At 47.8% G+C, this 56609-nt stretch carries 61 protein-coding genes and 4 pseudogenes (1 of these 65 running past the window's edge); 50 read left to right on the forward strand and 15 right to left on the reverse strand.

The window, feature by feature from the left end:
• On the forward strand, positions 1 to 346 hold a 346-nt coding region (locus SJI19_RS19215), incomplete at its 5' end, for a hypothetical protein (protein WP_323479878.1).
• A 639-nt stretch (positions 347 to 985) separates the two neighbouring features.
• Here SJI19_RS19215 and SJI19_RS19220 read toward each other — a convergent pair.
• Both SJI19_RS19220 and SJI19_RS19225 read right to left on the reverse strand, forming a co-directional pair.
• Entirely contained in the window at positions 986 to 2272 is a 1287-nt protein-coding gene (locus SJI19_RS19220; RefSeq protein ID WP_323479879.1) for a DUF1173 family protein, read from the reverse strand.
• Positions 2273 to 2352: 80 nt separating this feature from the next.
• Positions 2353 to 3000 carry a recombinase family protein gene (locus SJI19_RS19225; protein WP_323479880.1) on the reverse strand — a complete coding sequence of 216 codons (648 nt, stop codon included), beginning with the start codon at positions 2998 to 3000 and terminating at the stop codon, positions 2353 to 2355.
• A gap of 233 nt (positions 3001 to 3233) precedes the next feature.
• Here SJI19_RS19225 and SJI19_RS19230 point away from each other — a divergent pair, with 233 nt between their 5' ends.
• Positions 3234 to 6497: a hypothetical protein gene (locus SJI19_RS19230; RefSeq protein WP_323479881.1), complete on the forward strand. Its 3264-nt coding sequence runs from the start codon at positions 3234 to 3236 to the stop codon at positions 6495 to 6497.
• 276 nt (positions 6498 to 6773) lie between these two features.
• Here the strand turns inward: SJI19_RS19230 and SJI19_RS19235 are convergent.
• Positions 6774 to 7196, reverse strand: a pseudogene (locus tag SJI19_RS19235) (IS66 family transposase); the annotation flags it as partial.
• A gap of 277 nt (positions 7197 to 7473) precedes the next feature.
• Positions 7474 to 7812: pseudogene (locus SJI19_RS19240) on the reverse strand (IS21 family transposase); the annotation flags it as partial.
• Positions 7813 to 7976: 164 nt separating this feature from the next.
• Between SJI19_RS19240 and SJI19_RS19245 the strand changes: the two are divergent.
• A complete protein-coding gene (locus SJI19_RS19245; RefSeq protein ID WP_323479882.1) occupies positions 7977 to 8351 on the forward strand; it encodes a hypothetical protein in 375 nt (124 codons plus the stop codon).
• A gap of 2 nt (positions 8352 to 8353) precedes the next feature.
• Positions 8354 to 8515: pseudogene (locus SJI19_RS19250) on the forward strand (IS256 family transposase); the annotation flags it as partial.
• Between the two features lie 75 nt (positions 8516 to 8590).
• Here the strand turns inward: SJI19_RS19250 and SJI19_RS19255 are convergent.
• The 3 genes from SJI19_RS19255 to SJI19_RS19265 all read right to left on the reverse strand — a co-directional run bounded on the left by SJI19_RS19255 (position 8591) and on the right by SJI19_RS19265 (position 11850).
• Complete coding sequence (locus SJI19_RS19255) at positions 8591 to 9076, reverse strand: hypothetical protein (protein ID WP_323479883.1); 486 nt, start codon at positions 9074 to 9076, stop codon at positions 8591 to 8593.
• 535 nt (positions 9077 to 9611) lie between these two features.
• Entirely contained in the window at positions 9612 to 10199 is a 588-nt protein-coding gene (locus SJI19_RS19260; protein WP_323479884.1) for a YkgJ family cysteine cluster protein, read from the reverse strand.
• 520 nt (positions 10200 to 10719) lie between these two features.
• Positions 10720 to 11850 carry a DUF3800 domain-containing protein gene (locus SJI19_RS19265; protein WP_323479885.1) on the reverse strand — a complete coding sequence of 377 codons (1131 nt, stop codon included), beginning with the start codon at positions 11848 to 11850 and terminating at the stop codon, positions 10720 to 10722.
• 251 nt (positions 11851 to 12101) lie between these two features.
• On the opposite strand from SJI19_RS19265, the gene SJI19_RS19270 reads away from it, so the two are divergent.
• From SJI19_RS19270 to SJI19_RS19280, 3 genes are read left to right on the forward strand one after another with little or no spacing between them, the layout of a single operon-like run.
• Complete coding sequence (locus SJI19_RS19270; protein WP_323479886.1) at positions 12102 to 12722, forward strand: DNA-binding protein; 621 nt, start codon at positions 12102 to 12104, stop codon at positions 12720 to 12722.
• Positions 12719 to 13216, forward strand: coding sequence for a hypothetical protein (locus SJI19_RS19275; protein ID WP_323479887.1), 498 nt, complete (start codon positions 12719 to 12721; stop codon positions 13214 to 13216). Before SJI19_RS19270 ends, SJI19_RS19275 begins: the two co-directional genes overlap by 4 nt.
• A 59-nt stretch (positions 13217 to 13275) precedes the next feature.
• On the forward strand, positions 13276 to 15516 hold the full coding sequence (locus SJI19_RS19280) for a KAP family P-loop NTPase fold protein (RefSeq protein WP_323479888.1): 2241 nt from the start codon (positions 13276 to 13278) through the stop codon (positions 15514 to 15516).
• Between the two features lie 63 nt (positions 15517 to 15579).
• Here the strand turns inward: SJI19_RS19280 and SJI19_RS19285 are convergent, their stop codons facing one another.
• Positions 15580 to 15843: a hypothetical protein gene (locus SJI19_RS19285; protein WP_323479889.1), complete on the reverse strand. Its 264-nt coding sequence runs from the start codon at positions 15841 to 15843 to the stop codon at positions 15580 to 15582.
• Between the two features lie 1281 nt (positions 15844 to 17124).
• Between SJI19_RS19285 and SJI19_RS19290 the strand changes: the two genes are divergently transcribed.
• Together SJI19_RS19290 and SJI19_RS19295 are read left to right on the forward strand one after the other, a co-directional pair.
• The gene (locus SJI19_RS19290) at positions 17125 to 17667 is read left to right on the forward strand and encodes a hypothetical protein (protein ID WP_323479890.1); all 543 of its coding nucleotides are present in this window, start codon (positions 17125 to 17127) and stop codon (positions 17665 to 17667) included.
• A gap of 355 nt (positions 17668 to 18022) precedes the next feature.
• Positions 18023 to 18247, forward strand: a pseudogene (locus SJI19_RS19295) (IS3 family transposase); the annotation flags it as partial.
• Positions 18248 to 18396: 149 nt separating this feature from the next.
• Here SJI19_RS19295 and SJI19_RS19300 read toward each other — a convergent pair.
• Complete coding sequence (locus tag SJI19_RS19300) at positions 18397 to 18594, reverse strand: hypothetical protein (protein WP_323479891.1); 198 nt, start codon at positions 18592 to 18594, stop codon at positions 18397 to 18399.
• 266 nt (positions 18595 to 18860) lie between these two features.
• Positions 18861 to 19568 (reverse strand): replication initiation protein, encoded by a 708-nt coding sequence (locus SJI19_RS19305; RefSeq protein WP_323479892.1) that lies wholly within the window; start codon positions 19566 to 19568, stop codon positions 18861 to 18863.
• Positions 19569 to 20361: 793 nt separating this feature from the next.
• Here SJI19_RS19305 and SJI19_RS19310 point away from each other — a divergent pair.
• Positions 20362 to 21558 (forward strand): AAA family ATPase, encoded by a 1197-nt coding sequence (locus tag SJI19_RS19310; protein WP_323479893.1) that lies wholly within the window; start codon positions 20362 to 20364, stop codon positions 21556 to 21558.
• An 8-nt stretch (positions 21559 to 21566) separates the two neighbouring features.
• Positions 21567 to 22532, forward strand: coding sequence for a ParB family protein (locus SJI19_RS19315; protein ID WP_323479894.1), 966 nt, complete (start codon positions 21567 to 21569; stop codon positions 22530 to 22532).
• A gap of 224 nt (positions 22533 to 22756) precedes the next feature.
• On the opposite strand, the gene SJI19_RS19320 is transcribed toward SJI19_RS19315, so the two are convergent.
• Positions 22757 to 24031, reverse strand: a complete 1275-nt coding sequence (locus SJI19_RS19320; RefSeq protein WP_323479950.1) for a Y-family DNA polymerase — start codon at positions 24029 to 24031, stop codon at positions 22757 to 22759.
• A complete protein-coding gene (gene umuD / locus SJI19_RS19325) occupies positions 24031 to 24453 on the reverse strand; it encodes a translesion error-prone DNA polymerase V autoproteolytic subunit (protein ID WP_323479895.1) in 423 nt (140 codons plus the stop codon). The genes SJI19_RS19320 and umuD overlap by 1 nt, the downstream gene beginning before the upstream one ends.
• Positions 24454 to 24744: 291 nt before the next feature.
• Here umuD and parM point away from each other — a divergent pair, with 291 nt between their 5' ends.
• The 10 genes from parM (at position 24745) to SJI19_RS19375 (ending at position 30675) form a co-directional block, all read left to right on the forward strand.
• A complete protein-coding gene (parM, locus tag SJI19_RS19330) occupies positions 24745 to 25710 on the forward strand; it encodes a plasmid segregation protein ParM domain-containing protein (protein WP_323479896.1) in 966 nt (321 codons plus the stop codon).
• A gap of 18 nt (positions 25711 to 25728) precedes the next feature.
• Entirely contained in the window at positions 25729 to 26124 is a 396-nt protein-coding gene (locus SJI19_RS19335) for a plasmid partitioning/stability family protein (protein WP_323479897.1), read from the forward strand.
• 36 nt (positions 26125 to 26160) lie between these two features.
• On the forward strand, positions 26161 to 26412 hold the full coding sequence (locus tag SJI19_RS19340) for a hypothetical protein (RefSeq protein WP_323479898.1): 252 nt from the start codon (positions 26161 to 26163) through the stop codon (positions 26410 to 26412).
• A 166-nt stretch (positions 26413 to 26578) separates the two neighbouring features.
• The gene (locus SJI19_RS19345; RefSeq protein WP_323479899.1) at positions 26579 to 26902 is read left to right on the forward strand and encodes a type II toxin-antitoxin system RelE/ParE family toxin; all 324 of its coding nucleotides are present in this window, start codon (positions 26579 to 26581) and stop codon (positions 26900 to 26902) included.
• Between the two features lie 16 nt (positions 26903 to 26918).
• Positions 26919 to 27176, forward strand: a complete 258-nt coding sequence (locus SJI19_RS19350) for a helix-turn-helix domain-containing protein (RefSeq protein ID WP_416347575.1) — start codon at positions 26919 to 26921, stop codon at positions 27174 to 27176.
• 551 nt (positions 27177 to 27727) lie between these two features.
• On the forward strand, positions 27728 to 28372 hold the full coding sequence (locus tag SJI19_RS19355; RefSeq protein WP_323479901.1) for a DNA methyltransferase: 645 nt from the start codon (positions 27728 to 27730) through the stop codon (positions 28370 to 28372).
• 36 nt (positions 28373 to 28408) lie between these two features.
• Positions 28409 to 28630, forward strand: coding sequence for a hypothetical protein (locus SJI19_RS19360; RefSeq protein WP_323479902.1), 222 nt, complete (start codon positions 28409 to 28411; stop codon positions 28628 to 28630).
• Positions 28631 to 29061: 431 nt separating this feature from the next.
• The gene (locus tag SJI19_RS19365; protein ID WP_323479903.1) at positions 29062 to 29532 is read left to right on the forward strand and encodes a hypothetical protein; all 471 of its coding nucleotides are present in this window, start codon (positions 29062 to 29064) and stop codon (positions 29530 to 29532) included.
• A gap of 399 nt (positions 29533 to 29931) precedes the next feature.
• Positions 29932 to 30432: an antirestriction protein ArdA gene (locus SJI19_RS19370; RefSeq protein WP_416347574.1), complete on the forward strand. Its 501-nt coding sequence runs from the start codon at positions 29932 to 29934 to the stop codon at positions 30430 to 30432.
• 42 nt (positions 30433 to 30474) lie between these two features.
• The gene (locus SJI19_RS19375; protein ID WP_323479904.1) at positions 30475 to 30675 is read left to right on the forward strand and encodes a hypothetical protein; all 201 of its coding nucleotides are present in this window, start codon (positions 30475 to 30477) and stop codon (positions 30673 to 30675) included.
• A 329-nt stretch (positions 30676 to 31004) separates the two neighbouring features.
• On the opposite strand, the gene SJI19_RS19380 is transcribed toward SJI19_RS19375, so the two are convergent.
• Complete coding sequence (locus tag SJI19_RS19380) at positions 31005 to 31784, reverse strand: DUF2971 domain-containing protein (RefSeq protein ID WP_323479905.1); 780 nt, start codon at positions 31782 to 31784, stop codon at positions 31005 to 31007.
• A gap of 792 nt (positions 31785 to 32576) precedes the next feature.
• Between SJI19_RS19380 and SJI19_RS19385 the strand changes: the two genes are divergently transcribed.
• From SJI19_RS19385 to SJI19_RS19430, 10 genes are all read left to right on the forward strand, one after another.
• Positions 32577 to 32861, forward strand: a complete 285-nt coding sequence (locus SJI19_RS19385) for a ribulokinase (RefSeq protein ID WP_323479906.1) — start codon at positions 32577 to 32579, stop codon at positions 32859 to 32861.
• 92 nt (positions 32862 to 32953) lie between these two features.
• Positions 32954 to 35005 (forward strand): ParB/RepB/Spo0J family partition protein, encoded by a 2052-nt coding sequence (locus tag SJI19_RS19390; RefSeq protein ID WP_323479907.1) that lies wholly within the window; start codon positions 32954 to 32956, stop codon positions 35003 to 35005.
• Between the two features lie 46 nt (positions 35006 to 35051).
• Positions 35052 to 35489 (forward strand): conjugation system SOS inhibitor PsiB, encoded by a 438-nt coding sequence (gene psiB / locus SJI19_RS19395; RefSeq protein WP_323479908.1) that lies wholly within the window; start codon positions 35052 to 35054, stop codon positions 35487 to 35489.
• Positions 35486 to 36235 carry a plasmid SOS inhibition protein A gene (locus tag SJI19_RS19400; RefSeq protein WP_323479909.1) on the forward strand — a complete coding sequence of 250 codons (750 nt, stop codon included), beginning with the start codon at positions 35486 to 35488 and terminating at the stop codon, positions 36233 to 36235. Before psiB ends, SJI19_RS19400 begins: the two co-directional genes overlap by 4 nt.
• 178 nt (positions 36236 to 36413) lie before the next feature.
• Positions 36414 to 36725, forward strand: a complete 312-nt coding sequence (locus tag SJI19_RS19405) for a type II toxin-antitoxin system HigB family toxin (protein WP_323479910.1) — start codon at positions 36414 to 36416, stop codon at positions 36723 to 36725.
• Positions 36722 to 37159, forward strand: a complete 438-nt coding sequence (locus tag SJI19_RS19410) for a helix-turn-helix domain-containing protein (RefSeq protein WP_323479911.1) — start codon at positions 36722 to 36724, stop codon at positions 37157 to 37159. The genes SJI19_RS19405 and SJI19_RS19410 overlap by 4 nt, the downstream gene beginning before the upstream one ends.
• Before the next feature lie 799 nt (positions 37160 to 37958).
• A complete protein-coding gene (locus SJI19_RS19415; protein ID WP_323479952.1) occupies positions 37959 to 38276 on the forward strand; it encodes a hypothetical protein in 318 nt (105 codons plus the stop codon).
• Positions 38277 to 38362: 86 nt separating this feature from the next.
• On the forward strand, positions 38363 to 38509 hold the full coding sequence (locus SJI19_RS19420) for a succinate dehydrogenase flavoprotein subunit (RefSeq protein WP_323479912.1): 147 nt from the start codon (positions 38363 to 38365) through the stop codon (positions 38507 to 38509).
• 43 nt (positions 38510 to 38552) lie between these two features.
• Positions 38553 to 39374 carry an N-6 DNA methylase gene (locus SJI19_RS19425; RefSeq protein WP_323479913.1) on the forward strand — a complete coding sequence of 274 codons (822 nt, stop codon included), beginning with the start codon at positions 38553 to 38555 and terminating at the stop codon, positions 39372 to 39374.
• 687 nt (positions 39375 to 40061) lie between these two features.
• Positions 40062 to 40952: a DUF4942 domain-containing protein gene (locus SJI19_RS19430; RefSeq protein ID WP_323479914.1), complete on the forward strand. Its 891-nt coding sequence runs from the start codon at positions 40062 to 40064 to the stop codon at positions 40950 to 40952.
• 183 nt (positions 40953 to 41135) lie between these two features.
• Here SJI19_RS19430 and SJI19_RS19435 read toward each other — a convergent pair whose 3' ends face one another.
• Positions 41136 to 41669 carry a lytic transglycosylase domain-containing protein gene (locus SJI19_RS19435; RefSeq protein ID WP_323479915.1) on the reverse strand — a complete coding sequence of 178 codons (534 nt, stop codon included), beginning with the start codon at positions 41667 to 41669 and terminating at the stop codon, positions 41136 to 41138.
• Positions 41670 to 42285: 616 nt separating this feature from the next.
• Here SJI19_RS19435 and SJI19_RS19440 point away from each other — a divergent pair.
• Positions 42286 to 42687, forward strand: coding sequence for a relaxosome protein TraM (locus SJI19_RS19440; RefSeq protein ID WP_323479916.1), 402 nt, complete (start codon positions 42286 to 42288; stop codon positions 42685 to 42687).
• Between the two features lie 78 nt (positions 42688 to 42765).
• Here SJI19_RS19440 and SJI19_RS19445 read toward each other — a convergent pair whose 3' ends face one another.
• On the reverse strand, positions 42766 to 43392 hold the full coding sequence (locus SJI19_RS19445; RefSeq protein WP_323479917.1) for an Arc family DNA-binding protein: 627 nt from the start codon (positions 43390 to 43392) through the stop codon (positions 42766 to 42768).
• A gap of 202 nt (positions 43393 to 43594) precedes the next feature.
• Here SJI19_RS19445 and SJI19_RS19450 point away from each other — a divergent pair, with 202 nt between their 5' ends.
• From SJI19_RS19450 to traN, 18 genes are all read left to right on the forward strand, one after another.
• On the forward strand, positions 43595 to 44026 hold the full coding sequence (locus SJI19_RS19450) for a type IV conjugative transfer system pilin TraA (protein WP_323479918.1): 432 nt from the start codon (positions 43595 to 43597) through the stop codon (positions 44024 to 44026).
• Between the two features lie 5 nt (positions 44027 to 44031).
• On the forward strand, positions 44032 to 44334 hold the full coding sequence (traL, locus tag SJI19_RS19455) for a type IV conjugative transfer system protein TraL (RefSeq protein ID WP_323479919.1): 303 nt from the start codon (positions 44032 to 44034) through the stop codon (positions 44332 to 44334).
• A gap of 50 nt (positions 44335 to 44384) precedes the next feature.
• Entirely contained in the window at positions 44385 to 44984 is a 600-nt protein-coding gene (locus SJI19_RS19460; RefSeq protein WP_323479920.1) for a TraE/TraK family type IV conjugative transfer system protein, read from the forward strand.
• A 4-nt stretch (positions 44985 to 44988) separates the two neighbouring features.
• The gene (traK, locus tag SJI19_RS19465) at positions 44989 to 45720 is read left to right on the forward strand and encodes an F-type conjugal transfer protein TraK (RefSeq protein ID WP_323479921.1); all 732 of its coding nucleotides are present in this window, start codon (positions 44989 to 44991) and stop codon (positions 45718 to 45720) included.
• The gene (traB, locus tag SJI19_RS19470; protein ID WP_323479922.1) at positions 45717 to 47081 is read left to right on the forward strand and encodes an F-type conjugal transfer pilus assembly protein TraB; all 1365 of its coding nucleotides are present in this window, start codon (positions 45717 to 45719) and stop codon (positions 47079 to 47081) included. The genes traK and traB overlap by 4 nt, the downstream gene beginning before the upstream one ends.
• 11 nt (positions 47082 to 47092) lie before the next feature.
• Positions 47093 to 47635 (forward strand): transcription/translation regulatory transformer protein RfaH, encoded by a 543-nt coding sequence (gene rfaH, locus SJI19_RS19475; protein ID WP_323479923.1) that lies wholly within the window; start codon positions 47093 to 47095, stop codon positions 47633 to 47635.
• Complete coding sequence (locus tag SJI19_RS19480; protein ID WP_323479924.1) at positions 47632 to 48168, forward strand: hypothetical protein; 537 nt, start codon at positions 47632 to 47634, stop codon at positions 48166 to 48168. The genes rfaH and SJI19_RS19480 overlap by 4 nt, the downstream gene beginning before the upstream one ends.
• Complete coding sequence (locus SJI19_RS19485; RefSeq protein WP_323479925.1) at positions 48143 to 48355, forward strand: hypothetical protein; 213 nt, start codon at positions 48143 to 48145, stop codon at positions 48353 to 48355. Before SJI19_RS19480 ends, SJI19_RS19485 begins: the two co-directional genes overlap by 26 nt.
• Before the next feature lie 7 nt (positions 48356 to 48362).
• On the forward strand, positions 48363 to 48743 hold the full coding sequence (locus tag SJI19_RS19490; RefSeq protein ID WP_323479926.1) for a hypothetical protein: 381 nt from the start codon (positions 48363 to 48365) through the stop codon (positions 48741 to 48743).
• Between the two features lie 394 nt (positions 48744 to 49137).
• Positions 49138 to 49338, forward strand: a complete 201-nt coding sequence (locus SJI19_RS19495; RefSeq protein WP_323479927.1) for a hypothetical protein — start codon at positions 49138 to 49140, stop codon at positions 49336 to 49338.
• A gap of 139 nt (positions 49339 to 49477) precedes the next feature.
• A complete protein-coding gene (gene traV / locus SJI19_RS19500) occupies positions 49478 to 50044 on the forward strand; it encodes a type IV conjugative transfer system lipoprotein TraV (protein WP_323479928.1) in 567 nt (188 codons plus the stop codon).
• Positions 50045 to 50071: 27 nt separating this feature from the next.
• Positions 50072 to 52738 carry a type IV secretion system protein TraC gene (traC, locus tag SJI19_RS19505; protein ID WP_323479929.1) on the forward strand — a complete coding sequence of 889 codons (2667 nt, stop codon included), beginning with the start codon at positions 50072 to 50074 and terminating at the stop codon, positions 52736 to 52738.
• Entirely contained in the window at positions 52735 to 53178 is a 444-nt protein-coding gene (locus tag SJI19_RS19510) for a TrbI F-type domain-containing protein (protein WP_323479930.1), read from the forward strand. The genes traC and SJI19_RS19510 overlap by 4 nt, the downstream gene beginning before the upstream one ends.
• Positions 53175 to 53795, forward strand: coding sequence for a type-F conjugative transfer system protein TraW (traW, locus tag SJI19_RS19515; RefSeq protein WP_323479931.1), 621 nt, complete (start codon positions 53175 to 53177; stop codon positions 53793 to 53795). Before SJI19_RS19510 ends, traW begins: the two co-directional genes overlap by 4 nt.
• The gene (locus SJI19_RS19520) at positions 53792 to 54070 is read left to right on the forward strand and encodes a hypothetical protein (protein WP_323479932.1); all 279 of its coding nucleotides are present in this window, start codon (positions 53792 to 53794) and stop codon (positions 54068 to 54070) included. The genes traW and SJI19_RS19520 overlap by 4 nt, the downstream gene beginning before the upstream one ends.
• A gap of 151 nt (positions 54071 to 54221) precedes the next feature.
• Positions 54222 to 55172, forward strand: coding sequence for a conjugal transfer pilus assembly protein TraU (traU, locus tag SJI19_RS19525; protein ID WP_323479953.1), 951 nt, complete (start codon positions 54222 to 54224; stop codon positions 55170 to 55172).
• A gap of 9 nt (positions 55173 to 55181) precedes the next feature.
• Entirely contained in the window at positions 55182 to 55811 is a 630-nt protein-coding gene (trbC, locus tag SJI19_RS19530) for a type-F conjugative transfer system pilin assembly protein TrbC (protein ID WP_323479933.1), read from the forward strand.
• Positions 55808 to 56609 carry the beginning of a type-F conjugative transfer system mating-pair stabilization protein TraN gene (gene traN / locus SJI19_RS19535; protein ID WP_323479934.1) on the forward strand. 1037 nt of this gene lie beyond the right edge of the window, so only the first 802 of its 1839 coding nucleotides appear in the window; its start codon is at positions 55808 to 55810; its stop codon lies off the right edge, out of view. The genes trbC and traN overlap by 4 nt, the downstream gene beginning before the upstream one ends.

The raw sequence follows: 56609 nt of genomic DNA on the forward strand, positions 1-56609 counted from the left end.
GGCAGGTCAGGAGATACTAGCACAAAAAAAATTAGAAAAGGAACAGGCGCAAGAAGCATATTTAAGAGCGCACCCTACTCCTGAAATGATTGCCGAACGACAAAAAATAATGGAAGAGGCTGATGCAGCGCAGTCTGAGAGAACAAAATCTTGCAATGTTTTTGTGAATGATTTTGAAACAAAATACAATATTACCAATGCGAAAACTTTAAATATTACAAACATCCAGAATGATATTATTCTTTGCGCAATAAATGTAACCTACCCAACAATAAATGGTGATGTGTCTACTGTTGTGGTTATAGAGGCAAATACCAAAAATGGTGTATGGAAAATACAACAGTGAAGAGATTGAATAATCAATGGACTTACTAATTCAGAACACTGAGATCTTCTACGCTAAGTAGTGATTCTACGATAAAAATAAGTTCGTCGGCTAATACCTAAAGAAACCCAAGGCTGGGTTTCTTCCAAACTTACGCAGTAAAAATTTATTTATTGGTGAAGTAATTGCATAAAAATGCAGTTTAAATCAGTCGATGATTAACTTGAATAAATTGCAACTAATTGAATTTTCGTCAAATAATTCCTTAGCGTATGAAACCTTTCCATTGGTCCTCTAACCCCAATTAAGGACAGGGTCGAATTGCTTAAAAAAGGCCCGGAGCTTGTTTCCGGTCCACGTTCAATTATTTTATGACACCATTTTATTAATGGGCCCGCTTGGAATTCAGAAATCATCCCACGTTAAGAGTTTTGAGCTTAACGAGTGATTTCGTTCAATTGATGTAAGGGATGTACGGAGTGATCGAGCTGTCCCGTTAACGGTTTAGACACTGCTAGTTCGGTGTTCGTAATTGTTTCGTTTCGGACACAGAAACGGCACAGTGTCGGGTTGTTCATGTAAATTTTATTGACGCTCTCCATCGTCCCCAGCCACGTCAGCACAGCTCTGGGCAAACTCATCAAGAATGAACTTTAGCCGTTATTTATCCTTCTTTATAGGCAGGAGCGGCAAAGATTTGTCATCCGACATAGCGCTTACATTCCAGTACCACCACCCATTAGGACCATATTCCTCGTCATACCATTCCATTTTTTCCTGTTTACGTACCTGATAGTCGGCAGTATCCATACCAAATACCTCCATTGGGAACGGCTTCCCACTGGTCGTATCCAGTAAACAAAAATCGGGTAAAGTCACATCTTCGCCGATTTCAAAGCGCAATGGCTTGCTATACGCACGTCCTTCTTTAGCGAGTTTGGCCTCTAGGATCTCCTCATAGGCCGAGTCGAGAGGGATCCAGCGATCACTTACCTGCATCACCCCCACCTTCAATACCTGGGCTTTGGCCGCCCCAGAAGTACCATTCAGCAACTCGGGCACGTCAATTTGTGCGCACGCCACAATTTTCCCCCCTCGATGCCAGGCACTGACCGCATGAGGAAAACGCCTCAGCGTGTCTTGCCATATATCCTTATCAAGGAGCATCAGCGGATAGCCAAAGAAATGGGTAATGACCAGTCGCCCCAGGCCTTGTTCTCGCTCCGGGGTATATTTCGCTAAGGGGGCTATAGCAACAAGTCGGGATCTGTTTCGAATGGCCAGTTTAACTTTCTCCTCGTTCGCTCGCGAAGCTTGGGTATCATCCTCTGCCGGCAGTAATAGAGCATCGGCTAGACAGACTCTTCCGACAGAAATATCGTTAGCCTGGGCCAGCAGCAAACGGTTCAGCAGGCTGATATGTCGTTTTCCTTGCATCCGGGGATACCAGTAGTTGAGTTGGCTACCGGTCCACAATAAATGCATGAGTCCCAAGGGACTCATCGTGGATTGACGCCGTTTCCCTGGGTTAACTGGAGGTGATGATGCATCGTTTTCATCCGGGTTTTGACGAGGGGTTTGCTGTTTCATTCCCACAGCCAGTCGAATGACCAATGTGCCGTCGGCTTTTTCTTTGACTACGCCATCTTGGTAGCCGCTGATACCAGAGGTCTCAGAAATCATGGACCACCATTTGCAATCACGTGCGTGCTCAGGGCCCGCACCTGGCCAGCGTGCGAGGGAATAGGAATCTGTTTTTTCATAATAGCGGACCACCAGACGTCGTTCACCCTGTCCCGGACATTTGCACTGGACAATTCCATGTTGATGGGCTTTCTGCAGGGTCGCTTTCCAACCTGCAGCGTACTTCACCTCGTTTTGAAACTCAGGCGTATAAAGCTTGGTCGTCTCGCCTCGCGTGATGTGAATACTGTAGTGGGTAGGCATGTTCTTCTCCCTGGTCAAAATGGGTACCTCACTTAACAGCGTGTCCGTCAAATCTTGGTAGGATCATACCATTTTGGTATTTATGCTGTTTGATTCTCATGGCTATTTTCGGTTGTGGCATTCTTTACTATACGTATCACCGTTCGTTCTGATACCCCACACAATCTTGCTGTGTCTCTTATGCTTTGCTTGTTATTAACCCTAAGCTCGAGGATCTTGCCGTGCAACTGCTGGTCAGCTTGGCGTCCTCGGAACTTACCGGCTGCTTTAGCCTTTGTTATTCCTTCTTCCTGACGCCGGCGGCGGTCCTGGTAATCTTTCCGTGCGATAGCTGCCAGCATATCGAGCATCATGCCATTGATGGCTTTCAACATAGCCTGGGTGAACTCATCTGTAGCGTTTGCTGTAAGTGCCATATGGCTTGTAGGCAGATCAAGGCTGACCACGACGAGATGTTTTTCCTGAATGAGATACTTTAGTTTTTGCCAGCCCTCTTCATCCAGGCGCGAAAGACGGTCTACTTGTTCGATGAGAATAATATCACCAGGAGCAGCATCATCGAGCAGGCGTAAAAGCTCAGGACGCTGAAGTGAAGCACCGGAGACATTTTCGGTGTACCAGCTGGCCAACCGATAGCCTTTCTCCTCGACAAACGTTTTCATCCTGTTTTTTGCCCGGAGAGCATCCTGTTCTTTCGTCGATGCCCGGAGGTACCCGTGAATGTACATATTTTGACCTCTAGGTGTCATTTAAGTAATGATCATAATGTACATGACAGATAGATAATGATCCAATAGGGAAATTGCCATAATTTTGGCCATGACACTAGGGTATACATAAATGTCGTAAAGATATTTTCATGGATTGGGCATAAACTCCTTTTTATATGCTTATTTATTGCAACAAAATTTAAGGTGCTGAGAAAAATAAATTCCCGCACGTCTATCAAAAGGTCTAAGAGATGTCAACAGACAATGCCCAAGATTTTTCGCCAAAAGAATTTATGAAACAACGACGCCCCGAGAGATTTTCTGATTCTGTGGTTGTCGAATCAGGATCTTTAGATCGACCCATACTTGAACATTACATTTCAAGCCTTAACGCGCGAAGCCAGGAACTTGAGTTTGAGGGTTTTGCTAAAAGGCTATGTGAAAAAATCATATGTCCTAATCTTTTGGCTCAAACCGGCCCTGTTGCAGGAGGTGATGGTAAAACTGACACGCAAACTTTCCCAGTCTCAGAACAAATTGCCTTGTTGTGGTATGAAGGCATCAATGATGCATCACATAAGGAACGATGGGCTTTCGCTGTCAGCACTAGAAAAGATTGGAAAAAAAAATGCAAAGAGGATGTAACTAAAGTAAAGGATGCACTAACTGGTTATAAAAAGGTTTTTTGCATAACAAATCAATATGTCAAATCTAATCAACGCTCAGCCGTAGAAGCAGCTCTTAGCAAAGAAACTAGCATGGATGTAAGAATACTGGATATAAGTTGGATCTTAGACCAGATTTTCAAAGAGAGACTTCAATATATTGCTATTGAAGAACTCTCTGTTCAAACTTATTTTAAAAGTGAAGTTAATCTTGGTGATAACGACTATAAGAAAAAAAGAAAGCTTGATGAAATTAAACATAAAATTGAAAGAGAAATAAATCCCACAAAAATAAAAGTAGATGAAGTAAGTGTTTTCTTAGATATGGCGATATTGAGTGCAGAGTTAGAATATTCTAATAATGAAGTTAACTCTCAATTTATGAGAGCAATAAAAATAGCAGAAAAATTTGGCACCAACCAACAAAAACTAGAAGCATATTATCAGTATGCATGGAAATCACATTTCTGGCTTGAAGATTTCGAAACTTTTGAAGAAAATTTGAGCTGCGTTTATAAAACCATCATTTCATCAACTAATGCAAGTAAGTGGGAATACCTTCTGAATTTAGTTACAGTAAATAAGTCCTATCTCAGAATGACTAAATTAGAGTCTTCAATTGATATTAACTCAATTGAGGGTGAAATGCTAAGCCAACTAAATAATATAGCCAAGAATGAGTCTAGACCCAGCAATTCACTATATGCTAAAACGCAAGTTTTGATATATCAATTACAAAATAGTATAACGGAAGAAGAACGTTCTAAAATTTTTAGTTTACTACTAGATATAATGAAAGGAAGCACAAACCTTATAGGTTATCCATTTGAGAAAATGTTTGGATTGATAAATGAAATGGATGATTTTTTTAATGGCAACCATGCCTATGAAAACTTGTTAGATTTCATTACCAAACAACTTTCATTGCGAGATGGGGAGATTATTGGTGCGGAGATGCAATTGAAAAGAGGTATAAAAAGACTCAGCTCAGGTAAACCCTATGAGGCAATAAAAATAATAGGGAAGTCAATGATTTCTTTGTATAAAAAAGAATCATCAGATCAGTTCATATTAGCCCTTAAGGTTTGTTCAGCTGCTTATGAAAGTGTAGGTTTGCTATGGAGCGCGCGAGCATGCATGGTATTTGCTGCTTCAATGCTTACCGATAGATATTGGGATAAGGATGAATTAAATATTTATCAATTAAAAACATACTATCACCTATCGTGGCTTGAACTGAAATTAGGTCGTTTAGGATACGCATTAAAATGGTTAGAACTTACGATAATGATCAGAACTAATATTGGCGAAAACCCAATCGATGAAAAAGATCATGAAAATATGGATGCTTTTATTAGTCAACTTATCCTTAACATGGAATTTGAAGTGTTAAAAAAAATGAGCAATATGCCAGAAGCGCTAAATTCATTTAATTTCTTTGCGTCTTCTGGCACTCTAATTTATATACTTGGGCATGAAGACACATTTGAGCAAACTTATCATACTAAAGTTGATAATGATTTATTAGACTATCTTATTAAACTACGAGATTTTAATTTTGGAGTCAAGCCATGTGGAATGAACCATTCATTTGGTAGAAGAGGTACATACTTCACTAACATTGCGGGTTGTCAAATTACTATTAACTTTCCTAACCGCTCCCCGTTTCATGACTTTTCGACTTCATTGCTTTCCATACTAGAAGGAACTTTCGCAACTTGTGTTGTAGACAAAATTCACCCTAAAGAGCCTTCGATTTTAATTGATGTAACGGCTGATGATGATCATTTTTCAATATGTCATGAAATTGAATCTCGCAATAGAAAATTAACGATAAATATAGTATGCAGCGGATTTGACACTCTAACTACTTTAATGCTAAATCAAGACAATTTTCAAAGTTGGAGTCAACAACTCGTTTTAAACTTAATCCCAGAAATATTTTTATTAAAGAGAAGTGATTTACTTGAGAAAATGCTTCTCAATGATGGTGCCTTAGAGAGATTATCTACCCTAGGAGCAAGTATATTCGCATCAGCCAACGTTTTAGGAAATAATATTGATAGTGAAGTGACTTTACTATTTACTCAAAACGAGAGTGGCATTACTTTTCCATTAAAAAGGGATAAGGCCTGGGACTTTAATCATCCAAAAACTACTGATAGCATACCTCTTTCTAACTTGAAGTTTGGTAAAGAGAGCGTTCCGAAAGGGTTGGAAGAGGATGAAAATATTAGACATGACGATTTTGTAATTCAAAATTTAATAAAACCTAGGTTATGGGATTTGGCTAAATGGCATGGTGTTGTATTTTTGCAGTCAATAAATAGGATTCCTGGATTTGTCCTGATGTTTAAAAACAAAAAAGACGGCAAGGCAATATTTGACGATTTTTTTTCCGAAATTGGTACAAATGATGATAAAAATAGAATAAAAATAACTATATTGAAAGGTATATCTTCTAAAAATACAGCTTGGTATAAAGTAATAATTTCAGAATCAATGAATTTATTAAACACACATACAAGAATGACTTGTATTTCTAGGATTTGTACTATGACACCAAGTACGACAGAAAATCTTGACCGATTTATTCAAGAATATACAAGACTGGGGGCCTGCTTTTTTGGCTGCAATTCAATGCTTGATGATATTCATGAAGAATTTCCTGATCAATTTGGAATATTAATTAAAAATATTAATGTGAAATGGGCATGGCAAATCGAGAAAAATGATCCAGATATAATTGGGTTAAACCCAGATGATACCATTTACATACCAGATGGCGTAGATCCCGCTCCAATTACAGCGCTTTTGGAAACCCTGAAAAATAGAAATTCAGCTAGTTAAAGTTGTAGCCATCTCGCAGAATCTAGCCTGTAACTTGTAGAGATCTGCCGACATACTAATTATGTCCACCGAGGAGATCCCCATTCATAAAAAACTAAGTGGCTGCCCCGCCGGTAATGGCCGACAGCCTGCCGATGACGCCGGTAATCTACTCGATCACCCAGCCTCGCTTTCTTATTAAAAAAGATCTGTCGGCAGGCTTCCTTCAGCTAACATACGTAAGGGGTCGGTGAACTCACGTTGTGCGGATAAAATAATGTTATAGACTGACCAGTATCAGTTGAAGCTATTTTCGGCGTAGGGCAACAGCTCGGCTATTCTGTTATTGGGCCAAGTGGGGAGGCGCGTTAATACGTCACGCAGCCAGATATAAGGATCGTGGCCGTTGAGTTTAGCGGTTTCCAGCAGGCTCAGGATAGCGGCCATACGTTGCCCAGCGCGCAACGACCCGGCGAACATCCAGTTTTTTCTGCCCACGGTTACCGGGCGTATGACATTTTCTGCGCGGTTATTATCTATGGGTACTCGGCCGTCATCCAAATATCGCAGTAAGGCCGACCAGCGTTTCAGGGTGTAGTCCAACGCTTTGCGCAGTGCGGAGTTAGGCGCGGCCTGCGGCTGTTGCAACATGAGCCACTGATGGAAGACCTTCAGTCGGGGTTTGGCATACCGCTGTCGCCATAGGCGTTTTTTATCCGCCCAGTCCAGACCAACATGAGCAGCAAACTGATCTATCGCAGTCATAACCAACTCCTTTTCACCGGGGATTGGTATGCATTCCACGCTCTTCGAAAGAAATATAGTCAGCAGTTTGTCTGCATGCCCTGAGTATTCGTTAGCGAACGTGGAGCACTTACTGGCTCGAAAGCGAAGCGGAAATCATCAAATCACATGATTCTGGCACAATATTCGTAACCAGTAAGCGCATACCCTGAATCACTTAAAAGTGTAACTCTCAGGGTGCGAATGACTATATTTCGAAGCGGACGGTTTCATGCCCGTGCCGAAGACGGCGTTTGGGCTGGATATATTCCCGCAGCACGGTGGTGCCGCCGTCATACCCCTGCGCCTTGATTTCCTGGAAGATGACTTGGGCATTCCAGACGTGTTCACTCAGGCGCGTATCGATAAACGCCATATAGGGTTCGAGCTTGGTCATGCGCCGTCGTGAGGGCGTACACCGGGTCGGTTCAGGCTGCATAAGATGCCGTCTGACCGTGCGTTCTGAACAACCGATATAACGGGCAATATCGATAATATAGGCGCCTTGCGTGCGCATTTGTTTTATCATTAGGTGGTCCTCTCTACTTAACATGGCGCTTCCTTTTTTGGTGTTGGAACCTTAAGGAAAGACCATGTTGGGTGGAGTGGACAACTTTTCCGATGAATTACGACCTTATATCAACGATGCCGACAATAGCATTTGTGTTGGCGTTTACGTATCATACGCATATCGCCACACAATAAAGAGAATGACCTATGTTTGGGTTTGGCTATTTTTCCCTTCGGATCAAAATTGCAAAAGTTCAGGCCGAACTTATGGCACAAGTACATAATCAGCAGTTTGTAAATGAAATATGCCAATACGCTGAAACAATTGAACTTATCGAAAACTTGTTTAAATCAGCGTACTACCGAAAGCGCAAGGATGCAACATTTCTAATAGTTTGTGCCGTGCTACTTCGGACTATACAGAATGAGTCGTTGCCATTAGCTACTCGAAAATCTTCTTATAACTGGCTAAAGGAACGTTACGAGAAAATACAAACTGACCGCCAGTATTGCATTGATAATTTTCTACTTGTCGCCGATTTCGAGTATGCTCTTGAAGATCATCAAGCACTATCTTCTTGATTCAAGGCGCTTTCCCGAATGAAAACAGTTTGTTGAAATTACTTTATCTTGGGATTATGAATGCGCAGGAAAAATGGACAATGCCGCTCCATAGCTGGAATTTGACATTGTCTCAGTTGGCTATCTATTTTGAAGGCCGCCTCGATAAAGTGGTTACGTTGTAGTACTTTTAACGTGACACAGAATTATAAACGCTCTCACCAAATATGGTTGCAAATTATACTTATGCTATAAATATATTACATAGCTATTTTTGTCTCAGATACTTTTTTCTTCATTGCTTGTATGTCAGACTTTGGAAAAGTTAATTTTTCATTTTCGCTTATAATAATTTTTATTTCAGCCCCAGACAAAACAAGTTCATTTAAAAAACTTTTACCTTGGTCTGTCAATGGCTGCATAACTCCGATCTCACCCATACATACATATGTAAACTTAACATATTTATCGTTTATTTGTATTGGCGCTCCAGTTTGTATACTTTCTGATATTTTACCGTCATAGCATGTAGATCCCGGTACGCCTGGTTTTCGAAAGTCCAGAAGAGACACTAACCATGTATCTGTATTCACAACAGCCAGTTCAATCGGCAATTCACTCATTTCACTTGGATAAAGAACTGGCGTTGCATTGTTCGGAAATACCCACTTTGCTAACTCAGAAGATAACGCATGGTTTGATAGCAGAATAAGAATAGCCGCTGTTATTTTTGCTGTGCGTAACATTTTATTTACCATGGCTTATAATCACTTATAGTTGTCAATACCGATTCTATCCTATAGATACCACTACGGAAAGGCACAACTACTGCATAACCATTTCTTCCTTGATAATCAGTTAAGCTTGCCATCTTTGAGTATCCTATCGTAGGTGATCAATCTTTTCTTCGGGTCAATCATGCACTCCTGCATCATCTCATTAGAGTCCTGAGGCAAGTTGGTGTCATATCAATCTTTTCACCACCGCCAGTGAACCCATGTTCGCTGACTGTGTAAGGCAAATTAAACCGCATCAGCCATTTCATTGCTTCTGCTTTGCAGTTTTTCAGTTGAAAACATCCAAAATCACGACCAAAGCAACGAGCAACAGTCTCAAGTCTACTCTTTAAGGTTTGCCTTTTTTCACCTTTTTTTTCTCAACTTTTCAAACTAGCCGGATGGCTGCAATCTCGAAGCTGCAAAAATTACATTACTACATTGAAGCGTTTGGTGACTATGTTGTTCATAAATGTCTACATCATAAAGGTAAAAAGCCGGGGTCTCACCTTGGTCTTTCTTGCTCCCCACTTATATGTAAGAACAGTTGTGAAATAAGCTCTTTTGGAGAGCCTGATTTCAGCTCCGTCTGAATGAAGCTATGCGTTTGAAGTTTTAGACTCTCGACTCTGTGGCTTTGAGGTATGCCAATGGACGTATCATATGGGTTGTCATAAGATCTCTTGCAAGGGTTTTCTGACATCGAATGATATGAAGCACATGCTACTGGCCGTACGGGGTATGCACTACATTTTTCATTAATCAATAATGGGCATTGAACGTTAATATGGTGATGTTGTTCAATTGTTAGTTTTTTTATCAGGTTGTACTGCTGCTTTATTGCTTCCTTTACGAGCCCTCTGGTCTTGCTGTTCATCTCTGTGCTTATATGGTAGATGATTGAATCTACTTCGAATCCATAAGCATCAACTCTAAGGTAACAGCAGTGTATGCAACCGCTTTTACAAGCTGCCCGTTCTTGTTTAACTTCCTGACTAAGCCCTGATAGAAGCTTTGCGCTCAAAAATATCAAGTGTTTCGGATCTTGAGCTGCCTTTTTATAGAGCGCCTTAACCTTTTTTTCGTTTATCATGATTTACCTTACCTCTGCCCAGTTGTGTTGCAACTGATAGCTCGATTGTGTTTCGAAGCGGATGGTTTCACGACCGTATCGAAGACGACGTTTAGGCTGGATATATTTCCGCAGCACGGTGGTGTCGCCGTCATACCCTTGTCCCTTGATTTCCTCGAAGATTACTTGCGTATTCCAGACGTGTTAACTCAGGCGCGTATCGATAAAGGCATATAGGGTTCGAGCTTGGCCATACGCCGTCGTAAAAGCACGCACCGGGTCGGTTAAGAGCAGCATAAGATGTCGCATGACCTTGCGTTCTCAGCAACCTATAAACGGCCAACATCAATAATATAAGCGCCTTGCGTGCGCATTTATTTTATCATTAGGTGGCCCTCTCTGCTTAACATGGTGCTTCCTTTTGGGATGTTGGAACCTTAAGGAAAGACCATGTTGGGTGGAGTGGACAATTTTTCCGATGAATTACGACCTTATATCAGCGATACCGACATTTGTTATAGACAGCGCGTGAAGCAAGCAGTCAGGGCTGGTTAAAGCCCGTAACCCGATGCTGCAGTCGTCGTGCCTCATCTAAATCAAGCGCCTTCTGTGCTTTTTCCATCATCTCCGGCGAAGGCTCAGGCATATTCTCAAAAGACTCACGGAACCGTTTAGCAACAGAAAAAAGCGACACGCAGTCGGTGCTGGCCGTATTGCGGTTTGTGTATACGAGGCGCGAAAGCGGCTTCGTCAGCTCCTTGTTCTCCATGAACCGCTTGAACGTCCAGAGATAAACGTCAACCAGCTCCAGTCCCGGACTGCGGGTGCCTGACTGAAATACCAGCGGCTCAGCTGGCATGTTTTTCATGTCCATGACGGGCAGACCCGGTCCCAGCGGCCACGGCTGCTCCCGTATCTGCCGGTAGAACTCGCTCAACTCGCGCTGTGTCGTGTTGAACTGCGACTGCTGGTCAACGATGATGTCCGCCCTCCGGTTAGTCCCCCCCAGGCGGATGCAGATGCCGTGCAACACGGACTGGAATCCGATCATGTTAGGCATGATCTGCAGCTTGTCCTTGTTGGTTTTACAGTTATACCCCAGCTTGTCAAAGTTGACCGTCGCCCAGTTCAGCGCGTCGGTAATCAGCTCTACCGAACGGATATCGAGAATGTTCACGCGCCGGAGCAAAGTCCCACAGACTTCCCGGAACAGCTCCGCCGATCGTTCGTTGTGCGCCTCAAGGCGGGCTCGCCATGCTTTTTCAGCCAGCTCATCATCAAACAAGCTCGCCAGGTTGAGCAGCAGCGGATAACGAAGCGGGGTCCAGTTGGCCATCCACGGCACTACCGGATTCATGCCTTGATCAAAAACCTGATCGAAAAAGGAAATAATGGCGTGGTCACGTTTGACCACCTGCCAGATATCAAAACGGATCCGGTGTTTTTTCTGCAGCATCAGAAGGGTATCAACGACATTCGAAAGTCGGTGCACTCCCAGCTCTGCGGCGTGAAGACGTTGCACTCCCAGCTTTTTACGCAACGCGGCGAGCTCTTTTTCTGCAACCTTATCCAGATCGTCATGGGAAGACAGTACGCCGTAAGACAGCACTGGCTGCGTCTGGTCAAACAGGTTCGGACCGGTATGACCGGTTTCATCAACGTAAAAGTACATAACAACGTCCCATGTCAGTCTGTGCGGGTAAGCAGAAGGCGAAACAAAAAAAGATTGGAAGAATGTTGCACTTATCGGCACAGACCTCAAGAGTTCCGGTTCCAACACAAATCGGATCTGCGACGCGAAAGTGAGTACGTGTGTATGTAGTACATATATTGTATGTATTATGTGTATTATTTATACTTCGTATTGTGTATTTTTCTACTTATCTTACTATCACATCATCGCCCTGACACTTGGAGCCCCCCATGAGCACTCTTTCCCCTGAAACCGTCCGCCGGATCGAGGACGCGGCCGCCAGCCTCATCGCGGCCGGTAACCCTACGCCCACCAACGAGCAGGTTCGCCAACACCTTGGTGGCGGCTCCCTGTCCCACATCTCGCCGGTGATGCGCGCCTTCCGCGCCCGTCAGCGCGAAACGGCTGCGGACCGGATGCAGGCCCTGCCGCCGGAGCTGATGCAGTTGCTGACCGGCCAGCTGGGCCTGCTGTGGCAGGCCGCCTGTCAGCAGGCGGACACAAACACCCTGGGTGCCCGCGAGCAGGCCGATGCAGACATTGCGCAGGCCGATCAGGAACGGGACGTCTCCCTACTGAAAGTGGCGCAGCTGGAGAGTGAGCTGGCGGTACTGCGCGAGGTGGTCACCGAGCGGGATCGGCTACTGGTCGACGTCCGGGAGCTGCGTGCCGACGCGCTGCCGCTGAGAGAACAGGTGGCGAGGCTTACCACCACCGGCGAGCACCTGACGGCGCAGCTGGCGGAGACAAAAGCGGATCTGAAGGAAGCCCGTGGCGAAATCCGGCACTTGCAGACCGAACTGCTGGCCCTGGCGCGTCAGGAACCGAAAAGCGGGAAGGTGAACTCATGACGCTGGTGATTCAGCGCCGCATTCATGCGTTTCGCAATGCGCTGGTCATGGCTGCGGATACCCACTCACACGAATGCTTCCATATGCCCCGATGGCGTGTAGAACTGAATGGTTTTCCGCGCGGCTGCTGTGCCCTGACCAGCCATTTTCTAGCACAGTATCTGAAGGAGGGTGACCCGACACTGGAGCCTCAGATCATCAGTATGTGCACCACTCTAGAGTTTCGTGAAGCTAAATCTTCGACGATAGAGTCCCATGTGATTGTGAAGCTGGACACCTGGTACATCGATTTGACTCTGAACCAGTTTGCGGAGTACAGCGATCGCGTCTACATCGACGAGAAGGGAGTACACGCGACTTTGCTATGTAACATTAAAAAATACAAAGGCACCGTGGGAAAAAGGGAAATCACCCTGAAAGCAGGACATCTGGATGGCAGCGAACTGTATGGATGGCTGCGTGACAAAGCAGACGGTCTGCTCGCGGCAAACTGAGCGGTCAGCGGCCACAGTGCGGCAATCCCCCCTGCAGGCGCTGTACGGAGAATTGTAGAATGACTGATGAACAGACGGAAGATGGCGCGCATATCAATGCCGGCCTTGATGCCTCCGTGCACCACCCGGATGAGGATCGTTACGGTTTTACCCACGTCGCCGAGCAGCTGGCTCGCGCAATAACAGGGCTGGGACGAGACGGCAGCGCCGTTATCGGCATTGAGGGCGCCTGGGGCTCCGGTAAAACCAGCCTGCTCAATTTATTGCGTCTCGCCCTTGAGGCCGGTCTGGACGAGCGGACCTTTGTGCTGTCCGTGTCACCCTGGCTGGATGGCGGAAGCGTCAGCCCGGTCGAGTCCCTACTTTTGCCGGTCGCGGCCATTATCGCTGAAGAAGAGAAACGAGTGTTATCGGCCTCTGCGCTCAGACGCCTGAAGCGAAAAAAAACGCTGACTGACACGGCGTCCACCGTTTTGCGCTACAGCCAGTCGACCGCCCGCCGCTTGGCACCGGTGGCCGAATTTGCCGCACTGGTACCCGGCATGCCCAATACCAGCGGCGTGTTGAAGGCCTACTCAGACGCGGAGCTTCTGGCGAACAGAAAGACGACCGCCGAGTTGCGCGCCGAGATAGCCGATAAAATTACCGCACTTGATCTGAGTTTTATCGTTGTGCTGGATGATTTGGATCGGCTGGAACCCGCTCAGGCCGTGGAGGTCATTCGCCTGGTGAAGTCGGTGGCGGATTTTCCCCGCTTTTGCTACATCCTGTGTTACGACAAAGCGGTGCTGGCACATGCCATACAAACCGGTCTTGGGGTAACGGACGGCGGCGCCTACTTGCAAAAAATCGTGCAGATATCATTCAGCCTGCCACGCCCGGAGGCCTTTAGTCTGAGGCGGGAATTTATCAACGGTGTCACGACCCTCTATCATGCTGTCAATGGCACCGGTGCCGAGGCCGGATTGCTGGCCGACCTTCACTGCGTGACGGATTTATACGGTGCCGCGCTGTCTACGCCGCGTGAAGTAAAGCTGGCTCTTAACGTGCTGAAATTTCGCTACGGCGGAGTGCGTGATTACGTCTACCTGCCTGATTTGTGCCTGCTGCAACTTATCCGCATCAGCAACGCCGGGCTGTATGACTGGATAGAGCAATACCTGACGGAGCGTGCTGTTGTTGAGTCAGGTGACGGCAGCGTCAGCGAAGAAGAACAAACCGCGCTGACAACATCGCTGGTCGAACATCTGGGGAATTTCCCGCCTTCAACGGCGCGTACGGCTTTCCGTCTCAGTAGCTGGGTGCCGGGTATTTCCGGGTTTAGGAATGAAGACATTAAGCTTTTTTCTCAAACGCTGGATCAGGACCGCGCAAAGATGACGACGCACAAACGGCTGGGAAGTGGCGCCTACTGGCGTTACTACTTCGCCTTTTCCTCTCCGCAAAATGTGCTGCCACCGGACTTCTTTGATGACCTGTTTCGCCAGGCTGCCGATCCCGCACAGCAGAGCGTGATGGCGAAACGTCTGCTGGAACGTATCAATAGCAACAATGTGTCATCACGCACCTGGTTTGAACACATTCTCAGTCAGCTTTCCCCGGCGATGATCGCCACGCGAAGCGCGGCAGCCTGCAAAGGTTTGCTACTTTTTTTCTTCCGTTACGGTGATGAGATCATTAAACGTTATCAGGCACGAGATAGTTGGTTTGCACTTTACGATCTTGATATGTACGGCGTGGTCGACAGGTTGTTACGTAAAATGTGTGAGGAGCACAGGGAAACCTCTTTAACCCTCCTCCTGTCTCTTTGTAAAGAGGATGAATCCTGGTTCTGGATCGCCGGTTATGTACGGCATCTGCTGTGGCAAAATGGGCGGGTCGGAGATCGGCCGGTGATGGTTAGTGACCAAGTGCTGTCCGACGAAGAACTGGACGCCGTGTGCCTGCGGCTGGCAGAACGTCTGAACCTTGACGAGATTAAACTCACTCTTTTAAACACTAACGAACTCCTGTCGTACGTTTATGCCTGGAGAGATATTGATAGTCCTGAGAGCGTTGAGACATGGGCAAAAGAGATTATCCAAAGCGATGATAACCTGCTGCAACTGCTTATACGCTTAAGATCTCAGGGGATTAGCAGTGCCATAGGACGTTACCGGAGTCTGGACCTCACTAGCCTAAGTGAATTTCTGGGCGAACCGGCTACGATTGAACAGCGCCTGGATCGCATTGAGGCTGGTAAACAATATCCTGAACTTATGGCAGAAATCAGAAAAGCCCTGGCCCAAGAGCGATTTTAGTCAGTTCTGACGGGAAGTTGGATGGTATTTTCTATCACCATCCAGTCATGACAACCTGCTCTTTCAGCCGGTGCGGGTCCGCTTTACATAAGCGGCATCAACGATATCCTCCGGCTCAAGATCACAGGTAGTATTGCATACCGTCGCCAGAGCTTCATCTGACAGTTTGAAACCTCGGGGTAATGAATAGTAACCAAGTTCTTTTTTTTGCTCGTTAATACGGTCAAACAGCTCCCTAAAATAGTCCGTCAATGAAGGGCGTCGGACATTAATGATGGCCTCGGTGGCATCATCAGCGAACTCAATCGTTACGTCTTCCTGCCCCATTACGTGAAGGATATCCTCAATAGCCGACAAGTATTTGAGATCGTATGCATTAAGGCGGCTGAGCTCATTTTAGAGGAAAGACTGATAATAGCCGTTATCTTTACCCGTTTCGTCTATCAATGCCGTCAAACTTATCTGTCGCTCACAGTAGAAATGGCCATTAAGATTCAGTAATTCGGACCTGCGCTCAATCATCGCAGCCAGCCTGCTGCGCTTGTTTCGCAAATTGCTTCATTGAGTTCGGTAAGTTCCTGGGAATCCGAGTGCATTCGGGCATCCTTTTCCTCGGTGCCGAGGACTGTCGCAAAAATAAGCTGCTACAGCAGGATCCAGAGCCGGGTCCCTACTATCCCCCGCACTGCCAGTTCCTCGTAGACCGTGGCCATTTCTTGATGGCGTTAAATATGTCGGTCAAAGACCGGCCATATTGAACGCCATGCCGGACCGACGCCATATCTCCAGTTGTGTAGTTTGTCTATAAGCAATTGCCTGACATTCTCAGACAGGCAATTGAAATCAGCAGACATCGTTTTATTCCTCGGGAAGAATTATGTTCAGGCTCATTATCCACATGAGGATGAGAGATGTCGGTAACCGGAGAACATTTTTTGTCAAAGTTAGAGGTACTTTGGTATAGGCATATCGTTATGACATATAGTCAAATGTCATAGCAGGTCACGGAGCTATGGATAAACTAATTTTATAAAGTAAAATAGTTCAGATGGCAAAAATTCTGGTGGAGGGTGTTTTTCTATGAAGCGCTTCTGAATTTCCAGGTGACATCCGCTTTGAGCGAAATATAGTCATTCTCCCCCTGAGCCTGATAGTCTACTTCCCTCAATAGGGTTGGTAACAGGGGCTGAAGCCCAATCGTACGGAAACGTACGCTAAGTTCATTTATTGAACAGTAATGGGGAGTGTGTCAGTTGAATTGTCATTAAAAAGGCATGTACACCATACTGGTAGTTACCTCTCCGCTGCCGTACCGCTAAAACCGCTTCGACGCGGCTTAGGGCGCTTGGTGTTAATGCCACCCTCGTCGATAAAACGCTCAGGCGCCACCACATTGATTAATGCGCTATTGTTGTGACAGAGCCAAGTGTTGGATTCCAAATAAATCAATTTTAAAATATAAAACACGTTCTGCAATACAGTTTAACTCAGTTGTACTATAATCATCACGAATAAATGTTCTAGTAAACATTCGGCAAGGTAAGTGCGGTGTTATTATAAAATATAAATATATTAGTAAGTTAAAAATTTAAAAGGATGTAAAATTAAATGATGAAAGTAAAACTATCAGATTGGATACAAGCAGTTTCTGTAGTTGTTGCTATGGTGCTTTTTATTTCTAATATGGGATACGAGTTATTTAAAGAAAACAGAAGAGAAGATAAAGTTAGGAATATAATAGCCGCTGAAATTGTTTATAACCATAATTACGTAATTACCCCAAAAGAAGTTAATGATGAAGAGTTTAATAAATTGCAAGATCTAATCAATCTTAACGAAACACAAGCCTTAACTCTAGTAGTAATTGCAGAGTATTTAGATGATAATGCATATAATATGTATAATTCGGAATTACTTGATTTAAACGGAAATGAAGCTATAAATATAGTTGATTATTATAGATTTCTTAGAGATTTCAAATCAATGGCAGTTAAATATAAAGAAGGGCTTTTAAATAAAAATTCAAGTGAAAAAGATAATGATTTGAATAAAAAATTAATGATAATTTCTTTTAAAAAATTCGCCTTTTATGAAATACCACTTTCCAATAAATATCAAAAATATCTCACAATTAAAAATAATCTAAATTAATATTTATTGTTAATATTTTATTTGATAGTTTAAATAATGTTTTTATATTTAATATAACTATTTTTATAAAAAATAATATTACAGCCATAAGAAGAGAAAGTTTCAAATGAACCAACGCATTTTCCTCGACCACCTACCCGCTCGCTATTACCTTTTTACTTGCGTAAAAAATAGCAACTTGCAGTATTTTCCTTAATTTTTATGCGTTATATGAGGTAAGTGTCCGTTTATCCAATATAGGACCACGTGCTGCCTTTTAACATCTAGACCCTAATACTGTAAGGAGACGGGCGCTTATACTGTAATTGCTGGACCATCAAGTGATTTGAGTAAAATAATTAGCTCAAACTACTGAGAGCTTTGGCTTAATATGCTAATAAAGCCGAAAAATCGGCTACAGCGTGAAAAACCCGAGCCATTGACTATTCCAGTAAACAGCAATGAATGCTGGTCAATGGACTTGATCCACGATCAACTTTCGGATTGTCGCTCTGTCCGTTTGCTGAATATTATTGATGATGTTATTCGTAAAGCACTAGCTATTGAGGCGAATTTTTCACTCCCCGCCTGCCGAGTGGTGCTTTTCATACTCGATAAGTTACCAGCGATCACCGGAGTAGGTTGTTACCCACAAATCCACATGACAATCGGCCAGCGAGCCGGGTGGTCCTCACGCCGCCAGGTGTCTAGGGTAAGAGCTCGTTAAACCACTGATAAACCCGAATCAAGTCACTCTGGTGGCAAGGCCAGATCGTGCATTGCGGCTAAGGTTTGTTGACGTTCCAACCAAAGGGCCAGTTCGTTTTGACACACTGCCCCCAGTCCCATATACCAAAGGATAAACGTGAAGTGGTCAAGACGGCTTCGCGATTGACAATAGCGCTGGCGCGCCTGTCGGGTTATTTCTATCAATTCGTTAATGTTCATGGAGTGAGGATCCTTAAGTCGAGTCAAATTGCTCAACTAAAGGATCGCATCACGACGGCGGATGGGGTTCAGAATATTTTATTCAAAAGAAAGAAAGTAATAAAAAAGAAAATAATAAACTGACCCAATACGTGACTATGTCACGCCGTTTTACCCCCATTTCATCGAGGCGGTTCTCCTGCCCTAGTTTTATCCACTGTTTCTGTGGATAAAACTACATGTTGTGTCTATCTCAACTGCTAGGCATATTAGATGTATGGCTAGAATCAAACAGTGCCTGGAAGAGTAAGAGGCACTGATAATATAGAGAAGATGAGTTTTCCTGAGTCTTCTTTCATTGATATTTTCAGGGGAGTTTGAGCATTAATTTTTTCAATGGCGGGGACAAGAAATGTTCTTTTCATTTCGGCCATATTTGTTTTTTGTGAGTCAGGTAATTCGTAACGTTCGGCTAGCCATGATGCGGTGGTTATCCAAATCCCGGTAGAACGGAATTGGCACAAACTTTCATATAGCCGTATCACTCTCACGGAGTTTATTTTTCCACAATCAAGGAGCGTATACGTTGTAAATTGGCTAGTAAGGCCTATCAGGTAAGGCATTACTTTACTGTTGAGCTCAAGGTTCCACTGCCCCCTACCCCTTTTGAGTCCAGCCTCAGCTAGCCAGGGCCGCCGTATTTCCTCATACTCACCTTCAGAGGGAAAAAATCTCACTTGCCGGCTTCCCAACTCTTCAATACCTTTACGCACATCGGTACTTGCCGTCGCCTGCGAAACCTTAAAGTATCGCTGGTAATCCGCTACCTTCACTGTGAATAATCCTGTGTGTTCATCTTCACGATAAGTCTGCATAAGACACAACCATAAAACGCGTTTAGCCTGAAGAGGTAAATAATAAGCAGCCTCGGTCAGTTCATTAGACTGAGAGATTTTCAACTGGCTATGTGGCTTTTTATCTATTATTTCAGACATTTGGAAATAATCTCACCGTGAGTATGGGTACTTATGACCGTACCCATACTGGCATACTCGTTACCGACGTCAAGGTATAGTTTGTAGAATTTCCTACTAGGAATAATTTTTTAGTTTAACTTTAGGTATTTCCCATACCTACTTTAGGTATTTCCCATATCAACTTTTGCCGATTCCCACCCTTACTTTATCTATCACCCACATTAACAATAGCTGTTCCCCATAGTCCCTCCGCTGCAGCCCCCGTGTGGTAAGGGCTCAGCGTCGGCTAAAAGGTTTTAAAAAGACTTAAAAGTATTTAAAAATGATTAAAAACATCACGGTGGATAACTGTAGTTGGGGCTAATCCGGTAGTCACCATCTATGGGAAATGGATAAAGATAACCGCCCCCCTCTTTACTGCGTTGGCTCGCGGCCATGTATCTCCTTATTCTGCCCCTATTTATGGGGAAGACCTAAAGTACCTATGGGAAACACCCTAAGTACTTATGGGAAATACCTATAGTTCACATATCCTACTTATCCATTCTAGCTTTTGAGTGCCTTTTAATATTCATTGCATGGGAAAGACCTAAAGTTCGTATATGGGTAATGCCTAAAGTTAGCTATCGTGAGTATGGGGTACATATAACTTTTGCTCCATTGCGCTTCCTCGGCCTGACAGACTACGCTAGTCAGCCCTGCGGCGAGCGCTGCGGGACATAATCACAACCCAATGTTTTATGGTTTACAAAATATACAATGTGTAGCATTATGGTTTAAAATCATAATTCCTACATAATGGTGATATGTTATGGCGGTATCTAACCAGTTATCCAAAGTGGCACAGCGGTCTGAAAAAATGCTTTTGTCGCTAACGCAGCAGATCCAGACACAAAAAGAGGAATATCAGGAAAATGATTTTTACCTGGTGTACGCAAAAGCCGCTATTTCAAAACTTCCTAAACTGACCAGGGCCAGTGTCGATTATGCAGTGAATGAGATGGAAGCAAATGGCTATGTGTTTGATAAACGACAAGCTGGCAGTTCTATCAAATATGCCATGTCGCCACAGAATATTATCGACATTTACCATCATCGTGGAGTGCCTAAGTACAGGGATCGCTATAAATCTGCCTTTACCATTTTTATCGGCAATCTCAAAGGCGGTGTATCTAAAACTGTGTCAACAGTGTCTCTTGCTCATGCATTGAGAACTCATCCGCATTTGTTGTTTGAAGACCTTCGAATATTGGTTATTGATTTAGATCCACAATCATCAGCAACTATGTTCCTCAACCACAGAAGGTCAGTAGGTATAGTTGAAACAACGTCTGCGCAGGCGATGCTGCAAAATGTGACTCGAGAAGAACTGATTAACGAATTTATCGTTCCATCTATTGTGCCTGGAGTTGACGTGATGCCTGCATCGATCGATGACGCTTTTATTGCATCAACGTGGGACGAGTTGTGTTCTGAGCACTTGCCAGGGCAGAATATTAATGCCGTGCTCAAAGAAAACATTGTCGATAAATTAACGCATGATTATGACTTCATTTTTATCGATAGCGGGCCACATATGGATGCGTTTTTAAAAAATGCCATTGCTGCTTCAGAACTGTTGATGACACCGGTTCCGCCGGCCCAGGTAGACTTCCATTCAACCCTAAAATACCTCACTCGTCTTCCTGAAATCATCGAAATCATAAATGAGTCCGGGCATACATGTCAGCTGCTGGGTAACATCGGTTTCATGTCAAAATTGTCAAATAAGGTTGACCATAAGCTGTGCCATAGCCTAGCGAAAGAGATTTTTGGAGGCAACATGTTGGACGTAGCTTTGCCTCGCCTTGATGGTTTTGAACGCTGTGGTGAATCCTTTGACACGGTTATATCAGCAAATCCGGCTACTTATATTGGCAGTACTGAAGCACTCAAAAATGCACGAACTGCTGCTGAGGATTTTGCAAAAGCGGTGTTTGATAGAATTGAATTTATCCGAGCCAACTGAGGTGAAAAATGAGTAACAGACGAGTGATCGGAAGAACATTTAAATCTACGGGTGTTCCTAGTGATGACACTGAAATTTCTTCGCAACAAACTTTTACGTTATCCTCCGGCCGGCGCGCAATTTTTACTTTGCAGAATATTGCGGCAGATTCGGTGCCCGAGTCTACTTTTGTTATACAGGAAACAAATGGTAGGGATCAGTCTGCATTGACTGCCGAGTCACTTAAAGACATCACTAAAACAATTCGTCTTCAGCAGTTTTTCCCCTGTATCGGTGTTAAGTCTGGCGACAAAATAGAAATCATTGATGGGTCACGCCGGCGGGCTTCTGCAATTCTTTGCCATACGTCGTTAAACGTAATGGTGACCGAGGATTCGATCACTGCAGATGATGCTCGCAAACTCGCCCGGGATATCCAGACAGCAAGAGAGCATAATTTACGTGAGATTGGTATACGCTTTCTAACACTTAAGAACTCGGGATTGAGCCAGAAAGAAATAGCTGAACAAGAGGGTACGTCTCAAGCTAAAGTGACCCGAGCGTTACAAGCAGCTAGCGTTAGCCAGGCGCTTATATCAATTTTCCCCGTTCAGTCAGAACTGACATTTTCTGACTATAAGACGCTGACCAACATTGAAGAGCTTCTTTCCAGTAAAGAACTCAGCGCAGAGTCCCTGGTTGAAAATGTTTCCCCTGAGATAGAACTGCTGCTTGCCGATCCTCGACTGGCTGAAGATGAAGTTAAAAATCGCATTATAAAGATATTAATAAAAGAAGCCGCTTTGTTAACGTCTACCTCGAATAAAGAAAAGGCTATTGTCTCCAACTTATGGGCGTTTTCTGATAAAGATCGGTTTGCAAGGAAACGCACTAAGGGTCGCATGTTTACCTACGAGTTCAATAGACTCCCAAAGGAAGTTTATGAAGAGCTTGACCGAACAATCAACGAGATCTTGAAAAAACATCTTACTTGAAAATGAGTGGATTACTAACCCAGCAGCCCTTTTCTTTCGCCAGCGTTATTTCATGTCTAAGTGAATGTTTTAAAATGAAAACACGTCGGAATTTCAAGGTGAAATCGCCAAGATTTCATCACGTTTTCATTTAAGGTACTCACGACCCGCATGAGACATTAAGCTCAAATATTATATCTGATCATATAAAACATAATGGCAGCTCGTACCAGCAGGTTCCGGCCTTATGCGAGTCTGGCCAAAGGAAGCGCCTGCCACCGAGTGGTGTATGCTGGAGAAAGCATTTCTCGCTTCATCTGCCATTCTGGAGCAATGCCACGTCCGGCAAACCACACTTTTCCCAGACCGGATTGATTAATGCCATCGATGACCTTCATCAACGCAACACTGTTTTCTTTGGGGAGATGTTCATCGAACAAATTCAGCTGCGCCACCCCGGTAGGGGTGAAATCGTTAAGCATAATGCCGGCTTTGGCATAACGGTGTTTATCCTCCCAGATACGCTCTAACGCAGCCATAGCGGCTGTGATGATATCCCTAGTGTCACGTGTAGGGGTTAACAGCTTTTCGCTGGCCATGTTACCGTAATAGGGCTCATTGATGGCAAAGGGGCTGGTTTTGATAAACACTGAGATATGCCGGCAAAACTGGTGTTCTTCTCTTAATTTCTCTGCAGCACGCTCAGCATACTGACAGATAGCCTGCCGCATAGCCTCGTATGTCGTGATACGCTCTCCGAACGAGCGTGAGCAGATAATCTGTTGTTTAGATGACGGAACCTCTTCCAAGTTGATGCAGCTCTCTCCGTTCAACTCTCTTACCGTCCTTTCAAGCACGACACTGAAATTTTTTCTGATGAAAGCTGGATGCGTACGCGCCAACTGCAGAGAAGTGTTTATCCCCATGGTATTGAGTTTTTTTGCAATTCGCCGGCCTACTCCCCAAATTTCTTCAATCGGCTGCAATGAAAGTAGTTTTTCTGTCCGCCGGTGATTCGCAGGCGTCAACGCCAGAACGCCACCAAATTGTGGCCACTCCTTTGAGGCCCACTGAGCCGCTTTAGCCAACGTTTTAGTTGGCCCCATACCCACACCAATACTCAAACCAGTACAAGAGCTAACATGCTCACGCAGCTGTCGTCCAAATTGCTCAAAGTCACACCAATTATCGATACCGGTAATATCCAGGAACATCTCATCAATACTGTATTGCTCTACTCGGGGTGCCAGCTCTTCAATGCAATTCATTACCCTATTAGACAGGCTAGCGTAGAGTTCGTAATTACTTGAAAATGCTATCACTTTAACCGGTAATTGCGCTGATTTGAGCTGGAACCAAGGCACACCCATCCTGATCCCCAGCGTTTTCGCCTCCTTTGATCTTGCGATCACGCAGCCATCGTTATTGCTGAGCACCACCACCGGTTTGTCACGTAAATCGGGTCGGAAAACCTTCTCGCAGCTGGCATAAAATGAGTTCACGTCGGCCAGCGCAAACATCATTCACCCCCGCGAGTTTTGTGCACAAAAGCCATGACCACACCGAAGATCTGCAGTTGCTCTGGATACAGCGTCGGGAACGCAGGATTCATTGCCTGGAGTGCGGGGCGGGGGTTAAGTAAAAGTCGTTTTACCGTAAATTCGCCATCGATTTCGGCAATCACAATATCCCCGTGCTGAGCTTGCTCAGCCTTATCGACCACCATCAGATCGCCGCTGTTTAAACCAATATCGGTCATCGAATTACCGATTGCCCGCACGAAGAACGTGGCGTGTTTTCGGCTGATGCAATAATCATTCAGGTCCAATTCCGCTTCGATATAATCCTGGGCGGGACTAGGGAACCCGGCTGCGCACCGTTCTGTAAACAGAGGGAAGGTTATTTTTATAGACGAACATGCGGCGGGGATCATGCGCAACATCAGCAATTCCTTTAAATCTAAAACTGTATATAATTACAGTATTATTAGTACCAATGTTTCTCCTTGGCAAGATGTTAAAGCCCTCGTTGTGCTAGTTGCCTGTTTTGCCGCCAAAAATAATTGAGCGAAGCCTTTAACGAAATAGTGGCTTTCTGCCGACTGTGGTCGTTAATAGTAATTATGTAATATCAAATTGAGCATTTATAAATACTCAATTTGAGTATTTATATTGTTTTCCAATTGATGGTGAGTCATAATGGTTACTCAAAATGAGTAATTATAGGTGTGTTTATGAAAAAAATTAGCTGCGATGACGGGTCAACTAACGTAAAACTAGCTTGGTTGGATGGGGATCAAGTCTGCACATCTATATCCCCCAATTCGTTTCGTGCGGGATGGAAAGTGGCGGGTATTGGCAGTCGCGAGACATTTAACTACGACATTGATGGATTGAAGTACACCTTTGACGATGTCAGCCAGCAGGCGATCAGTACCACAAACATTGAATATCAGTATGGCGATACCAACTTACTGGCTGTACATCATGCTCTGCTTAACAGCGGATTACCGCCACAGACGGTGAGTTTGACTGTGACGCTACCGATCAGCGAGTTCTATACTGATGACTGCCAGCATAACGAAACCAATATTAAACGAAAAATCGACAACCTGCTGCGCCCAGTGACTTTAAACAAAGGCAATGTTTTCACGATCACCGCCGTAGACGTGATGCCAGAGTCGCTGCCGGCGGTGATATCGCAACTGTCGAAAGCCGAGGTTGGGCCGCTAGAAACGTCCTTGGTGATTGATTTGGGGGGAACAACACTCGATGCCGGCGTCCTTGTGGGACAGTTTGAAGACGTGAGCGCAATACAGGGCAACTCGTCGATCGGGGTCTCGATGGTGACACAAGCCGCACTCACTGCGTTGCGTATGGCTAACAGCGATACCAGCCCGTTTGTAGCGGACCAGTTGATCCAACGCCGTCACGATCGTGACTTTGTTGCCACAGTTGTCAACGACCAGGCAAAAGTGGACTATGTTCTGGATATGATAAGCTCGGCTATTGATCGGCTTGGTGAGCGTGTGGTTAATGAACTGTCGGCGCATCGCCATGTTAACCGCGTGTGGCTCGTTGGCGGTGGTGCTCCACTGATTGAGGCTGCTGTGCGCCGCGCCTGGAAACTGGCGCCCGATCGCATTGTAGTGGTCGGTGAACCCCAAACGGCGCTGGTCCGAGAACTTGTTTTACTTTAATTGGAAGGAGCGTCATTCGTGACCGACAAACGAAAAAAATTGACGATCTATCTGCACCCTGACGACGACGGACAGGATGCAAAAGCCCTGGAGGTCATAGAGTCAGTTCCCCTGCGTACCCGGGGAGATTTTTTCCGGGCGTCGGTTGTTGGCGGGTGCGCGTTATATCAGTTGGATAAACGCCTGCCGTACCTATTGGCCATGTTGTTCGACGGACGTTTGACCGCTGATCAGTTGGTGGGGATTATCGAGCAAACCACAGGTTGGCAGCCCAGTACGGCCAGTATTCGGGACGTGATTGCCGCCTGCGGTGGCAATATTCCCGATTCTCCGTCTCCCCCCGTCCAGCAGGACGGTGGGGAAGGGGCCGGCAAGGCTCGAGACAATTTCAAACGCATACTGAAAAAAAATTAAGCGTATCCGTTATACCGGAATTGCCGGGGAGAGTTAATGATGGCAGTCATTCAAATGTGCAAAGGGATCATTGGGTTGGAGACGCTGACCGGTAAGGTGCGAAAAAGCGCAGCGGAGTGGTGTTTTATTCTCAGTTGCCTGTTTGTCGTGCCACTACTTATCGATCTGGGGCTGGCTTATCACTATTTCGGCGTTGTCTCGAAGATTATCCTGCAGCTGTGCTGGGGAATAGTGGTCTGCCGTGCCGCGTTCTTGGCTTCAGAGACGTGGCAAAAAAACAAAAAATAGAATTTCAGAACTCATCATGGCTGATGTGCTTATCTTGGCGTCATCACCATGAGTATCAACCGACCTTCGGGGCGGTTTTTTTACGCCTTAAAATTAGCCTATGTATTAATTATATTTTGACTATAATTAGCCTATAAGTTAATATTTTTTTACGGCGAGGGGGCGAATGTTCACTTTAAAATATCATAATGATGCAGTGTTAGAGTTTAAAGCAATGCCAGCTGACATTAGAGCTAAGTTGGCCAAGCTACTCGACAAATTAGAGGCCGATCCCCGTGCGCTTAGGGAACCAGAAACAAAGCCACTTGGTGATGGCCTCTTTGAAATTCGCACTATGGGCACGGATATATCAAGGGGATTATGGGTATATCAGGCAGGAAAACAAATATATATGTTACGGTTTTTTATCAAAAAAACCCCAAAAACCCCAAAAAGTGAGAAAGCGTTAGCTCTGCGTAGATTGGAGGAAATGATAAATGCAAAACTTTAAAACCCACAAAGAAATTATGTCCGAAATGCTGAATGATGATCCCGAATTTAGGGCCGCGTATGAAGAAGAAACGCGTAAAGAACTGTTACGTGAAGTCTTGGCGGGGTGGCGTAAAAAAGAGAACCTGACTAAAGCGGAAGTAGCTGCGCGTATGGGGGTGAAACCTCCTGTTGTGACGCGGATGGAAAATAATATTACTAAAGTGAGTATCGATACCCTCACTCGTTACGCCCGAGCGTGTGGCATTACTAACCCAAAAATTTCATTGTATTAAGCCTGGGTGACTGCGTAACTAGGCTCAAGATCTGGCCGACTGCCTGCGCACTAGATGAGATCGGAGCGTGTCCAGAAGCCGGCGCGCTCGATGAGTTGGCCGCCCTGGTTCGGGCGCTGCCGGCGACCTGTAAGAAATTAATATCTACACCGCCGTGGCTTCCCTCTGCGGCTTTTTTTTGCCACGTTCACGCCCTTTCTCGCAGCTTGCAGCGGCCACTGTTTCCGCTAGGACTGAAACGCTGATGATGTCGCGCTGCTCCTCATTTGTCTACCTGACCGTTCCGCGTTTTCCTTCTTTCTTTAACGTTGCTGTTTAATTTCATTTAAATAAATATCGCCAACGCCGTGCCCGCACTGTAGCCGGGCCGCTTCGCCTGCAAGGGTACGCTTCGCCTACCTGCTCACCCGGTCACCGCCGTTCACGGTGCATTCAGCCCGTTCACGGCGGCGCTGCGGCTTCCGCGGCCGCCCGTTGCTTGCTCCGCTTTGCGCCCGTCTGTCGCGGGGGCACGGCGCCGGCCGGTCCCGGCTTCCCATGTGGAGTACGCTATGTCCCGATTTATCCAGGGTGATTGTGAACAGGTGATGTCTGGTTTTCCCTCCAGTGCGATTGATTTTATCTTGACGGATCCGCCCTATCTTGTCGGTTTTACCGACCGTTCCGGGCGTTCAATCGCCAATGACAAACAAGGTGGATGGTTGCTGCCGGTTAGCAGGGAAATGTTCCGGGTACTTAAGCCTGACAGTCTAGCCATCAGTTTTTATGGTTGGAACCGAGTTGACCAGTTTATGCAAGCATGGAAAGCCGCCGGTTTTCGAGTGGTGGGGCACATTGTCTTCACTAAATCTTACGCTTCAAAGTCCGCTTTCCTCGGGTATCAGCATGAAAGCGCCTACGTGTTGGCTAAAGGGCACCCGCCGCTGCCGGAAAAACCTTTGCCAGACGTGATGCCCTGGCAGTACACCGGTAACCGCCACCATCCCACCGAAAAACCCGTGTCCGTACTGCGACCATTGATTGAATCCTTCACGCAGCCCGGGGCGATTGTTCTCGATCCTTTCGCAGGTAGTGGTTCCACCTGTGTGGCGGCGGAGCTGGCAGGGCGTCGCTGGATTGGTATTGAGCTGATGGAGCAGTACCACGTGACTGGCCAGCGCCGGCTGTCAGAACTGTGCAACGCACGCGTAGCGTGAATCTAACCGACCAACAATAAAATAGGGAGCATCCCAATGAATTTTCAGGGAAATGAAACACTGCGGGCCGATGTGGCTCAACTGGCTAACACAATGGACGAATTACGCCAACGGATGCGTGAACTTGAACAAGCGTATTTCTGGAATAGCGAAGAACTGCCGGCTCGCCTGGCTGGCCAAATAATCAACCAGGTGAACACGCAGTTCCTCAAAATTTACCAGCAGGTTAACGAACTCGATCAGGCATTCCGGGATTGATGACCAGAACGGCAGGGCTCCGGTATGGGACCCTGCTGTTCTGACCGGCTTGCAAGGCACGGACGGGGGCGTCGAACCCCCGACCATACCTTTAGCGCCACGCGGCATTTCCCGGCGAGCCGGGGCCGCAAAGGGTGCAGGCTGAGCCTGCCTACGGGAATAAACGGTGCATTCTGTACGCGCGTTGTTGTGGGCAACCCCGTGTCTACCCGCCTATATAGAGTCGTGACTAACGCCGTGCCTTCACTGTAGACCGGCCGCTACAGCTGCAAGGGTTCGCGTTGCCGGATACTCGCCCATTCTCGGCGTTAACGGTGCATTCAGCCCGTTAACGCCTGCGCTGTGGCCTACGTTCCGCCCCTGCATCTTCCACTTTTCGCCGGTCTTCTGTGGCGGCACGGCAATGGTGCCGGATAAACAGAGTGACTTTTATGCACAAACTTACACAAATTGTACTCGATAACGGCGAAAGAGCCTTGTACCTGGACGGATATTATCTTGGTAGCGAAGATTGCAATGGTGAAAAAATGAGCCTATCTGAAATGGCAGTAAGCCTTATGAAAGTGCCGGGGTTTTGCTTGCAGGACATTTTGCATCCCTGCCCGAAACAGGGCGATTGGAGCTGGAATGACGTGTCTACAGAGGTTTTCCCGCCAGCAGTGCATTGCGATAGCAGTCGGTCGATGACGGTGGCCGCACTTATGGCCAGGTTATCTGTATACCCTGACGATGCGCTCTGTTGTGGGACGTTCTGGCTGGAAGAGGATTTTCTTGGGGTAGATGCGTCGCTGACGCCAGACGAGATCCATTTGGCAATGGAAATTGCGGATGACAATCACGATGCCAATGTCGGTTATAACTGGGATTATCTGCGCAATGCTATTGAGCAGGCTAAACAATGATGGTTTCCCTGCCGGCGACGGCGGGGATTTCTCTATTTAAGGATGTCGTTACACTCCGCTTTTTCAGGGTTGCCGCCCTGTCGGTCTGCAACCCAATTAAATACGCTTAACTGACAGCCGGAGTGGTGACGGCTAACGCCGTGCCTTCACTGTAGACGGGCCGCTGCGGCTGCAAGGGTTCGCTTCGCCGCTATCCTCACCCGTTCGCACTCATCCATTCAGCGGTCTTCCCGTCGCGCGCTCGTTCAATATTCACTCGCTTGCCGTCCAGCCCCCCTCACTCCTTCGCTTGCGCTGCGGCTTGCGGTAGCGCCCCTGCATCCTCTGCTTTGCGCCCGTCTGTCGTGTCGGCACGGCGTAAGCCGGTTTTGTTATCCCATAACCTGCGGAGGAATTTTTATGAGTACCACTACACCATCGGTATACGTCGGCACGTATCACAAATACAACTGCGGCAGCATTTACGGCCAGTGGTTTGATCTGACCGATTTTGACGATGAAGAAGATTTTTACGCCGCCTGCGGCAAGTTGCACGGCGATGAAGCCGATCCCGAACTCATGTTTCAGGATTGGGAGGGTATCCCGACCGGACTGGTTTCGGAAGGTCATGTGACCTGGGATTTTATTGACTCCTTAAAGCAGGCCGAGGCCGAAGGGCAGGGCGGGGCGTTTGTGGCCTGGGTTGAATGCTCGGGCGCGTGTGATTACGACGCTTTCCAGGAGGCCTACTGTGGAGAGGCGGAAAGCGAGGAAGATTACGCACGTGACTCTGCGGAGGATAGTGGCCTGTTAAATGAAGTTCCCGAGTCCCTACGCTGCTATTTCGACTTTGAAGCCTATGCGCGCGACCTTTTTTGCGGCGAGCTGACTTTCCACAACGGCTACGTTTTTTCAGCCTGATACATTTTAGCGGCAGGGGAAACCCTGCCGTAAGGGGACACTATGAAACTGACATCTGATACCCAAGAAATTTTACGCCATTACAAAGCCGTCGTTAACGCAAGTCGCCGCGAATCGGAGCTACCCACGCGCAATACGACGCAGATCCTCGATGAAATATGTTCTTATATGAAGTGCCAGAGCGCGGTGTTTATCTGTGGTGTATTCATTCAACAGCCGGGACGAAAAAGCGACGATAAATAGCAAGATAACGGCGGGCGGCTGCGCCGCCCGAGCCCTTACCAGATAACAGAGGGTTTGGTGCTGAGCCGGCTACCGTAAAATTCATTGCAAGCATCCAAAAACAGAGCTGAAAACCGCGCTCATACGTTTAATTTGGCTCTACTAACCAGTCGATCAATTTCAGATTTTGTGTAGACGTGTGCACTTCAGTTTTTGGCCAGAGTTTTCACTGGGCCTGGGCACAAAGCGGCTCTCAGGAGGAGCAGGGCAGTTATGAGCGAAAAACCAGACTGTACTCTGCATGTGCCACCAATGAGGATAAACTGATATCATCATAATTTTAAGGTTACTTATTTGTATGGGGTCGTATTTATATTCCAACCTTTGCCTTGCGTGTCACAAAGTAAAATTTTGCAACTTGGTAAGTTTTGTTTGATTTCACTACATATAATGTTTGCGCTTTCCTGAGGAAAACTATGAATACTGCCAACATATATTTCTTTTATACTGTCTTTTTCTATATTTTGAATTTCCTGCCTATCTTCTATTCTGGACGGTCTTGTTATATTTCTCACAATTCTAACTTCTTCTTCATACGACCAATCTTTTGATTTGAACAAAAATATTCTCTGCAATGTCTCTAAGTAGATCGAATTGAAACAAGTCATCATTCCTTCATTGATGTATGCTTCTTCAGAATTATCGAATATAGAAACGGGTTTGGTTGATGTGTAAATTACACTTCCGAACTTTGCAGGAATTATATTATTTCCTTCGCGGTTTAGACCTGCCTCATCAGCATCAATTCCTATAACTAATCCTCCGTGAGCAGTATTTTTTGCTCCCTTATGAATAGATTTACTAGTTGCCTGCCTTTCTCCTCGTGAGTAATGCGCCCACATTAAGGGATTTAATGGTGCTCTTGATAATGAAAGAACTCCATAACACAAACTTAAGTTAAGATGATTTCTGTAATTATCCTCATGTGAGTAATCACGATCATCAGTCTCATAAAATGAAGAAGTTATTTCGAATGGATCATTGAGATCATAAGGATGCGTAAATTTTACTGAAGGGTTTTTTATTATTTTCATTCCAGTGCATAAGTCGACATATTTATAAAGTATCATTAAAAATCCTTCAAAGTGGATTGGAATCCTAATATCGTCAATTCAACATTAAGCTGATTCTTTCTTTTTTACAACAAATAGTGTTCAATTTTTTTGCAATATCTTTGTGTTTTTTTTTCTGTTAAGTATCAATAAGTATCTTTACTAATGTCAGTTTCTTATACATTACCGATTGCCAGATTAGGTCTTGCTCAGTTCAACGAATATTTCAGATCAAGTATGAGTGAATACACATAAAGTAACGAACCTGGTGTATGTGCGATTGACGACATTGATGTTATTACTTTTAAAATCCTTTAATGCTGGCCACCTTCGGCTCATGACCGGCTGCGCCGCTCAATCGTCTGCCCAACTCCGCTAACCGGGCGCCAGCGCCCGGTTAGCTTCGCGGAAGCCCGCTTTGCGGGTTTCCGGCCTGGCGGCTACGGTCCGATAGCTAACAACCAGGTCAACACCTGCAGCCGGCTGTGCCGGCGCGCTCACTGGCCAGGCTATGCCCAGCCGCTAAGGACGCCTCGCCGTCCGCTGTCGCGCCCGCCGTGGCGAGTGGTGCCCTATTCAGCCTCTCCAGTTGCTTTCGCCTCTGTGTGCATTCCCGTCGCAGCTGATATCAGCACAACGCCTCGCTTAACAGGCAAGGGGTAAATGAACTGCGCCAAAAACTTTTCCTCCTTTGTCAGAAAACTTTTTGTCTCCGCCCCTTGCCTGCGCTCCTCGCCGTGCTGCATCAGTCTTTCTGCGACGGCGAATACTCACAGAGGCATCAGATATCAACCCACGGAGGACTTCAATATGGCACCACAAAACGTCAAAGGCGCGACAACGAAGCCTACAGAAGCATCAGCACAAAACCCCAGTGGGCTGACCCACTCGCAGATCGTTGACCTGTTCTGTTTTGTGACTGCGGTTTGCGGAAAGAGCACCGGCACCATTGAGCTACCTGCCGTGCCTGCTGATGCCGAGAAGTGTGTTGTTGACATGGGCGCGGTTGATTCGATAGCCGTTTGGCTGGTCGATGGCTGGCCTGTCGCCGCCAGCGATGAAATGACGCTTACGCATTGGGTAATGCATTTTTAGCAGTAAAAAAGCAGGGGTTTCCCCCTGCCTTATACCGCCGGTGGTAGACGCCAATCTAACCGGCTCAACATGAAATAATCAAGGAGATCACTATGTCGAACATCGATACTAAAGCACCGGTTGAGGCTAAATCAACCCCGAAAAAAGGGAAAGTAGCACAGCATATCGAGGCCGCGCTTGAAACGGCAGTACGCAAAACAGTCAAACTCAGCCAACTGGTGCTAACCGACCTCAATGCGCGCAAAAAAGAATCTTCTCCAGAGTCGATCCGCGAACTGGCTGCCAGCATAAAAGCAGTTGGACTGCTGCAAAATCTGATTGTTTTCGACATGGGGAATGGTCAGTTGGGTGTGGCGGCGGGAGGGCGACGTACTCTCGCGCTGCGGTACTTGTTATCCCTGAAAAAAGAGGCTGAAAGGACGACGCCCCGAGGTGTTGTTGATGCGGATTACCCCGTTGACGTGCTTGTCGTCAGTAAAGACATGGCGCGCCTGATCTCCTATACCGAAAACGGGCAGCGGGAGCAGATGCACCCGGCTGATCGGTTGGCGGCGTTTCATGACATGTCAGTGGAAGGTCGCACCCCAGAGCAAATCGGTGATCTGTTGGGTTTTAGCACGGCCTACATTAAAAAATACTTGAAACTGAACACCATGGCTCCGGCCCTGTTGGCGGCGCTTGCACAAGATGAGATCTCCCTCGACCAGTTGGCGGCGCTGTCGGCGACCGACGACCACGAACGGCAAGTGTCAGTCTGGAAAAACGCCACATATTATAATAACGGCGCGACCCCCAAAAACCTGCGCGAACGTGTGCTGACCGATGAAGTGTCTTCAACGGGCAATTCACTGGCCGAGTTCGTTGGTGTCGAGGCATATGAGGCAGCGGGCGGTGAAACACGCCAAGATCTGCTGGCAGAAACCGTCATCATGACGGAGCCAATGAAACTGGAACAGGTGGCGATAAGCAAATTGAATGAAGCTGCCGCCGCTGTAGCACAAGCGGAAGGCTGGGCATGGTCACTAGGCCGGATCCAGCCGATACGCGATTATTATGGGGAGGATGAAAAAGCTTATCGTCTTGACTCAGCGCCGACAATGCTGACGCAAATCGAGCAGGTGCAGATCACCACAAAACGGCAGCGCATTGATGAAATCGAATCAAAAATAGATGAAACAGACGACGAGAACGATTCAGGGATTGATGCGTTTCAGGCTGAAATCGACAACCTTGAAGAAGAGATCGACAGTATCAGGCAAGGAGCCACAGATCGGGGTTGGACTGACGAATTACGTCGCCAGCGTGGTGTGGTTGCCTACCTTGACAGCGGAAAAATACTGTTTCATCGCGGGGTCATGAAAGTTGAGGACGCCAAGAAGATCGAAAAAGAGCTGCGCGAAGCGGCTGGGGAGAATACACCGCCTACCGTAAAAGGGTTTTCCGCTGTGTTGATAACCAGTTTGTCAGCCGAGCGCACACTGGCGGTAACGGCTGCACTGGCGCAAAACACCACGGTGGCATTGGCGCTGCACACCTTCACGCTGGCCCGGAAGGTATTCGCGATGGGTTATCATTCGAATGCTATGCATTCCAGTGTGGAGATTCAGCAGTCCATTTGCTTAAAACAGGCAGAAGCCGCTGATGCTGAAAATGGACTCGCAAACCAAAAACTCACCGAACTGCACGAATCTTGGTTGAGCCGGTTTCCGGCTGATTGGGAACACGATTTCAGTTGGTTATTGCGCTGGCAGCAACATGACGTCATGGGGTTGCTGGCGTACTGCGTCTCGCTGGGGCTTGATGGCGTTTCCTGTCAGTTGGTCAATCAACGGGTAGCCGACAGCCTTGAGCCGGTAGAGGCCGCGTTAAATTTTGATATCCATGAGTGGTGGCATCCGACCGCTGCCAATTATTTCAGCCGCATCAGCAAAGACCAGCTCGTTGGCGAACTTGAAAGCGCAGGCCAGTCCGGCAAAGCCCGAGATGCAGAAAAGATGAAACGCAAAGATGCCGCCGAATTTGCCGAGTCGGTGCTTGAGGGGTCTGGTTGGATCCCTGTGTGCATGACCCGCATCGAACCACAGCCCGGCATCGAGGCAGTCGAGAATACCACTGACTATCCATCTTCGGCTGACGCCGCATAACCCATAGGGAGCCGCCCAGTGGGGCGGCTCATCGGAGACTTCAATTATGAACTTTACACTTGATCACCTGATGTCGATGTCACCCTGCGAGTTTGAACGCGTTCGTGAGGGCGGCGAAGATTTTCGGCACGCGCTGAGCAATGCTGTTTTAGGCCACCTGACTATTCCCGCTGGCTGGAACGTAAACGCCGAATATAGGGGCGAATTTGGTGGCCTGTTTCCTGTTCAATGCCGGTTTAATCCTGACAGTGAGAACGATGAAGCGGAGTTTGTGGTGTGTGTATGCAGCCCTGGTGAAATTTCCCCAACCTGGACTGTCATTCTGCTGGCCGGTGGGTGTCGTCGGATACGAATAGTCCGCCAATTTGAACGTTTTGAACCGGAACGCATAAATCCGGTATTGACTGAGTTGGCTTCATTTAACCGTATTGGAATTACGGCGGCAGAACTGATAACCGCGATCAGCAAGGAGGGCGCGTTATGATCCCGAATCACCTCGCAGTCGTGCCCGTCAATCTGTACCAGCAGGCGGCGATACATGCCATGGTACTGGTCGAGCAAAAAAAAGAGCAAGGAAAAAGTGTGGCTCAGTTCCCTTTCGCAAAAGCCTTTTTCCGAGTGCTTAATGAGGGGCGCTCGCAAGTTAAGGCCAATGATATCAGGCTAATTGCCAGTAATTATGATCCCCGTGAGAGGCATAAGCCCTCCATCAACTGCTACATTGCGGCTTTAGACGAACTGATCGAAAGTAACGGGCAGCATTGCCCGTTACCCCTTCCATACGACACCGGCGAACTGCTGTTTCCATCATATGGCCTATTTTGCCGCAACCGGCGTCACCGCAAGGGTGATCTAGACATTGAGCGGCAATCTCGCCGTCGCACCAGGGAAGAACAACAAAAACACCGGCGATACCAAAATCGATTGGCTCAAGCCGAAATCGAGCTGGCATTTGTCACGCCCACGACGATCGGCTCATGGTACGCATACTGGCAGCGACAGGATATTTATATTGAGGATTTAAGCGAAAGCGTAATGGCGTGGTGTGAGCGGTTCCCATGCCTGGTTGAGCGCTCGCTGGATGATCTCCAGGGGAATGCACTCTGGCGGATTTTATACGAAATTCAGTTTATCCGTGACGAGCTGACAGACGCTGAGCGGTCTTTTAATGATTGGCTGATCCCGAACAAACTGCGGGATAACCGGGGTAGGACGGTGCACGTTTCATGATAATGATGGCCAAGCGAAGTACCACTTCAGGGGGCCGATGACACGCCTGCGTAGGACGATTCTAGACAGTAATATGATGGTTTCGTCGCACAATATGTGAACATAAGTCGCGTTCACATATTGTGAACGTTAGGAAATGCCTGTATAATACAACCACACCGAAAAGAAAGGGGGGAACATGCGGGTCATTTCAAAAAAACCATTTGATGAAGCCGCACGACGTTACCCAAACGATGCTCTAGCATTGGATGCGACATATAGGGTGCTAAATTCACAGCAATTTATCACCCCAGAGCATCTTAAAGCACAGTTTGGCAGTCTGGACAGATTCAAGTACAGGCAGAAATGGTGGGTGATCGATGTCGGGGGCCACAATCTACGATTAATTGCCTATATCAAGTTTGAGACACAAAATATTTTCATTAAGCACATCGTGACCCACAAAGAGTACGACAGGCTGACTGATTATTATCGGAGAACACCAGAATGATCACATCAACTCACTATGACGCTGCACTTAGCGCCGCTGCGACATTGGTTAATGCCGTCCCATTACTCGGGGGCAGTGGCAATCGTGATGATTACGAGCAGGCTTTAGAACTGGTAGAACGCCTGATCGATACCGATGATGAAAACCCACTCATTGACCTATTGGCGAAAAAAATTGCGGATTATGAAAATACCGCGCCGGAATACGTAGCATTTAATGCGCGCATTGCCGCCATCCCGAAAGAACTGGCGATTCTGCGCACACTTATGGACCAATATGGGCTTAATCAAGCCAGTTTTGAAAACGAAATTGGCGGTCGTTCACTGGTTAACATGATATTAAAAGGCGAACGGTCATTAACCTTGGAACACATGAAAGCATTATCAAAACGCTTTGGTGTCCCCGTCGCGGCTTTTATTGAGGATGACATTTAAGTCAGCGACAAGGTGTCTGCGTGGGCAGTAAGCAAGCCCCGCAGGCGTTGAGCCTGCCAATTTCAGAGAGAGGGGGCGGCTGCGCCGCCCCTTTTCGCCGTTCTGTTCCGGGGGATTGTCCCTTGCTTACCTGACGTTCTCTTCCTCTCCGGTTTTTGCCATTTCATCGTTGTGCTGCTGCTATGTGTACACCTGGTAGTGATCATCATCCTCGATGTCCATTTGGTCTGTTTCTTCAAAATCACTAATGGCCACGGCATGGCCCCCTTCGGCTCCCGCCCTTCGGCCGGTCGTCAGCCACACTCCGCCAGGCAGCTGCTTGACGCATCCGCCAGGCTCCGCCGAACCCGCAGGGCGGTTTCGGGCCTTTCGGCTAGTGTCTGATGGCAACGTCCAGGTCAACGCCTGCAGCTGGCCAATGGCCAGCGCGTTCACTGGCCGGCAAACCGGCCGCTAAGGACGCCACGCCGTTCCGTCGCGTCGGGTGTGTGCATTCTGTTGGTTTCCGGTTATTCATCTCGCGGCCAGCCCTTACGCTGGAGGGCTGGGTGTAGCACCACCGGCCAGGTTCGTGCAAGGGATCGCGTCGCTCGCCTACGGCGCCCTTGCGCGCCCCCGTCCGACGTCGCTACTACGCCCTTGCCGCGAAAGAACTCACCGAGAGATGACATTTAACCTAGAGGATACAAGCAGAATGCACACACAAAACGTCAACATCAAAACCGCCGCTCCTGAATCTTCCGAAAGATGGGGGGAGGACGCAACGTTATACCTGACCGCATCCGATGCTTTGTTGGGCATGGATGCAACCGCTGAAACCGAGCGCGTTTACTGGCAGAGATATGAAAAAGCATCCATATCCGCACCCGTAGAAATTGACGTGAATCTGTTTCACGACGCGGCGGGGTTGATGTACCCGCTCAACTGGCGAAGTGATACCGCCCAGGATACGGAAACCTTCATGATCCGGGAAATGTACTGCGGCAATGTGACAGAGATTTATGTCCGTATAGGGGCGCGTTATTTCCGTATGAGGAATTACAGCAACCTGAACCACAGCGAGATCGTGCAATGCGTTAAGGAGGTGATGAACCAAAAAGATAAGCAACAGAAATAAAAAAAGCAGGGTTTCCCCTGCATTCTCGCACCGGTCTGCACCCGCAAAAGTCTGACCGGCTATCAAAATTTAACGGAGAGTAAACCATGAATTTCGACCCGCAAATCGTCGCACAGGCGAAAGCGTTTGTAAACGCTTATCGCAATGGAAAGCGAGCACATATGCCATCACTGCGCTTTGAGTACTGGCAGCAGTTTATGACCACAGTCCGCGCCGAACTCGGTATTCAGTGACAACACGCCGCCCCTAGCGGGGCGGCATTAGAGGGGTAATTACATGTCACAACTGAGTTTTGGCGACCTTTTTGGTGCTGTTGACTGTGAGCCGGATGTGTCAATTTCAGTCGCTGCTAACGTGCCGGCAGAGGTCAAATTACCACGCGCAATGATCACATCGGAAGAGGCGCGCAAGCAGTTTATCCGCGTGTTCAGTCATACCGGCAGACATCTTCGGCGCTGGGATGTGTTCTGTGATTTTATTACGCTGGCAGCCAGTGAGCTGGATATGGCCACGATCAGAACGCCGGAAAATATCGAACGCAGCCGGAAAATCTGCGATCGCTACGAAGCCGACGACCTGGATAATCTGAAAACGCTGTTTTGTCTGCTAGTCGCCGCGCTAGAAGGGAAATTTCAGGATTTTCTGGGTTCGGTGTTTATGGAGCTAGAACTGGGATCCGGTGATATGGGGCAATATTTTACGCCCTATGAGTTGCAATCCATGATGGCAAAAATGTTGATGCATGATGTTACTGAAACCATCAAAACCCAGGGATGGGTAACGCTCAGTGAGCCTTGTTGCGGCGCGGCGGGGATGGTGATCGCCTATGCTGAATGCCTGTTAGAGGCAGGTCTGAATCCCTCAGAACAGCTTTTGGTGCACTGCATCGATATCGATCCGGTTGCCGCTGATATGGCCTTTATTCAGCTTGGTTTGCTAGGGATACCTGCGGAAGTGGTCACGGGAAACACCCTAACCATGCAATTTAACCGGGTGCGATATACGCCGGTCTATTACATAAACGAGTGGCAAGCGCGTATTGATTTAAGGCAAAAGTTTGAGGCGATGAAAGCGGCCATATCGAGGTTGGTTGCATGAACCAGAGGGCAGGGGAAACCTTGCCCTTTGTGCCAAAAACCTGCCCGCAGGCTTTCCGCCTGCCAATTTCAGAGAGATGGGGCGGCTGCGCCGCCCCTTTTCTCCATTCTGTTCCGGGGGATTGTCTCTTGCTAAATTTACGTTATCTACCTCTCTCTATTTAACTTTTTCTTCGTCGTGCAGTTGCTGCGTGTACCCCTGGCTGTGGTCATCATCCTCGATGTCCATTTGGTCTGTTTCTTCAAAATCACTAACGGCCACAGCATGGCCCCCTTCGGCTCCCGCCCTTCGGCCGGTCGTCAGCCACACTCCGCCAGGCAGCTGCTTGACGCATCCGCCAGGCTCCGCCGAACCCGCAGGGCGGTTTCGGGCCTTTCGGCTAGTGTCTGATGGCAACGTCCAGGTCAACGGCTGCAGCTGGCCGATGGCCAGCGCGTTCACTGGCCGGCAAGCCGGCCGCTAAGGACGCCACGCCGGGTGTGTGCATTCTGTTGGTTTCCGGTTATTCATCTCGCGGCCAGCCCTTACGCTGGAGGGCTGGGTGTAGCACCACCGGCCAGGTTCGTGCAAGGGATCGCGTTGCTCGCCTACGGCGCCCTTGCGCGCCCCCGTCCGACGTCGCTACTACGCCCTTGCCGCGAAAGAACTCACCGAGAGATGACATTTAACCTAGAGGATACAAGCAGAATGCACACACAAAACGTCAAAACCGCCGCTACTGAATCTTCCGAAAGATGGGTTGAAAATACCCAGCAGGTACCCTTCAATGGGGCTACCGACGTGATCCCGTCGATTGCAATTGATCGGATACTTGCACAGCGTGCCGAAGGGTTGATGAAATATGAGCAAGCACTTCGACTGTTTCAGGAAGCTCGTCTGCAGTTGAAAACGGCCGCAGGGGCAGATCACCTGTATGGCGTCGAGAAGTGCGTATCTGATGCGCTGTTACATGAAGGAAATACAGACGAGAATGCGACTGCTATCCGTCGGCTCGTAGACACAAAAATCTGGGATCGCCTTATGACTCAAACCGGTATGTACACCTTTATGAGCAGTCGTTTGCGTGATGAGTGGGACCGCCAATTACATGGGAAAGATACGCCAGAAATAACTCTTGATAACGTACTGGCGACGTTCAGAGAATTGAATGCCCGTAAGGGTGAAACCTTCGAAACAGGTGTGATAGACATGTTCCGTTCGCTGTCATGGGACTACAAAACAAATAACCCTTGTCGTATCGGTAAGAAAATTATCATTGAATTTTTTCTTGAAAAATGGGGGGCTGGATATGTATCACTGACGCAGTCAGGACAACAAAAGCTTGATGACCTAGCACGTCCATTTTACATGTTGGATAATAAAAATGTCCCTGATTATCGAATTTCTGAGGGCGCGCAGTTTAGCGAATTTTACAATAAAAAAGGTGATGCCTCCGAAATATTTGAAGGGGAATACTTTAGTGTTAAATGGTATAAAAAAGGCAGTGCGCATATTATTTTTAAGCGCCTGGAGTTGGTAGATAGGTTGAATGATATTGTTGCAAAACATTATTCCGGAATGTTGCCGGCGCGGGTGTAATGTAATTAAAAAATAGCACATAATACACGCCAGCGCATCATGGCGTGTATTATAAAATCTGCTAATGTGAAAATCATTAAAATTAAAAAAATTGTAGTTTTTCTCCGGTTGTAACTCACCTTAGGTTCTATTTCTGATTCATATTTAAAAATGTCTTTAAATTAATCAATGAAAAGCTCATGTTTATTTTTTATCAGAAATCATTGCAGTTTTTACAACTGTATTTTCAGCTTTATTTTTGCTATCAATATCCACTGTTTTTGCGTAAATCATTTGGCGAGCCAGTAGGACACGATAGATATTTTTTATATCTGTTGCGTAAGCTCGACGCTGCACAATGAGCCGCGTTGATGGTCCAGTATTATACATACCTACGCTGTCCCAGTTCTTACCGTATGAGCGAAAGATGTGAGCAAGCACCCATGCGCCGGTATAAATGCAGGTACAGGGCTCTTTTAGCAACCGCTCACGTGTAATATCAAATTTTCTCAACGCCGGATAATGTGAACTGTTTACCTGCATACCGCAGACATCTTCTGTCAGATTTCGGTTGCTACCGTTAATCGCATTCATTCGCAGTCTTGATTCTTTTATTGAAATTGCGGTAAGCAGCAGTGGATCAATACCGTAGTCGTGCCCCGCTCGGGTAAAACACATATCAGGACTGGCCTGTGCGGAAAAAACAGCAGCAAGGGTGACCAGGACAAACCATTTCATTGTTTATACTCTCCAGTATTGCGCCAGAATCGACACAAGGTGACTTCTCGCGAAAATACACTTTCACTTCACCCGTTGCAAGAAAATTAGTTACAGACGCGCACAAGGCGCTCTAGATAACTCTGCGGGGACAGGTACTGAATTAATAAAATCAAATATGAAGAGTTATTTAAGCAAGCCGCTCCTGAAATGAAAATGACATCACACCCCACGCAAGATTTAATCTTGCTGATTTTGCGTTTTAAATCATGTGGTTAATATAATTAATTTATGAAGAATATTCTTTTGACGAAAAAAGGTAGTACTTTTGTATGATATGACAGTGTCGGATCCGACTACATAATGTACCACAATTGTAATACCTGTTGGTGTAGGTTTGTATGACACAGTGTAGTACAAATGTAGATACTCTTAAAAATCAGATATCTGTATATCATACAGTGTGACACTGTATGATACGTTAGTGTTGGATTGTACTACCTGTATAAGCAGTGTAGTATCACATAAAACCGCACCACACCTGCAAACATCGGTCGAATGCGAAACTTAATCACCATAGCACGATATGATAAATAAAATAAATTTGATATTTATTATCGGTATAGAGGTATGAAAAATGGGAAGGCTTGGGATATATTTAAAAGATAAAATTGAAAGTGAAATCAGGGATATTGTACAACTTGAAATTCAAAAGGGCGCAGAACCCAAAGATGTAAGCTTCTCATCAACATGTAATGAACTCCTACGGCTTGGACTTATCATGCATAAGGCCAAGAATTCCGAAGAGACTTTCAGCCAGAAAGAATGGAATAGGGAGGTTATCCGGAAAGTAGGTGGCAGCAGAGAGGGTATCATTTTCCTGTTATCAATGGTAACTGAAATGTATCTAAACTCCTTAGGTGAAAAAGCTTCTGATAAAATTGATGAAGTACTTAGTGGTTATCTCACCGCAATAGAAACTGCTGAAGATGAATCCGAATCACGCCACTTTGTTAGCACAAAGGATAAAAATGAATAATAGACATGGCGCCTTTTACTCATGGCGCTTTGAAATGTGACACAGAGATAAACCGGGCACAAAGGCCCGGGTATAAAGTTACAGAGTGTTACCGCTCTCATTCTTTTCTTTATCACTGCGGGTTAGCGGATTTTCCGCATCAATCACTTTTGATGTAACGAACTCATCAAACAACATAGCCAGAGAACGTAATCTTTTTATTTCTTCATTTTCAGGGTGTTGCTGTTCTGTTAAATAATTTAGCGACCCTAGAAGCCGCTGAATAATTTCCTGATTTATGCTTCGCTGATTAAAACGCGCACTGATTTCTATATCCTTCTTTAGGTCTACTGGGAAAGTGCTGCTAAATCTTTTCATTTTCCCAGGAATAAATTGACGATCCTTTTCAGCGCACTGATTTTCATTAACATGTTTTTCTCGAATACTATCCAGCTGTGCTTGAATAAATTCATCAAATAACCTTGATAGTGCGATAAGGCGTTCGCCGTCTTGACTGTTAATTATTGGATTCTTTGGTTCTAAATTCATCGACTGAAAAAGTCGGTCAATTATCTCATCACTCATACTTACGCCGCGAACTCGAGCTGCGACGCGTAGTTCTAGTAGAAGGTTTTCCGGGGCCAAAAGTACGCGATATTTCACTTCGCCAGAGGTGTTTTTTCGTGGTCTTCCGGGTTTTTTAACTATATTTTCTCTTATTTTCATTTTTTTACACTCGATTCATGAAATTCTATAAGAAATCAGAGTGAGAGCCTACTCCCGTGCAGCACTAAGGAAATTCCTAAAAAAAACATAAACCGTGATATACATCACAGTTTTAATTTTATGAGTCATTGTAACATGCGCATGCGTTACGTCTGTTTACGCAAGATGACATTTCCTTATCTCAAATCGAGGGTTTTTTACAATGAAAGCAGTCCTGACCGATTCCGTTCTTACGGAAGAGGGCGCGGTAGCTTTGGCAAAAGAAAAAATTAAATTTTCAGGTGGCCTTATCGACCGCATAAAATTTATCTTTAATTCTTTTTCAGTTACCCGCTTTAAATTAATACTTCAACATTCTCCCACCGCTCAGTACAATTTAATTGCTTTTGCATTAGCCATGTTGGTAATTTTTTTTCCACACATCGCTCATGCAACAGATTTACTGGCTGCACAGAAGACAGATGCGAATGATACCTTCGGGCATGGTTCTACTCTTGAATGGACTTTGTATGTGGCGGAAACCATCGTTTCCGTTACTGGTTATATTAAAACTCGTAACCCGATGGTATTTGTCGGTCTTATTATTATTATTCTTGTTACCCGCACTTTCTTTACCCTCGCCAGCGGTCAGTAACCGCAATGGACAGGGACTCGCTTAAATATCGATTCCCGGACACCCTCAATCAGCAGAAACGTATTTTTGGACTCCCACCGGAAGAGGCCTTCGTACTTCTTTTGTGCGGCGGCATAGGCTTTTTCTGTGACCTGTTCATCGTGATGCTGTGCGTGGGCGCCGCCCTCTGGCTTTTCATCCGACACCTCAAGAAAGGGCAGGGCTCATGGTGGCTACTGAACCTTCTTTATTGGTATCTGCCAACGGTGCTTTTCCGGGTGCAGTTCAGGCGTTTGCCCGATTCAGGTAATCGCCACTGGATGCAGTAGCGTATGCGCCACTTACGAGTGGCGCCTTTTCCCACCTGACGGAAGGAATTATGAGATATCAAGTCAAAGAAACCCGAAATCGCGTGACGGTTAGAACCATTGTGGCGCTCAGCTCACTGCTCGCGATGAGTATTGCCGGCAACTGCATCACCGGTTCTCTGGCATGGCATTTTGCCAGCACGCAAAAAACCATTACTACCCCCATGATTTTTGACCGTTCGTTCACTTCTGATGCAGCACAGGGCGATGCGAGCCTCAATAGCATGTTGGTTCGCTCTTTAGTGAACCTGCGTTTGAGTGTGACGCCGGAAACTGTCGACAACCAGCATGCGGCACTGCTGCGCTGGGTACCGCCGGAATACCGGCCTGACTTGAAAAAGACGCTGTCCGCTGAGGCCGACTACATCAAAAAGAACGGTGTTTCTACGGTATACCGCATTGATGATGAAACCATTGATACCAAAACCGGTGACACCATCGTTAGTGGCACGCTCTCAGCAAGTACGTCTAACGGCAGCCTAAAGTTAGCCATGCCGGATGTGACCAAAGCTTACCGGCTTAGCGTGAAATACGTGGACGGCATTATCCGTCTAACTGCTTTCCCGGAAGTGCAACCACTACAACCCTCCCATCAACAGCATCAGGGATAACAGCATGAAAGCACGATTTTTCGCCGCGCTCGTGGCCAGCGCCTTCCTGGTCCCCGGTGCAATAGCAGCCGTCAGCGGCCCCGCCGGTACCGTTTTTGACAATGATGCGCATCTCAAGGCACAGCTCAGCAATACCAGCCCAAATAAAATTGTCATCGACGGAGAGCTCATTACCCGCGTAACGGGCCCCGATGGGGCATTTACCCAACAGAACACGGATGATGGTGCACTGCTCATTACGCCTCTTACCGGCCAGAACTTCACCTTATTTTTGGAAACGGCTAACGGTATCGGTGCATCAATTGACGTAACACCAAAGCCGGGCGATGGCAAAACGCTTCGCCTTATCCCTGCATCAGCCCCGGTCAAGGCTAACCCTGACGCGAAAGCATGGGAAGAAAGCCAGCCGTGGGAAAAAACGTTGGTTAGCGTTGCCCGCACTGTTGTCAACGGCGGCGTGCCGGAGAATTACACCGAAGGGGCGGCTAGCCGTGGGCCAACCTATAGTCCGGCGGCGGGTGTTCTGCTCACACCGGAACGTCAACTGGTCGGTTCACACCTACGGGTGATGCGCTATCGCATGAAAAATACCGGTTACGTGACGCGTCCGCTGTCTGATAAACAGTTCTGGCAGAAGGGGGTGCGCGCGGTAATGCTTTCCACCCACATCCTCTACGCGAACGGTGAAGGGTTCGTGTGGGTTATCTTCTCCACTGATGCAGAGGGGGGAGCATGAGTAACATTAACACGGCCACCCGCCGCAAACAGTGGATGATCGCCGGTCTTACTGCCGCAGTGGCGCTCGCGCTGGGGGGTGGCATTTGGGGTTACAGCCGACACCAGGCTGACTTGAAAGCGCCGCTAAAGCCAAAAACCGCTGACATGACAGGCCTCATCACCAGTTCGTTCACGGACACTTTGTCGAGCTCGGTGCTAACGCAGCAGCAAAACAAGACCGCCGGGCTTGAAAATAGCGTAAGTCAGTTAAAGGCCGATTTGAAACAGCAGAACGACACACTCAACCAAAAGCTCGGCAAAATTGATGACCTACTCAACAAACTGCAGAGCCAGTCTGATAAACCGTTGGCGGCAAACGCAAACGGTACAACGACTACTCCGGCCGGACCTGGCACATCACAAAACGGTGTCGTGCCAGTTGGACCTGTGGGTCCGGCGCAGTGGAATATCAACGCTCAAAACCGTGGTCCAACAAACGGGCAGGGCAGTCAATTTTACCCAAGCACCGGCACGATGCGCACGGGCGGGCTGAAAAGCTCGACGTTCAGTTACGCCTCGCTGCAGGCGAAGAAAACCAAACTGCCATGGATACCGTCAGGCTCCTTCTCTGAGGCTGTGATGATTGAGGGAGCGGACGCCAACGCCAGTGTGACCGGTCAACAGAACACCTCGCCGGTGGTTATCACCCTCATCGGCGATGTCTCCATGCCTAACGGCAAAACCTACAACATGGACCAGTGCCGCGTCACTGGCGAAATATGGGGGGATATTTCCAGTGAACGCGGGGAAGTTCGGACCAAAAACATCAGCTGTATCATGAAAAATGGCAAGCACATAGACATGGCGTTTGAAGGGCATGTGGCCTACATGGGCAAACAGGGTATCCGTGGTAAGCCAGTGATGCGTAACGGAAAGATTATTGGGTATGCAGGTGCAGCCGGTCTACTTTCTGGCTTCGGTGAGGGTATAAAATCTGCCGCTACACCGTCAGTTGGCCTGGGTGCCACAGCCTCTGTCGGGGCAGGAGACATTTTCAAACAGGGTATTGGCGGTGGGGCAAGCAAGGCGGCTGATACGCTCAGTCAGTACTGGATCAAACGGGCCGAGCAATATCACCCAATCATCGACATCGGCGCCGGCAATCGGGTGACCGTAGTATTCCAGCAAGGCTTCCGGCTGGAGACTATTGAGGATGCTGAAGTGGAGAAAGAGAAGAAAGAAACACCACAAGCAACGGTGCAGCAGGCTTCCGCAGCAGGGGCCGCACAGGCGACCGACGCGACGCGTGCCGCCATTCTCAATCCTGATGACGTGCTGCGTCAGGCCAGCCAGCTGAAATTGGGTGACACAATAAACTAACGGGGTGATTCATGGAGCATTGGTACGTGGCGCAGACACAGTATGCACAGGAAAAACGCGCACAGCAGCATCTGGAAAATCAGGGGGTAAACAGTTTCCTGCCGCTCTATACGGCACAAGTTATTACCCCAATGTTACTACTCGGTAAACCGCAGACTAAGGCTGTATCACCCCAAGCGCTTTTTCCTGGCTACATTTTTATCCGCTTTGACCCGGAGGTCATTCACACTACCACTATCAAAAGCACCAGGGGCGTGTCGTCATTAATCAGTTTCGGTGGCATGCCGTCAGTCGTTCCTGACGAAGTGATTGAACGGTTGAAATCCCATGACTGTCTCTCGCCTGCTCCTAACGTTCCAGAGCACGGTGATAGAGTAGAGGTTCTTAGTGGTGTATTTGAAGGACTGGAAGCCGTCTGGTTTGAACCTAACGGCGCCAAACGAGCCATGCTGATGCTTACGTTTATGAATCAAGAAGTGCGGGTACCGATCGGCGGGCGTAGGGCACCCGATGCATTTCGTGTCCGTGTTCTGGGGCGAGGAGCTGCAGCATGAAATTTCTTAATCTGTTTCGTTTCTCAGTCGTTCCGAAAAATGAAAATCAACGCCTGTTACGCAAGATACGGCGTGCTTCCCGAGCATGGTCGTATGGTTGGGCGCCAGATAACTGGCTCTTGTCGTTGATGGGCACCGTCCTTATCGTTATCCCTTTTGGCTTCCTTATCATTTTTGATGCCGAGATGTGGAGTTTCCTCCTGGTATTCAGTTTATTTATTTTTTGTGCCACTGCCACTATTGTCCTTGCGCGACACCGGCGCGGGGTTCCTGTCTCTAGCCGCTGGGAAGAAATCGTTGCTGGATATCTCCAGCGCTATCAGCCGGTGAATATTCCGGCGTTCCAACGTCTTCAGCAGGAGGTGGTAAAAAAGGGGAGTATCGAATCGGACATGCTGGAGACCTGGTTGGCAGTTGAAATAGAGGCCACGGGGCCTGGCAGACCGTCTAACAAATCCTTGATATTCACCTCCCGTCAGTTTCCTGAATCGGAGAAACAGGAGGTGCATGATGACGCCGGTAAAAGGCCGTGAAATTCGTATCAAGCTGTGCGCGTTAAAGGTTCGCTACCGGCAGGCGTGGTTGCGTAAGGCTACATCCTGCGAACTTGCCGCACTTCTCAGTGACATCGAGGTGCTAGAGCGCATCCAGAATAATGCCAATCCTGATAACGTGTTGCAACAGGTCGAAGCGCAACATCTCCACAGCATTTTTAATTAAGGACACGGTGACATTTCTCAGTAAAAATAACCGCATTCCCTATGCCATTCTTGTTCTGATGATTGTCGTTTTTTTCGCAGCCTGGACGTATTTGTTTCGCCACGGTCTCACTCCGACTAACTGGACAAGTTTTCGTCTAGGAATATGCGTGGGTAGTGTTTTCTTATTGTTAACTTTATTAAAGGCAGGAAACGAAAATTTTGAAGTAATTACAATTATTTTAATGTTTATCTTTATCTGGGCACTAGGGATGATTCTGGGTATTGGCTATACATTCATTACCTGGCATGTCCCAACGATAGATGATGATGGTTTTGTAATGATTTTAGGGATGCACGGGATGGCTCCATTTATGGTTTTTTTTCTTGCAGCCGCACGCGGCCAATAACGATACGGCGGAATAGGGCCTCGACGTTAGCTTGTTCAACCTAGGAAACTCTTAGAATGACGCATATAAAGTTGAGTGAAATTGCCGCAACGCGATGTCGTCCATACAACCAAAAGGTAAATTTAAATATGAGTTCTAAACAAATATTATATGGCTTTATCTCGATGCTCTCGTTCATATATGTCTATTATTACCTTAACTACGCATTATATGGTGAACAAAATGCCTATCTGTGGGGGGCCTATTTATTCATCATGTTTACCGGATTTTTTATAAAAGTAGTGTTTTATGGAAAGGAGCGCTAACCCGTCGGTGCTGGTGGTCACCGGTGGTGTAACTTTGGGGTAGTGAACCTCGATGGCCGGCTCGCGCCGATCTGCGTTTCGAACTCGATATGCTAGCGTATGCACTCGTGAGATTTGGCGACCCAGAGGGCGCCAAAGAGGTAGTCCGCAAAGCCGTCAGGGAAAAATCGAGATTAGCCAGCGAGGTTAACGGGCTGCGCGAAGAGGTAAAAAATTTTGAAACACAGACCTATGTGCTCCGTCGTTTGGTACAGCGTTACGAACAAAAATTTGGCGCGCTGATCGCATAATCCACTATGACGGAGGGCATATTACTTCCAGATACCAGAACTTCTAAACTTCCTGCTTTCGTATTCTTCATTTTTTAAATCACACCAACTTATATCATCTTAATTCTGACAGGGCTCTTTTTTGCCCGGAGACACTCCCATGCTTAAGTTTCTTCCTGGCGTGCTGCTGTGCGGCATGCTAACCGGCTGTGCTGGTATGAATTCCGATTTCGACTGCAACAAGACCGCTACTGATCAGTGTTTGTCTATGTCCGACGCCAGTCATCTTGCAGCAAAGGGCAAAAGCCTTGACGACCTAACCGCGGGGAAAGAGACCACCCCAAAGCCTGTCGCTGAAACGCTGGCCTCAACGAGCAATATAAAGCCAGTCATTTTCCCTGACCGAAAAATCAGTGTAGCAACCCTCACACCTCGTCTTGTGGCTGGCCAGCCCATCAGCAACAGCGGCTCGTTGTTGAGGACCTCCTCGATACCGGTCACCTCCAGCAGTACCGCGCATCTTTCCACATCCCGTCCGGTAACGCCCGCTGACTATTCAGGTCCGGGACAGGTGGATGCCCATCGCATTCCAGACGCCACGCAGCGTCTGTGGATCGCGCCATGGGTTGATGAGCAGGACAGCTTCCATCAGCCTGCTGTGGTTGAGTTTGTGAAGATTAAATCGCGCTGGGACGCGGATTTTCGCGTCATCAGCGAGGGGGAATGATGAATCGACGGATAAAGGGGGGCCTGTATGAGTGATACTTGGTTAGATCAGCTAATGAATATTGTCGCAGGTAGCAAAGATGAGGGTGGGGCGAAGTCAGCGGGCGACTTGCTGCAGCAGAGCTTAAGTTATCCCTCGATCACCAGCCTGCTGCCTTACCGCATGTATGATGAAAAAACTGAGCTCTTCATTAACAGCCGGTCTATTGGCTTCATAATAGAAGTCGCGCCACTTGCCGGCGCTAATCAGGAGGTGGTTCAGGCGTTGGACGATCTCCTACGTAAAAAAATGCCCCGCAAAACGCCCATCACAGTCCTAATGGTGGCCAGCAAATGCGTTGGCGAAATGTTGGATCATGGTCTGAGCAAGGCGATGTGGAAGGGAGACATGGCGCCGCGACTCAACGCGATCACCAAGGCTTACTGGGAGCGCGCTGCGCTGAAAGGCCTCAGTAATGAACGGGAATATCCCCTTTACCTGCGCGATTATCGCGTGTTCCTGGTATACGCCCGCACGGGGCGCGGGGGTATCCGAGCTATGGATTCTGTGGCGCAGTTACGCGAGACGCTGCGAGTATCTCTGATGGCGGCTCACATGGAAACGCGGCGCGTTGGCGTGTCGGAATTTTTGTCAGTGATGCGCGAGCAGTTGAACTACCGTCCCGGACAGGTGACTCGCAGCGCCGATCACTGGAATCCCGACCAGGAACTGCACCGCCAGTGCGTGGACCACAGCACCGAGATGGAGGTGCGCCCGGGTTATCTGCGTGTGACTACGGCACGCCAGCCAGAGGACCGTCTCCTGGGTAAAGGGCGCGATGACGCTGTGGCCAGCACTCGGATCGTCAACATGCAACTCACCAAAACGCCGACACAATTTGCTCTTTGGCAGGCGTCGGACAACTTACAGAATATGCGTTTTCCCGATCTGGGTATTCCCTGTCCGTTCATTATCAGTTGGACAGTGTCGGTTGAGGAACAGGTTAAAAGCCAGAATGACGCCTTTAAAAAAGAGCAGGACCTCGGGAAAAAGGCCGCCACTTCTTATGCGAAGCTGTTCCCCGGCACACAGCGCGCCTATGAAGAGTGGCGTGATCTGCGACAGGGGCTTGCCAGCAATGAAATCGCAATGTGTAACTTCACCCTGAACCTGACGTTATTCACACCCGACGACCCGAGTGAACAACAGTCGTGTGAGCTTGCCGCCATCAACGTTTTCCGCAAAAACGACCTTGAAATTTCTGCGCCGCGTTTTCAACAACTGCGCAATTGGATCAGCACGTTCCCGTTCATGATGCAGGAAGGATTGTGGGAAGACATGGTGCAAATGGGGGCCACCATGCGTTGCAAAAGCTTTAATGCCGTCAACCTGATGCCGGTGGTAGCGGAACGGCAGATGTCGCCGGTGGGCAGCCCGCTGCCGACCTACCGAAATCAGCTGGCATTTTTCGACATGTTCAGTGAGAGCAACGGCAGCACTAACTTCAATATCGCTGTGACCGGCACCACCGGGGCGGGAAAAAGCTTCTTCATCCAGGAAATCTTGCGGCAGGTCCTCAACGCCGGCGGCTTTGCCTGGGTTATTGACATGGGGGCCAGCTACAAGAACTTTTGTAAGCAGGCAGGCGGTGTTTATTTGGATGGTGCGACGTTGCGTTTCAACCCTTTTGCCAATGTGCTCGATATTAAGGAATCGGCGGAGGGTATCACCGGTCTGCTCACCGTATTGGCGAGTCCTGATGACAAGCTGGATAAAGTCAGCGAAAACATCTTGATGAAGGGCGTGGTAGCCGCTTGGGGGGCGAAAAACAACAAAGCGCGCATCGACGATGTGGTGGGTTACATGACGTCGGAGGAAGTGAAAAACGCTTATGGCGAGCAGCCGACCATAATGAGCCGTATCAATGAGTTGGTCCTGCTGCTTGACCGATGGTGTACCTGGGGCGCGAACGGCGAATACTTCAATTCTGACAGCCCGACGCTTGATGGTGAAACCCGCTTTGCGGTGCTGGAGTTGTTAAGCCTGGAGAAACAGCCGCACCTGCTGTCGGCCATCCTGTACTCGCTCATCCTGGCAATTCAGGAAAAAATGTACCACTCGCCACGCGATCTGAAAAAAGTGGCCATCGTTGATGAGGCATGGCGCTTGTTTAGTGGATCTAACCCGCACGCCGCACGCTTTATCGAGACCGGCTATCGTACTGTGCGTCGCCATCGCGGCGCTTTTATCACAATCACTCAGGGTATCAAGGACTTTACCGGCACCAAAGATCAGGCGGCACCGCCTGCAGCCGCTGCCGCCTGGGACTGTAGCGGCACGAAGGTGACCCTATTGCAAGACTCCAAGGCGTTTAAAACCTACCTCAATGCCAACCCCGATCAGTTCAGCGAATTGGAAACGCAGGTTATCCGAGGTTTCCAGCCAGCAAAAGACACGGGTTTCAGCTCGGTGATGATTTCGACAGGGGAAAACAGCTCGTTTCACCGTGTGTTCGTCGACCCGGTGACGCGGGCAATGTTCAGCACCCGTGGAGAGGATTTCCAGTACATGAGTGAGGCGCAAATAGCCGGTGCGACCAGCGAAGAAGCGGCGTATCTATTGGCTTCAGAGCCCCACATGTATCAGACCGAGATGCGTGAACTGGAGCTGTGGGCTGGCCTGCGCGCAAATGACACAAAGGAGATACTCCCATGAATGAACCGGTAAATAAACCTTCTATTAGCCCTAAAGGCGCTGATGCTGACACCTTTCAATATGGGGTGGGGACGACGCATAAAGTGGCCTTCTTCAGAAATGAGAGGGTTAGAGTCGCGGCAGCGGCGCTGTTGCTAGTTGTTGTGTGCGCCAGTGTTAGCGCCCTGGTAGCGCTGCAATTTCAGCGTGAAACTGTGGTGTTTGATATGAAGGGCACCATCGACACATTCATTCAGCAGTCGGCAAAGACGCCACTCGACGAAAACGCTGCCAGAGCTCTGACGACGCGATTTAACCAGGCACTGAATGCAAGCCTGGGGGAATGGGTGATGACGCATGATGCTCTTATCCTGGTGCCGGGTGCGGTGGTGATGCCGACGAAGAACATCACGCCGCAGATCCAGACGGATATTGCCCGGCGGATGCAGGAGGCCCAATGACAAAAAGGCTGGCTGTCATACTGCTGGCAGGTTTTCTCAGCATGCCAGCAGGAGCAAAGGAACTCGGCACCATTGGCCATCTGTTTCCGATAACCGAGCCTGACCTACTAACGTTCATTGCCCAGCGCCTACAAGACATGAAGGACAGTGGCGAAATGGCTCGTATGCAGCGTGAGACCGAGGCCAGAGTAAAAGCTCACGCCGTACGACCCACACCCGTCGCGGGGCTGACACCGGCGAAAACGGACCGGACGCTGCATTATGACCCGACGTTCACGGTGCGTGAGACCCTTCGCGATATGCAGGGTAACGTCATTGCGCGTGAGGGGGACTCGGTGAACCCACTGGATAAAGTGCTCTTTAGTGAGACGCTCTACTTTATCGATGGCGACAATCCGGCGCAGATGGCGTGGGTGAAAAAGCAACTGACTGGGCAGGTTAATTTCAAGATCATTCTGGTCAACGGCAACATCCGCGACACCAGTTACGCGCTGGATGAACCGGTTTACTTCGACCAGTACGGCACCCTGACAACCAAATTTGGCTTCGAGCATACGCCAGTGCGCATCAGTCGCGACAACCGCATGCTTAAGGTCGAGGAGGTGGCACTGAAATGAGTCACTGCGTAAAAGACAATAATGATATCGACAAGACCAAGCGTTTTGCTACGACCGTGCGCATGGACGAAACCGATAAAAACGGCCTGCGCGAAATGACGAAAGAACACCCGCTTTATACCGAATCGGTGGTTATCCGTGCCGCGCTGCAAACTTTTTTGACATTGAGTACTGAGCTCAGAACCAAAATTATTCTGGCATCGCTAAATGAGTGCGACATCCGAAGTGTCCTGCGGCGGGGTGTGGGCATCCTGAAAAAGGGGGGCACATTGTGAATATTCGTACTTCACTGAAATATGAGATTGAAGTTGAGTTTAACCATCACCTGCAAAGTGTTCATGTGCGGCAGATCCTGGCCAATTTCATCACACTGCCGGAGGACCTGTGCGCAAATTCATTCTCTGTTTTGCCTTAGTATGGGCTGGCATGTTATGTACGCCTGCGCTCGCCGCTAATGCCAATGCCGGTGACGGTCGATGGGTAAACCCTATTAGTGACGTCTGCTGGAAGTGCTTGTTTCCCATGACGCTTGGCAGTATCCCGATTGCTTCCGGTGCACATCCAGACACACCCAATCCAGCTTCACCGATCCAACTTTGCCCCTACGGCATATTTTATCGCCTGGGGCTGGCCATCGGTTTTTGGGAGCCGCTTGCACTCACTGATGTGACGAGAGAGCCGGGTGTGATGGTGAATATGGGGGGGTTTAAAATTGATCTCGGGCGCACCGGTACCGGCACTGGTGGGCAGAGTGATAAGCCGTCGCCAGGGGCGTTCTATCATGTGCACTGGTATAAGTATCCGCTGATTTTTTGGCTGAACATCATCACCAGTGAAGGCTGTATGCAAACGGGTGACATGGACATTGCTTACCTCTCTGAGGTGGACCCACTGTGGAATGACAGCACACTGTCCATGATCATTAATCCCGAGGTGAGCTTGTTTTCAAACCTTTTAGCTCAGGGCGCCTGTGCGGCGGACTCCATTGCCTCAACGGCGGGCGTACCGCTAGACCCGCTTTTTTGGTGCGCGGGTGCTCAGGGCTCGATGTACCCTTTCACCGGCTATACCAGCAATGAGTTTTCACCGCTTGAGGCTTCGTTACTGGTCAGCGAACGGATGGCATTTAAACTGCACCGGGAGGGACTGGTAATGGAAACGGTTGGGGCGGACGTGGCGGTGTGCTACGAGTACCCGTCCCCGATCATTCCTAAATCTCGATGGCGCTATCAGATGGTCAACATGTATCCCGAACCAAGTGATTGCCATCCTTTTGGCACGACCACGCAACTTTGGGGTTCGGTACACAATACCCCCGCATCCAAGAAGAACTTCGGTTACCTCATGTGGCGAAAGCGCAACTGCGTTTATCTGTAAGGACTTATCATGAACAGATCCCTGATTTCGACGCTGATGCTCAGCGCCGCGCTGCTCTGTGCCCCATTTACGCAGGCGGCGGAACAACCCAGCGTGTCCGGCAACGACATGACGTACATGAAGCAACAGCAACGAGAACTCGAACAGTTTCAGGCACAGCTGAAAGGCATGAACATCACGCTTCCACAAGCACAGCAGGGGCGGGTGTCTCAGTTTAAAAATGAAATTGCCGCCTCCCAGGCAGAGCAGAACAGTGCGGGGCGTACCACTCCGCAGGCGGTCTATTTCGTGAGTCTTGGTATTCCCGAAGAGGGGCTACTGCCGATGCTGCAGGACGCGCGGCGCTTTGGTATCCCCGCCACGCTTCGTGGCCTGCTGGATAACGATTTTCGTAAAACGGCGTCGGTGATGTTTGAACTGTCAAAAAAGGACAAGCAGGCGGGTGTCCAGATAGACCCAACGCTTTACCAGCAGTATGGCATTAAGGCTGTTCCAGCGCTGGTCGTGACCTGCGCGGGTAAATATGACGTGCTCTACGGCAGCTTGCCCATAAAACAGGCGCTGGAAGAAGTGAAACGGCGTGGAGATTGCGGTGTCACTGCAACACAACTGCTGCAGAACGGGGAAGGCATAAAATGAATCGGTTTTTTCTGTCACTTCTGCTGTTGTGCGCACATGGTGCACAGGCCGACGCGGTGAGCGATGCCTACAACGCCGGTTCAAGCTACGGTAAGTCTAACAGTGGCCAGGGTACCTCTGGCATGAGCAATACCTCGCCATCCAGTGTTATTCCCGGATATACCGCCAGTCCTTCGCAAAGTGGCTACTACGGTGGTGTGCAAGGGGGGGATGGCGGCATTGCTGATAAGGGACAAACCGAATTAAGTAATAATGATGCTGCAAAGGCAATAAATGATTCATCCACCAAAAACCCTGCAACAACCATCGACCCTAATGCAATATTTATTACTACGGGGAAAGCGGCTGAAGCAAATGCGGATTCTATAACGAGCGGTACGAACTCTCAATGTACTGATACAACGGTATCAAAATCTACTTTTCAAAATTATACCTGTGATAAAGATGTCGCTGTAACTCAATCATGTAATAGGTTGGTATCAATAGGTGGGAAGTATGTTAATACCAAAACAAATCAAAGTGCGGTTATAAATACGACTGATTTCACGTACTCTCTTGTGGGACATGAGGTTCATGCAACATTTATGGCACCATTTACTGGAGATTTGCAGTGGGGTAATATTGTTTGGAGTGGGTTTGTCGTATGGAAGAGCAAAGTCAATGTTTTAGGTAATGTGGTTTCGGTTCCTGCTAGGGATTCAGGAACGACCTCGCAAAATATTTCAGTCTCTGGGTATCATATAAATCAGGGTGATATTATAACCCTCACTATCACGATCTCAGCAACTGGCCACGAAA

The organism is Acerihabitans sp. TG2, from assembly GCF_035013185.1.
Taxonomy (GTDB): domain Bacteria; phylum Pseudomonadota; class Gammaproteobacteria; order Enterobacterales; family Enterobacteriaceae; genus Acerihabitans.

Bases quoted from the DNA above. Each gene is read 5' to 3' on its own strand.
- SJI19_RS19520 (WP_323479932.1), top strand. From the start codon at position 53,792: ATGAGTCACTGCGTAAAAGACAATAATGATATCGACAAGACCAAGCGT.
- SJI19_RS19460 (WP_323479920.1), top strand. From the start codon at position 44,385: ATGAGATATCAAGTCAAAGAAACCCGAAATCGCGTGACGGTTAGAACC.
- SJI19_RS19365 (WP_323479903.1), top strand. From the start codon at position 29,062: ATGCACAAACTTACACAAATTGTACTCGATAACGGCGAAAGAGCCTTG.
- SJI19_RS19440 (WP_323479916.1), top strand. From the start codon at position 42,286: ATGGGAAGGCTTGGGATATATTTAAAAGATAAAATTGAAAGTGAAATC.
- SJI19_RS19315 (WP_323479894.1), top strand. From the start codon at position 21,567: ATGAGTAACAGACGAGTGATCGGAAGAACATTTAAATCTACGGGTGTT.
- trbC (WP_323479933.1), top strand. From the start codon at position 55,182: ATGAACAGATCCCTGATTTCGACGCTGATGCTCAGCGCCGCGCTGCTC.
- SJI19_RS19360 (WP_323479902.1), top strand. From the start codon at position 28,409: ATGAATTTTCAGGGAAATGAAACACTGCGGGCCGATGTGGCTCAACTG.
- SJI19_RS19390 (WP_323479907.1), top strand. From the start codon at position 32,954: ATGTCGAACATCGATACTAAAGCACCGGTTGAGGCTAAATCAACCCCG.
- SJI19_RS19265 (WP_323479885.1), bottom strand. From the start codon at position 11,850: ATGTACTTTTACGTTGATGAAACCGGTCATACCGGTCCGAACCTGTTT.
- SJI19_RS19280 (WP_323479888.1), top strand. From the start codon at position 13,276: ATGACTGATGAACAGACGGAAGATGGCGCGCATATCAATGCCGGCCTT.
- SJI19_RS19270 (WP_323479886.1), top strand. From the start codon at position 12,102: ATGAGCACTCTTTCCCCTGAAACCGTCCGCCGGATCGAGGACGCGGCC.
- SJI19_RS19320 (WP_323479950.1), bottom strand. From the start codon at position 24,031: ATGTTTGCGCTGGCCGACGTGAACTCATTTTATGCCAGCTGCGAGAAG.
- SJI19_RS19400 (WP_323479909.1), top strand. From the start codon at position 35,486: ATGATCCCGAATCACCTCGCAGTCGTGCCCGTCAATCTGTACCAGCAG.
- SJI19_RS19385 (WP_323479906.1), top strand. From the start codon at position 32,577: ATGGCACCACAAAACGTCAAAGGCGCGACAACGAAGCCTACAGAAGCA.
- SJI19_RS19420 (WP_323479912.1), top strand. From the start codon at position 38,363: ATGAATTTCGACCCGCAAATCGTCGCACAGGCGAAAGCGTTTGTAAAC.
- SJI19_RS19405 (WP_323479910.1), top strand. From the start codon at position 36,414: ATGCGGGTCATTTCAAAAAAACCATTTGATGAAGCCGCACGACGTTAC.
- psiB (WP_323479908.1), top strand. From the start codon at position 35,052: ATGAACTTTACACTTGATCACCTGATGTCGATGTCACCCTGCGAGTTT.
- SJI19_RS19435 (WP_323479915.1), bottom strand. From the start codon at position 41,669: ATGAAATGGTTTGTCCTGGTCACCCTTGCTGCTGTTTTTTCCGCACAG.
- SJI19_RS19425 (WP_323479913.1), top strand. From the start codon at position 38,553: ATGTCACAACTGAGTTTTGGCGACCTTTTTGGTGCTGTTGACTGTGAG.
- SJI19_RS19230 (WP_323479881.1), top strand. From the start codon at position 3,234: ATGTCAACAGACAATGCCCAAGATTTTTCGCCAAAAGAATTTATGAAA.
- SJI19_RS19305 (WP_323479892.1), bottom strand. From the start codon at position 19,568: ATGTCTGAAATAATAGATAAAAAGCCACATAGCCAGTTGAAAATCTCT.
- SJI19_RS19375 (WP_323479904.1), top strand. From the start codon at position 30,475: ATGAAACTGACATCTGATACCCAAGAAATTTTACGCCATTACAAAGCC.
- SJI19_RS19220 (WP_323479879.1), bottom strand. From the start codon at position 2,272: ATGCCTACCCACTACAGTATTCACATCACGCGAGGCGAGACGACCAAG.
- parM (WP_323479896.1), top strand. From the start codon at position 24,745: ATGAAAAAAATTAGCTGCGATGACGGGTCAACTAACGTAAAACTAGCT.
- SJI19_RS19510 (WP_323479930.1), top strand. From the start codon at position 52,735: ATGAATGAACCGGTAAATAAACCTTCTATTAGCCCTAAAGGCGCTGAT.
- umuD (WP_323479895.1), bottom strand. From the start codon at position 24,453: ATGTTGCGCATGATCCCCGCCGCATGTTCGTCTATAAAAATAACCTTC.
- traK (WP_323479921.1), top strand. From the start codon at position 44,989: ATGAAAGCACGATTTTTCGCCGCGCTCGTGGCCAGCGCCTTCCTGGTC.
- SJI19_RS19485 (WP_323479925.1), top strand. From the start codon at position 48,143: ATGATGACGCCGGTAAAAGGCCGTGAAATTCGTATCAAGCTGTGCGCG.
- traC (WP_323479929.1), top strand. From the start codon at position 50,072: ATGAGTGATACTTGGTTAGATCAGCTAATGAATATTGTCGCAGGTAGC.
- SJI19_RS19410 (WP_323479911.1), top strand. From the start codon at position 36,722: ATGATCACATCAACTCACTATGACGCTGCACTTAGCGCCGCTGCGACA.
- SJI19_RS19370 (WP_416347574.1), top strand. From the start codon at position 29,932: ATGAGTACCACTACACCATCGGTATACGTCGGCACGTATCACAAATAC.
- traB (WP_323479922.1), top strand. From the start codon at position 45,717: ATGAGTAACATTAACACGGCCACCCGCCGCAAACAGTGGATGATCGCC.
- SJI19_RS19355 (WP_323479901.1), top strand. From the start codon at position 27,728: ATGTCCCGATTTATCCAGGGTGATTGTGAACAGGTGATGTCTGGTTTT.
- SJI19_RS19340 (WP_323479898.1), top strand. From the start codon at position 26,161: ATGATGGCAGTCATTCAAATGTGCAAAGGGATCATTGGGTTGGAGACG.
- traU (WP_323479953.1), top strand. From the start codon at position 54,222: ATGTTATGTACGCCTGCGCTCGCCGCTAATGCCAATGCCGGTGACGGT.
- SJI19_RS19310 (WP_323479893.1), top strand. From the start codon at position 20,362: ATGGCGGTATCTAACCAGTTATCCAAAGTGGCACAGCGGTCTGAAAAA.
- traW (WP_323479931.1), top strand. From the start codon at position 53,175: ATGACAAAAAGGCTGGCTGTCATACTGCTGGCAGGTTTTCTCAGCATG.
- SJI19_RS19290 (WP_323479890.1), top strand. From the start codon at position 17,125: ATGATGAAAGTAAAACTATCAGATTGGATACAAGCAGTTTCTGTAGTT.
- SJI19_RS19300 (WP_323479891.1), bottom strand. From the start codon at position 18,594: ATGAACATTAACGAATTGATAGAAATAACCCGACAGGCGCGCCAGCGC.
- SJI19_RS19350 (WP_416347575.1), top strand. From the start codon at position 26,919: ATGTCCGAAATGCTGAATGATGATCCCGAATTTAGGGCCGCGTATGAA.
- SJI19_RS19430 (WP_323479914.1), top strand. From the start codon at position 40,062: ATGCACACACAAAACGTCAAAACCGCCGCTACTGAATCTTCCGAAAGA.
- SJI19_RS19480 (WP_323479924.1), top strand. From the start codon at position 47,632: ATGAAATTTCTTAATCTGTTTCGTTTCTCAGTCGTTCCGAAAAATGAA.
- SJI19_RS19415 (WP_323479952.1), top strand. From the start codon at position 37,959: ATGGATGCAACCGCTGAAACCGAGCGCGTTTACTGGCAGAGATATGAA.
- SJI19_RS19260 (WP_323479884.1), bottom strand. From the start codon at position 10,199: ATGATAAACGAAAAAAAGGTTAAGGCGCTCTATAAAAAGGCAGCTCAA.
- SJI19_RS19285 (WP_323479889.1), bottom strand. From the start codon at position 15,843: ATGGGGCAGGAAGACGTAACGATTGAGTTCGCTGATGATGCCACCGAG.
- SJI19_RS19450 (WP_323479918.1), top strand. From the start codon at position 43,595: ATGAAAGCAGTCCTGACCGATTCCGTTCTTACGGAAGAGGGCGCGGTA.
- SJI19_RS19345 (WP_323479899.1), top strand. From the start codon at position 26,579: ATGTTCACTTTAAAATATCATAATGATGCAGTGTTAGAGTTTAAAGCA.
- traV (WP_323479928.1), top strand. From the start codon at position 49,478: ATGCTTAAGTTTCTTCCTGGCGTGCTGCTGTGCGGCATGCTAACCGGC.
- traL (WP_323479919.1), top strand. From the start codon at position 44,032: ATGGACAGGGACTCGCTTAAATATCGATTCCCGGACACCCTCAATCAG.
- SJI19_RS19245 (WP_323479882.1), top strand. From the start codon at position 7,977: ATGTTTGGGTTTGGCTATTTTTCCCTTCGGATCAAAATTGCAAAAGTT.
- SJI19_RS19275 (WP_323479887.1), top strand. From the start codon at position 12,719: ATGACGCTGGTGATTCAGCGCCGCATTCATGCGTTTCGCAATGCGCTG.
- SJI19_RS19255 (WP_323479883.1), bottom strand. From the start codon at position 9,076: ATGTTACGCACAGCAAAAATAACAGCGGCTATTCTTATTCTGCTATCA.
- rfaH (WP_323479923.1), top strand. From the start codon at position 47,093: ATGGAGCATTGGTACGTGGCGCAGACACAGTATGCACAGGAAAAACGC.
- SJI19_RS19495 (WP_323479927.1), top strand. From the start codon at position 49,138: ATGCTAGCGTATGCACTCGTGAGATTTGGCGACCCAGAGGGCGCCAAA.
- SJI19_RS19445 (WP_323479917.1), bottom strand. From the start codon at position 43,392: ATGAAAATAAGAGAAAATATAGTTAAAAAACCCGGAAGACCACGAAAA.
- SJI19_RS19225 (WP_323479880.1), bottom strand. From the start codon at position 3,000: ATGTACATTCACGGGTACCTCCGGGCATCGACGAAAGAACAGGATGCT.
- SJI19_RS19380 (WP_323479905.1), bottom strand. From the start codon at position 31,784: ATGATACTTTATAAATATGTCGACTTATGCACTGGAATGAAAATAATA.